Origin of the sequence: Amycolatopsis heterodermiae, assembly GCF_034929455.1 — a bacterium.
In the GTDB taxonomy this organism is placed as follows: domain Bacteria; phylum Actinomycetota; class Actinomycetes; order Mycobacteriales; family Pseudonocardiaceae; genus Amycolatopsis; species Amycolatopsis heterodermiae.
In genome coordinates this window covers 400875-458545 of the sequence record NZ_JAYFSI010000002.1, presented here as the reverse complement: position 1 = coordinate 458545, position 57671 = coordinate 400875, and the positions used below count along the sequence as shown (strand labels likewise).

The following is a 57671-nucleotide window of genomic DNA, read 5'->3' as shown; positions in this document are numbered from 1 at the left end:
TTCGTGGGGGAACCGTCGGCGGCGTAGTCGATTTCGGTGCGCTCGCCGTCCTGCTCGATGGCCGTGACCGGCAGGACGCCGCCGGTACCGGAGAAGTGCAGCTCGCGATCGCCGAGCGAGAGCCGGAAACCCTGCGGCACGCGGCGAAGCCGGTGCCGCGGCCCCTGCACCGGCAGCACGGGCTCCTCGCCCGGCACGGGGTAGTCCAGCACCATGCCGTCTTCGGCGTAGAACCGGACCCGGTTCGCGTCGAACTCCAGCCGCTGGTCCCAAGTGGACGTCCACGAAGGACCGAACCACCGGCCGGCCCGGTAGGACGACAGGTGGGTACGGGAAAGCTCCAGGTCCGCGGCCTCGCCGGGCAGCGTGACGTCGACCTGGGTCATCACGACCTCACCGGTCGCGACGTCGATCGGGTCACCGCAGTAGTTCTTCGACTGGTCGGGCGTCGAACGGTCGGGGTTGTCCTTCGCCTTGGTGTCGTTGCCCTTGCCGCCTTTGTCACCCTTGCCGCCGCCGGTTCCGGCGCCGCTGGTGCTCGTCTGGTCGCCGTCGTTCTTGGGGCCGCCCTTGTCCCCGCCGTTCTTGTCCGGGCTGCCGTCGCCGCTCTTGTGACCGTCGCCGTGGCCGGCGCTCGAGGTGGACGTGGAGTCGTCGTCGTGCGGTTTGTCCTTCTTGCCGCCGGGGCCGTCGGGGCTGCCCTTCTCCTTGATCTTGGGCGGCGGGTCGACCTTGGCGGTCTTGCCGGGCTTGATCTTGCGCAGCGCCTTGGCGGCGTCGTCGAACAGGGTCCCGGCCTTCTTGAGCAGCGGCACGAGGGCCTTGAGCGCCTTGACGAGCTTCTTGGTGATGTCGGCGATCTTCGACGCGGTCTTGGCGACCGCGGCCACGACCTGCGGCACCACCCAGGTCAGGCCGATGCCGAGGGTGAACACGACCTGCAGCGCCCAGCTGATGAGGTGGCCGACGAGCTCGGCGATGATGTCGCGGACGAGCATCCGCACGGCGGCGACGACCTCACCGGCCGTCTTGACCCCGCTGGACGCGCCCTCGCAGCCCTTCTGGGCGGCGGTGAGGATGTCGACGGTGTCCGAAGCGCGCTGGCGGTACTGGTCGGAGGCGTTCCCGCTCCACGACTGCAGGTCGGCCTTGACCATGTCGGACAGGTCCTGGCCGACGGCCCCGAGCTCCTTGGCGATGTTCGCCCAGGTCTGGGACTGGGCCTTGATCTGGTCGGCGTCCCCGGTGAGGGCGTCCAGCGCCGCGGACAGCGGGCCGACGTGCTCGATCAGCCACCCGACGCCCGCGGCGAGGATCGACCCGAAGGGGTCCATGGCCATGGACAGGGCGTCGAGCGCAGTCCCGACCGCCCCCATCGCGACCGAGGCCCAGTCACCGCTCTCGATCCCCTGCTTGAGATCGTTCGCGGACTCCAGCAGCGGCAGCCCGGAAATGGCCGTGGTGGAGTCTTCACGCTGAGCTACCAGCGGGTTCGCCATGGCGTCGGTTCCTTCTCGCGGTTCACTCGATGACCGCCGGACCCACCGGCGTCCATCCCGGTGACGTTAGCGAGTCATCGTCACGAACCGGGGGTGAACAAACCGGAAACTGCACGGAAGTCCCGCCGGAAGAGCCCGTTCGTGCCAGCAGCTCAGGCCACCGGACACGCTCCTGCTCCGGGCCAGGTCAGCCCGGGTGGCCGCCAGGTGTGGGAGGCGGAGCCGCGGTGCCGACTCCCGAGATCCGCCTCGACCGCGCCGAAGCCGGCCACTTCCGCGTGCTCGGCGTCCCGGATGTGCAAGGCGGCGCCGCTCAACGCGGCAGCCGCCACCGGCGGGAGTCTCCGGTGAACCGCGCCGAGCGCATGGCCGTGTCTGGGGACGGGACCGGACGTTCGACCGGCGACGGTGACAAAAAGGGCAGGCTTCGCGTGAAGCCGTTGACGGGTTCGTTCAGCTCGCACCAAGCTCCGGGCCGACGAAAACCCCCAGCCGGACCACCGGCTGAACCAGGAGGAACAACCCGTGACGATCACCCCGGCGGTGCACGCCCGGCGACCCAGGGCGCGATGGCTTGCCCCCGTGCTGCCGGTGGTGGTCCTGGGCTTGAGCGCGTGCGGCTCGGCCGGTGTCAGCGGGTCGGCGAAGCCGGTGACGAGCCTGCCCTCTTCACCTGCGAGCTCCTCCCCGCAGACGTCCCAGGCTGGTGCCGGGACCCTTCAGGCCGCTCTCGAGAGCTGGGTGACCCAGATCCTGACAGAGCAGTACACCGAGGCGTGCCTGTCCAGCGCTCCCGTGCTGCCCGCCGGCCAGGACGCCGAGACGCTGTGCAAGAACCCCGACGCGCTGGCCAGCGCCAAGTCGCTGCACGAGGCGTGGGCGAAGCCGGGCGTCAAGCTGCCCCCGGAGGGCAAGGTCGAGGTGTCCAAGGTGGCCGCGAAGGGGACCGAGGTGACCGTGCCGGACACGGCCGTCAAGGTCGACGGCCGTACGCTGCGCAGCCTCGAACTGATCGGCGCGACCGGGGACACGGACTCCTTCAGTCTCACCTTCAAGATGCAGAAACACGAAGGAGCCTGGTACGTCGAAGGCTTCGACCTCAAGCTCTGAGCACCCTCACCATTCGGCGGGCAGCTCGACGAGGCTGCGGATCTGCGTGCCGGGCGCCCAGTCCAGCCCCTCGGGGTCGCCGGCGATGCGCAGCTTCGGGAACCGGTTCAGCAGCGCGGAAAGCGCCTCCTGCATCTCCATCCGGGCCAGGGCGGCGCCGGTGCAGAAGTGGGTGCCGTGGCCGAAGGACAGGTGCGGGTTGTCGTCGCGCGTGACGTCGAAGGCGTCGGGGGCGGGAAAGACCTCCGGGTCGCGGTTCGCGGCGGGGATGCCGGGCAGCACGGCTTCGCCCGCGCGGACGGTGACGCCGCGGACGGTGACGTCCTCGGTCGCGTAGCGGGCGAAGCCGGTGTAGGCGATGAGCGGCACGTAGCGCAGCAACTCCTCCACGGCCCGCGGCATCAGCTCGGGCCGGCCGCGCAGCAGGTCCGCCTGCCCCGGGTGCTGCAGCAGCACGAACAGCGACGACGCCAGCTGGGAGCCGGGCGTCTCGTACCCGCCGATGAGCAGGGTGTAGACCAGCTCGACGACCTCGGCCTCGGTGCAGGTGCCCTCCTCGTCGGCGGCGCGGACCACCGCCGTGATCAGGTCGCCGCCCTCCTGCCCGCGGCGCGCGCGGACCAGCTCGGTGAGGTAGTCGTTGAGCAGCCCGAGCTGGGCCTGCACCTGCTCCTGCGGCAGCCCGCTGCGCCCGAAGAACGCCTGCATCCAGTCCTGGAAGCGGCCGCGGTCGTCGAAGGGCACCCCCAGCAGCTCGCAGGTGACGATGCCGGAGAACGGCGTGGTGAACGCCGCCATCAGGTCGGCGGGCGAACCCGCCGCCGCCATCTCGTCGAGCAGTTCCTCGGCGACCTGCCGCGCCCGGGGACGCAGGCGCGTGACGGCGCGGCTGCTGAACGAGCCCGCGACGAGCCTGCGGATGCGCCCGTGGTCCGGTTCGTCGAGGCCCATGATGCTGGTGCCGATGGGCATCGGGGCGACGCGGGCTTCGTCGTGTCCTTCCGGGGTGATCCGGCTGAACCGGGAGTCGGCGAGGACCTCGCGCACGTCGTCGTGGCGAGTGAGGAGCCAGGCGTCCTCGCCGTGGGGCGGCGTGATCCGCGCGACGGGGCATTCGCCGCGCAACGCCGCGTAGCTCGGGTCGAGTTCCAGGCCCTTGACCTCGCCGAAGCGGAAGGTCTCGCCGTCTCGGCCGTACGGGCAGGTTTCGGTGGTCATCGAGTCTCCTCCTTCAGGACGCGCCGAGCTGGTCGATGAAGTCGAACAGCTCGTCGTCGGTGGCGTTGTCGGAAACCTCGGGCCCGTCCTCGGCGGCGGTGAGCACCCGCTGGAGGCGCTTGCGGGCGGCGGCGAGGTGGTCGCCGGTCAGCTCGACGGCGCCGAACGCCGTTTCGAGCTGCTCGAGGGCGCGGTCCAGGGCGGACACCGGGTCCGCCGCGTCCGGTTCGAGCTGCCGGCGCAGGAAGCGGGCGACGGCGGCCGGGGTCGGCTGGTCGAACACGAGGGTGGCGGGCAGGGTGAGGCCGGTTTCCGCGCCGAGGCGGTTGCGCAGCTCGACGGCGGTGAGCGAGTCGAAGCCCAGCTCCAGCAGGCCCCGCTCGGACTCGACCGGCCGGCCCGGCGCGTAGGCGAGCACGGCCGCCACGTGCCGGGACACGAGGTCGAGCAGGAGCTGATTCCGGTCTTCCTCGGACTGCCCGGCCAGCCGGTCGACCCAGCTCACCTCGGCCGGGGCGGGGCGCGACTGGTGGGCACGCCGGACGGCGGGGACGAGCGTGCGGAACGCCGGGGCGAGCGTCCCGGCGGCCGCCTGGTCCCGCAGAGCGGGCATCGCGAACCGGGCCGCGACGACCTCGGCGCGGGTGCCCCCGATGGCGGCGTCCAGCGCGGCCAGAACGTCCTTTGTGGACATCAGGGCGACGCCTCGTGCGGCCAGCCGGGCCAGGTCGGCCTCGCTCAGCTCCTGCGCCATCCCGCCTTCGCCCCAGAGTCCCCAGTTGACGGCGAGCGCGGGGAGTCCTTCGGCGTGACGGGTCCGGGCGAGAGTGTTGAGGTGGTTGTTGGCGGCGGCGTAGGTGGTCTGGGCGGGGTTGCCGAGGATGGCGGCGAGGGAGGAGAAGAGGACGAAGAGGTCGAGGTCGTGGTGCCGGGTGAGGGTGTGGAGGTGGTGCGCCGCCGTGGTTTTGGGGCCGAATACGTCGGCGGTGGTCTTGGGGTCTTGGTCGGTGAGCAGGGCATCGTGACGGATCCCCGCCGTGTGGATGACTCCTCGGATGTCGAGGTTGTCGAGTGCGGCGCCGAGGTCGTCGAGGTTGGTGAGATCGCAGGCTCGGATGCGCACCCGTGCCCCAGCTCGGGTGAGTTCGTCGAGCAGTTCCGGGGCGCCGGGGGCGTCGAGGCCGCGGCGGTTCAGGAGCAGCAGGTCGCGGGCTCCGTGGGTGTGGACGAAGTGCCGGGCGACGGCGGCACCCAGCCCGCCGGTCCCGCCGGTGACGACCAGCACCCCACCCCGCCACTCGACCGGTGCCGGTTCCTCGTCCACCCGGACAAGCCGCGGAACTTCGACAGCTCCCCCGCGTACCCGGACGTCCGGCTCGACGCCGAGCGCGGCCGCGAGGCCGGGGCCGCCGTCCCATTCGAGCACGGCGAACCGGCCCGGCTGCTCGGTCACCGCCGAGCGGACGGCGCCCCGCAGCACGCTCGCGTCGTGGTCGACGAGCAGGACGAGCGTGCCATCAGGGCGTCCGGCCCAGTGCTGGAGGACGGGCAGGAGCCGGTTCAGCTCCTCCTGGGGGTCGTCGGCCGGGGCCCACGGCAGCACGGTCAGCGGCGCTTCGGATTCTTCCGGGCCGGCGATCTCGTCGACCGCGATCCCGTCCGCTTCGAGGGCCGGGATCGCGGCGTGCGAGCCGACCACCGCGACGGCCTCGACGGATCCGTCCACTGTGGCCGATGCCCACTCCAGCGCGTAGAGCAGGTCACGGGTGGCGGGACGGCGGGGTTGCACCGGACGGACGGTCAGGGCTTCGACGTGCAGCACCTCGGCGCCGGACGGGTCGGCCGCGGTGAGTTCCACCGTGTCCGGGCCGGTCCGGGCGAGCCGCACGCGCAGGGCCGTCGCCCCCGTCGCCGCGAGGGTCGCGCCCTGCCAGGAGAACGGCAGGAGGAGGGTGTCCGCACCGGCCCGCAGCACGTCCAGGGCGAGCGGGTGCAGCGCCGCGTCCAGCAGGGCCGGGTGCAGGGCGTACCGGTCCACATCGGACGGTTCGGGCAGCTCGACCTCGGCGTAGAGGTCGCTGCCGGAACGCCAGGCCGCCCGGACACCGCGGAACAGCTCGCCGTAGCCGTACCCGAGATCGGCCATGCCGTCGTACAGCGTGGACACGTCCACCGGCTCGGCCTCGGGCGGCCAGGTTCGCAACCCCTGACGCGCTTCGGCCGCGGCCGAGGCGAGGGTGCCGGTGGTGTGCAGGGTCCAGGCGGCGTCGTCGGCCGCGGGCCGCGAGTGCAGGGTGAACCGGCGGCGACCGGCGTCATCGGGCTCGCGGACGACGAACTGCACGTCGAGCGCGCCGGCTTCGGGGATGACGAGCGGGCTGCGCAGGACCAGTTCCTCGACCCGGCCGCACCCGACCCGCAGCCCGGCGTGCAGGGCGATGTCGAGCACGGCGGCGCCGGGCAGGACGATCTCGTCGCCGATGACGTGCTCGGTGAACCACGGGACCGAGCCGCGCGACAACCGCGTGGACAGCACGACGCCGGAGCTGTCGGCCAGCAGCGTGGCCGGGCCCGCCACGGGGTGACCGGACGGGTCGGTGGCGGTGGCGTCGAGCCAGTACCGGCTGCGCTGGAACGGATACGTAGGTACCCGGCCAGGTGTGGCGTCCGGCAGGAACCGGTCCCAGTCGATCTCCACACCGGTCGTCCACAAGCGACCGAGACCGGCGAAGAACGCCCGCCGATCGTCGACGTCACGCCGTAGCAGCCCCGCGATCGCCAGGTCAGGAGCACACTGCTCGACCATCGGCGTCAACGCCGGATGCGGCCCGACTTCGACCACATGCGTGACGCCCAGCTCTGCCAACGTCGTGACACCATCGGCGAAACGGACCGTCCCACGGACATGATCCACCCAATGCTGCGGATCGGTCAGAGTGACGGCGACCTCGCCGGTCAGGTTCGTCACGACCGGGATCTGCGGCTCGTGATACGTCAGCTCCCGCGCTACCGCCGCGAACCGGTCGAGGATCGGGTCGAGATGCGCCGAGTGGAACGCGTGTGAGACCCGGAGCCGCTTACCCTCCAGTGCTTCGATCTCCGCGAGGTCGCCCGACACCACCACCGAACCCGGGGTGTTCACCGCGGCGATGGACAAACCCGGCGTCAGCCGTGCACGGACCTCTTCCTCGGAACCCTCGACGACGACCATCCCGCCGGGAACGGTGATCGAATCCATCAGCTCGGCCCGAGCGGTCACCAACCGGACGGCGTCGTCTTCATCCAGCACACCTGCCACGTGAGCAGCCGTGATCTCACCGAGTGAATGTCCGATCAGGACGTCCGGCTTCATACCCAGCAACCGGTAGAGAGCCACTTCGAGGGTGAACAACGCGGGCTGAGCCCACCGAGTCCGATGGACCAGCTCCGGGTCACTCGTCAACCCGAACTTCGCCGACAGACAGTCCACCGTCTCCGCGAACACCGGGTAGGCGTCATACAGAGCCTTTCCCATTCCGGCCCATTGCGATCCCTGACCGGTGAACGCCACCGCGAGCTTGTCCACCTCCCGCGCCCGCTCCGCCACTACTCCAGCCAGAGCACCGCGCATCTCGACGTCGGACTCGCCCACCACCACGGCCCGGAAATCGAACTCCGCCCGACCCAGCGCCAGCATCCGGGCCGTGCCGACCACATCCGGTCCGGCGTCCGCCAGACGCTCGGCCGCCGCCGTCACCGCACCGGCGGAACGACCCGACACCACCCACGGCACCACGTCTTCCACACTGTCCACGTTGGACGCCGGGGCCTGTTCCAGCACCAGGTGCGCGTTGGTCCCGCTGATGCCGAACGAGGACACCCCGGCCCGCCGCGGCCCCTCGGGAGCCCATGTGCGGGCCTCGGTGAGCAGGCTGACCGTGCCGTCCCAGGTGATGTGTTCCGAGGGCGGGTCCGCGTGCAGGGTGGGTGGCAGCACGCCGTGGCGCATCGCCATGAGCATCTTGATCACCCCGCCGACGCCCGCCGCCGCCTGGGTGTGGCCGACGTTCGACTTCAGCGCACCCAGCCACAGCGGCGACTCCGGCGAGTGGGCCTCTCCGTAGACCGCCTGCAGGGCTTGGGCTTCGATCGGGTCGCCGAGCCGGGTGCCGGTGCCGTGCGCCTCCACGACGTCCACCTCGGACGGCGTGAGGTCCGCGCTGGCGAGCGCGGCGCGCAGGACCCGCTGCTGCGAGGGCCCGTTCGGGGCGGTGAGGCCGTTGGAAGCGCCGTCCTGGTTGGTCGCGGAGCCCCGGACGAGGCCGAGCACGGTGTGCCCGTTGCGCTGGGCGTCGGACAGCCGTTCCAGCACGAGCATGCCCGCGCCTTCGCTCCAGCCGGTGCCGTCGGCGCTGTCGCCGAAGGCCTTGCAGCGGCCGTCGGAGGCGAGGCCGCGCTGGCGGGAGAACTCGATGAACGTCGTGGGCGTGGCCATCACGGTGACCCCGCCCGCGACGGCCAGGTCGCACTCCCCCTGCCGCAGCGCCTGGCCCGCGAGGTGCATCGCCACCAGCGACGAGGAGCACGCCGTGTCCACGCTCACCGCCGGGCCCTCGAAGCCGAAGGTGTAGGCGACCCGGCCGGAGGCCACGCTCGCGGCGCTGCCGGTGGTCAGGTAGCCCTCGAACGCCGGGGGCATCGGCTGCAGCCGGGAGGCGTAGTCGTTGTACATGATCCCGGTGAAGACGCCGGTCCGGCTGCCCTTCAGGCTGGCAGGCACGATCCCGCCGTACTCCAAGGCCTCCCACGTCGTCTCCAGCAGCAACCGCTGCTGCGGGTCCATCGCCAGCGCCTCGCGGGGGCTGATCCCGAAGAACTCCGCGTCGAACTCGTCGGCGTCGTGCAGGAACCCGCCCTGCCGCGAGGTCACGGTGCCCGGGTGGTCGGGGTCCGGGTCGAACAGGTTCTCGAGGTCCCAGCCTCGGTTGCCCGGGAACTCCGTGACCGCGTCCACGCCTTCCGACACCAGCCGCCACAGGTCCTCCGGCGAGCGCACCCCGCCCGGGTAGCGGCAGCCGATGCCGACGATCGCGATGGGTTCGTGCGCCGGCGCCGGGCCGGTGACCTCGGCCCGCGCCGGGGCGAAGGTGCCGGCGAGGTGCTCGGCGAGCGCCTCCGGGGTCGGGTGGTCGAAGATCAGGGTCGGCGACAGCGGGACGCCGGTCGCCGCGGTGAGCCGGTTGCGCAGCTCGATGGCGGTCAGCGAGTCGAAGCCGAGGTCCGCGAAGGCCCGGCCGGGCGGTACCTTCCGCCCGGACTCGTAGCCCAGCACGGCCGCGACCTCGGTGTGGACGATCCCGGCGACCAGGGCGGCCCGCTCCCCCGCGTCGAGCCCGGCGAGCCGGTCCGCCGGCGCGCCGGTGCGTGCCGGGACCGGGACCAGGCCGGACAGCAGCGGCGGCAGGACGCCGGCGCCGGCCTGTTTGCGCAGCGCCCGGGTGTCGAGGCGCGCGGCGAGCACGGTGGCCCGTCCCCCGGCGACGGCCTGGTCGAGCAGGCTCCGGATCTCGCCGGTGGACAGCGGGGCGATGCCCCGGGCGGCGAGACGGTCCTGGTCGGTGCCGCTCAGCTCGCCGCCCATCCCGCCCTCGGCCCACAGTCCCCACGCGATGGAGGTCGCCGGCCGTCCGTGCGCGTGGCGGAGCACGGCCAGTTCGTCGAGGAAGCTGTTGGCCGCGGCGTAGTTCGCCTGGCCCGCGCCGCCGAGCACGCCGGCGACCGAGGAGAACGTGACGAACAGGTCGAGGTCGCCGGCCACCTCGTGCAGGTGCCACGCGCCGTCGGCCTTGGGCCCGAACACCCTGGCGACGCGTTCGGCCGTCAGGTCCGCCAGGACGGCGTCGTCGAGGATTCCGGCCGCGTGCACGACTCCCCGCACGTCCAGCCCGTCGAACGCCGCCTCGGCACCCTCCCTTGTGGACACGTCCACGCCGCGGACGACGACGGAGGCCCCCAGGTCGGCCAGTTCTTCGACCAGCTCGATGGCGCCGGGCGTGTTCAACCCTCGGCGGCCGACGAGGACCAGGTCCCGCACGCCCCAGGACGTCACGGCGTGCCGGGCGACAACACCGCCGAGTCCGCCGAGCCCGCCGGTGATCAGCAGTGCGCCCCCGGTCCAGGCCCGCGGTTCCGCCGGCTCGGCGCGTTCCAGGCGAGGCACCTCGACGACGCCGTTGCGCACGCGGCCTTCGGGTTCTTCGCCCAATGCGGCCAGGGCGTCCTCGGCTGGCACCGAGCCGTCGGAGTCGAGGAGCACGAACCGGCCGGGGTGCTCCAGCACCGCCGAACGGACGAGACCGGGCACGCCGGTCGGGCGGCCGGCGGAGAGCAGCAGGGCGAGCTTCGGCCCCTCGGCGGGATGGCTCTGGAGCGCGGTGAGGGCCTCGGTGACCGAGTCCACCGGCACGATGACGTGCTCGGGTGCTGCACCGCCGGTTTCGGCGGGCCGCCACTCGATCGCGAACAGCGCGTCGACGGGACGGCCGAGCTGTGCGGCCTCGACGGTCCGCAGCGCCAGCGTGTCCACGGACGCGACCGGCAGGCCGTTCTCGTCGGCGAGGGTGACCGCGTAGCCGCCGTCGGCCGGCTCGAACCGGACCCGCAGCGCACCTCCGGCGGTGCCTGACACGGACACGCCGCGCCAGGAGAACGGCAAGCGGAGCTGCCCGGCTGGATCGTCGACCGTGTCGAGGAGCAGGGTGTGCAGGGCCGAGTCGAGCAGGGGCGGCGCGAGCAGGTAACCGTCCTCTTCGGACAGTCCGACTTCGGCGAAGAGCGTATCGCCCCGCCGCCAGACGGCCCGCAGGCCGCGGAAGCGCTCGCCGTAGCCGTAACCCTGGTCGGCCAGCCGATCGTAGAGGCCGTTAATGCTCACTGCGGACGCGCCGGCGGGCGGCCAGGTGACCAGCGGGTCGCTCTGCGCGGGGTCGGCGGCCAGGGATCCGGTGGCGTGGCGGGTCCACGGGCCGTCACCGGCCGCGGAGTGGATCGAGACGGGACGGCGGCCGGTGCCGTCGGGTTCGCCGACGACGACCTGGACGTCGACCTCCTGGCCCTCGGGCAGCGGCAGGGACGCCTCGAACGTCAGCTCGTCCACGCGCGGCAACGCCACGGTTCGACCGGCGGTGAGAGCCAGCTCCAGGAGTGCGGTGCCGGGCACGAGGGTGGTGCCGAGGACGGCGTGGTCGGCGAGCCAGGGGTGGGTGGTCGTCGAGAAGGTGCCGGTGAGGACGTGGTGGCCGGTGGTGGCGAGGGCGACGGCGGTGTGCAGGAGCGGATGCGGGTGCCCGGTGGTGGTCTTGGGGGTGGGCTGGAGCCAGTAGTGGTGGTGCTGGAAGGCGTAGGTGGGGGCGGGGTGGGGCGCGGTGCGCGGGATGAGGTGGTGGGGCTTGGCCGCGCCGTGGGTCCAGAGGGTGGCGGCGGCGGTGAGGAGGTGTTCGGTGGTGTCGGTGTTGCGGCGCAGGAGGGCGTGGGTGGTGAGGCCGGTGTGGTCGAGCAACGGCGTGAGAGCCGGGTGGGGGCCGATCTCGACGACGTCGGTGACGCCCAGCTCGGCCATGGTGGTGATGCCGTCGGCGAAGCGGACGGTGTGGCGGACGTGGTCGACCCAGTGCTGGGGATCGGTCAGGGTGGTGGCGATCGCCCCGGTGAGGTTGGTGATGACGGGGATCCGCGGCTCGTGGTACGTCAGCTCCCCCGCGACCGCGGCGAACTGGTCGAGGATCGGGTCGAGGTGCGCGGAGTGGAAGGCGTGGGACACCCGCAGGCGTTTGCCGTCGAGGGCTTCGATGGCGGACAGGTCGCCGGAGAGGACAACGGAGGTGGCGGTGTTGACGGCGGCGATGGACAAACCCGGGGTGAGGAGTTCACGGGCTTCGTCTTCGGTGACGGAGAGGGTGGCCATGCCTCCGGGGGTGGTGACCGAGTCCATCAGCTCGGCCCTCGCGGTGACCAGCCGGACCGCGTCGTCCTCGTCCAGGACACCGGCGAGGTGGGCGGCCGTGATCTCGCCGAGCGAGTGTCCGATCAGGACTTCCGGTTGCAGGTCCAGCAGGCGGTAAAGGGCGACTTCGAGAGTGAACAGCGCGGGCTGGGTGTAGCGGGTCTGGTTGACCAGGTCGGGGGTGGTGAACATCGCCTCGCGAAGGTCCCCGCCGAACTTCGTACACAGCCGGTCGATGGTCTCGGCGAAGATCGGGTAGGTGTCGTAGAGGGCTTTGCCCATGCCGGTCCATTGGGAGCCTTGGCCGGTGAACATCATGCCCAGCCGCGGCTGTCCGGCGTGCTGGACGGGCAGGGCTTTGCCGCCGATAAGGGCGGAGCGGTAGGGGAATTCGGTGCGTCCATAAGCGAAGGTGGAGGCGACGTCGTCGAGGTCCCGTAAGCGGTCGAGTTGTTGTTCGACCGCCTCGGGGGTGGCGGCCGAGACCAGCACCGGTGCCGGGCCGGTGGGTTCGACCAGGTCTGGTGCCGGGGGTTGTTCGAGGATCAGGTGGGCGTTGGTGCCGGAGATCCCGAAGGAGGAAATTCCTGCTCGCCGGGTGCCCGAGTCCCATGGTCGTGCTTGGGTGAGCAGGGCGACGGTGTCGTCCCAGTCGACGTGGGTTGATCGTTCGGAGGCGTGCAGGGTGGCGGGCAGTACGCCGTGGCGCATGGCCAGGAGCATCTTGATGACGCCACCGACCCCGGCGGCGGCCTGGGTGTGGCCGATGTTGGACTTGAGTGATCCCAGCCAGAGCGGTGCGTCCGGGGTCCGGGTGGTTCCGTAGGTGGCTTGGAGGGCCTGGGCTTCGATGGGGTCGCCCAGGCTCGTTCCGGTGCCGTGTGCTTCCACTACGTCCACATCGGACGCTCCGAGACCGGCGGTCGCCAGCGCCTCCTGGATCACGCGCTGCTGCGAGGGGCCGTTCGGGGCGGTGAGGCCGTTGGAGGCACCGTCCTGGTTGATCGCGGAACCCCGGATCACGCCAAACACCCGGTGCCCGTTGCGCTGCGCGTCGGACAGCCGCTCCAGCACCAGCATGCCCACGCCTTCCGACAGGCCCGTGCCGTCGGCGTCGTCGCTGAACGCCTTGCACCGGCCGTCCGCGGCGAGGCCGCGCTGACGGGAGAACTCGATGAACGTGTTCGGCGTGGCCATCACCGTCACCCCACCGGCCACCGCCAGATCACACTCACCACCCCGTAGTGCCTGCCCCGCGAGGTGCATCGCCACCAGCGACGACGAGCACGCCGTGTCCACGCTCACCGCGGGACCCTCGAAACCGAACGTGTAGGCCACCCGGCCGGACGCCACGCTGCCGTAGCTGCCGTTGCGGAGATAACCCTCCAGCTCCTCGGGGACCTCCGTGATCCGGGACGCGTAGTCGCCGCTGTACATGATGCCGGTGAAGACGCCGGTCCGGCTGCCCTTCAACGTCGACGGCACGATCCCGCCGTACTCCAGCGCTTCCCAGGTGGTCTCCAGCAGCAACCGCTGCTGCGGATCCATCGCCAGCGCCTCACGCGGGCTGATCCCGAAGAACTCCGCGTCGAAACCCGCCGCGTCGTGCAGAAAGCCGCCATACCGCGACGTCACGGTCCCCGTGTGGCCGGGATCCGGGTCGAACAGGGTCCCCAGATCCCACCCGCGATCGGCAGGGTACTCGCTGATCGCGTCCACACCGTCGGCCACCACCCGCCACAGGTCCTCCGGCGAGCGCACCCCACCCGGATACCGGCAGGCGAGGCCGACGATCGCGACCGGTTCGTCCACAGCGGACACTTTGGTCGGGACCGACGGCTCGGCACCGACGATCTCCGCCTCCAGGTGACGCGCGACGGCGGCGGGGTTCGGGTGGTCGAACACCAGCGTCGTGGGTAACCGCAGGCCCGTTGCGCCCTGCAGGCGGTTGCGCAGCTCCACCGAGATGAGCGAGTCGAACCCGATCTCCCGGAACGCGCGGCCGGCCGCCACGGACGCCGGATCGTCGTGTCCGAGCACGGCCGCGACGTGCTCGGACACGAGAGCCAGCAGGGCGGGGAAGCGCTCGCCGTCCGGCAGCGCGGCGATCCGGTCCGCCCACGAGCCCCCGGCGACGGCCACGGTCGCGCGCCGGAGCGGGGTGCGGACCAAACCACGGAGCAGCGGCGGCAGCGTGCCGGCTGCCGCCTGGGCGCGCAGCGCGGACAGGTTCCAGTGCGCGGCGACCACGGTGGACTCTTCCGCGGCGACCGCGGCGTCGAGCATCTCCAGCGCCTGCGCCGCGTCGAGCTGGGCGACGCCCGCGCGGGCCATGCGCGCCACGTCGGCGTCGCCGAGGTGCCCGGTCATCCCGCTCGCGTCGGCCCACAGCCCCCACGCGACGGACACGCCGGGCAGCCCCTCGCTGCGACGCGCGGCGACGAGCCCGTCGAGGTAGTCGTTGGCGGCCGCGTAGTTGGCCTGCCCGCCACCGCCGAGGACGCCGATCACCGAGGAGAACGTCACGAACAGGGCGAGATCCGCGGTCAGCTCGTGCAGGTGCCGGGCGCCGTCGGCCTTGGGCGCGAACACCTTCGCGACCGAATCGGCGTCCTGCGCGGTGAGCAGCGCGTCGTCCAGCGTGCCCGCGGCGTGGATCACGCCGCGCACCGTCAGGCCCGCCAGCGCGGACTCGAGACTGTCGCGCCGGGACACGTCGGCCGCGCGCACCTCGACCCGGGCGCCGAGCGCGGTCAGGCCGTCGACCAGTTCCTCCGCGCCCGGGGTGTCCAGGCCCCGGCGGCCGAGCAACACCAGATCCCGCACGCCCCACGACGCCACGACGTGGCGCGCCACCAGGCCGCCGACGCCGCCGAGGCCCCCGGTGATCAGGAGCGTGCCCCCGTCCCAGGTCACTGGCGACGGCTCCGCTTCCAGCCGCGCCAGGCGCGGGACCTCGATCACCCCGTTGCGCACGCGCGCCTCGGTTTCGCCCGCGACGGCGCCCAGCACGACCGACGGCTCGACAGAACCGTCGGTGTCCACGACGGCGAACCGGCCCGGGTGTTCGACGGCGGCCGAGCGCACGAGACCCCGCACGCCGTCCGCCTGGTCGCCGACGATCGCGAGGGTCGCGTCGCCGGACCGCTCGTCGGTCACCCACCGCTGCAGGACCGCCAGGACCCCGGTCACCACCTCGCGGGCGGTCGCCGCCGGCGGAACCACGTGGGTGGTCAGCCGGTCTTCGAGCGCGTCCGGGTCGAAGACCGCGCACGCGACCGGCTCGCCCGGCGCCACGGCGGTCCACTCGACCCGCAGCAGCGAACTCGGCCGCGCAAGCCGCGTGGGGTCGACCTCGCGCAAAGCCAGCGACGCCACCGACAGGACGGGGGCACCGGCCGGGTCGGTGACGTGCAGGGCCACGCTGCCGTCGTCCCGGGGCGAGATGCGGACGCGCAGGGTGGACGCGCCGGTGGCGTGGACGGACACGCCGTGCCAGGCGAAGGGCAGGCGCACGGCGGCCGAGCCGAGCACGACCGGGTGCAGCGCGGCGTCCAGCAGCGCCGGGTGCACGGTGAACCCGGCGGCTTCGGTTTCCGGCGGCGAAATCTCGGCGTACCAGTCGCCGCCGGACCGCCACAGTGCGGTGAGCCCCTGGAACGCCGGCCCGTACTCGTACCCGGTGTCCGCCAGCCGCTCGTAGGCGCCGTCGAGCGGGATCCGCTCGGCCCCTTCGGGAAGCCACGCGGTATCGACTTCGGTACGGCCGTTGCCGACTACGCCGGTGGCGTGCCGGACCCAGCCGGGCTCGCCGTGTCGCGAGTGGACGGTCACCGGGCGGGCGCCGTCTTCGGCGGCGCCGACGGTGACCTGGATCTCGACCTCGCCGCCCGGCGGCAGCACGAGCGGGGTTTCGAGGACCAGCTCGTCCAGCGTGTCGCACCCGGTCGCCAGGGCGGCGGTGAGCGCGAGGTCGGCGAACGCGGTGCCGGGCAGCAGCACGGTGCCGGAGACGGCGTGGTCGGCGAGCCACGGGAACTTCGCGAGCGACAGCACGCCGGTGTGCACGACACCACCGTCGGCGAGCGGGGTTTCCCGGCGCAGGAACGGGTGCGCGAGGTCGTCCGAGCCGCCCGTCGGCAGGGGGAGCCAGTACCGGCGGCGCTGGAACCGGTAGGTGGGCAGGTCCGCGCCCGGGCCGTCCCCGGTGAGCGCGGTGAAGTCGACGGGCAGGCCCTGCGCGTGCGCCTGCCCCAGCGAGCGCAGGAACCGCGGCAGGCCACCCTCGTCGCGGCGGAGCGAGCCGACCGAAACGGCGTCCTCGGCCGTGTCCTGCACGGCCGCGGTCAGCACCGGGTGCGGGCTCATCTCCAGGAAGAAGCCGTGTCCCTGCGCGGCGAGCTCGCGGACGACGGGTTCGAAGTGGACGGTCTGGCGGAGGTTGCGGAACCAGTAGTCACCGCCGGCTTCCGCGGTGTCCAGGCGCGCGGCCACGACCGTCGAGTGGAAGGGCACGGCCGAGGTGCGCGGCCGCAGCCCGTCGAGCAGCCCGGCGAGGGTGTCCTTGAGCTCCTCGACCTGGACGGAGTGCGAAGCGTAGTCGACCGAAACCCGGCGGGCCCGGACGCCGTCGGCCTCGCACGAAGCCAGGAACTCGTCCAGCGCCTGCGGTTCACCCGATACGACCACAGTGGACGGTCCGTTGACGGTGGCCACGGAAAGGCGGTCGCCCCAGGGCCGCAGCCGCTCGGATACGGCGTCGAAGCCCAGCGAGACCGACACCATGCCGCCGCGGCCGGACAGCGTGCGGATGGCCTGGCTGCGCAACGCGACCACCTTCGCCGCGTCGTCGAGGGACAGGCCGCCCGCGACGCACGCCGCGGCGATCTCGCCCTGCGAATGCCCGACCACGGCGGCCGGCTCGACACCGAACGAGCGCCACAGCGCGGCCAGCGACACCATCACGGCGAACAGCACCGGCTGCACGACGTCGACCTCGTCGAACGTCGGCGCGCCGGGATCCCCGCGCAGCACGGCGAACAGGTCCCAGTCGACGTACCGGCTCAGCGCCCGGGCGCACTCCTCCATGCGCGCGCGGAACACCGGAGCGTCCTCCAGGAGCGGCACGGCCATCCCCGCCCACTGCGCACCCTGGCCGGGGAAGACGAACACCGCCTTCGCCTCGCGTTTGCGGGCCTCCCCCGTCACGACGGCGGCCGCCGCCTTCCCGTTGGCCAGCGCGTCCAGCCCGGCCAGCGCGGCTTCGTGGCCGTCCGCCACGACGACGGCGCGGTGGTCGAACCGGGTCCGGCTGCCGAGCAGGGCACGCGACACGGCCCGGAGCCCGGTCTCCGGGGTGAGGTGCTCGCGCAGCGCTTTCGCCTGGGCGCGCAACGCTTCTTCGCTGCGGCCGGACAGGACGAGCGGCACGGCCGGGAGCGCCGGTTCGGGTTCGCGGACGTCCTCGGGGACCTGCTCGAGGACGACGTGCGCGTTGGTGCCGCTGACCCCGAACGACGAGACGGCGGCCCGGCGCGGGCGGCCGGTTTCGGGCCACGGCTCGGCCGCGCCGATCAGGCGGAGGGCGCCGGCGGCCCAGTCCACGTGCGGCGACGGCTCGTCCGCGTGCAGGGTCGGGGGCAGCACCCCGTCGCGCAGGGCGTGCACGACCTTCAGCACCCCCGCGACCCCGGCGGCGGCCTGTGTGTGACCGATGTTCGACTTCAGCGAGCCCAGCCGCACCGCGGAGCCGGCGTCGCGGCCCTGCCCGTAGGTGGCCAGCAGCGCCTGGGCCTCGATCGGGTCGCCCAGCGTGGTGCCGGTGCCGTGGGCCTCCACGAGGTCGACGTCCGGCGCGGACACCCCGGCGGCGGCCAGCGCGTCCCGGACGACCTCCTGCTGGGCCACGCCGTTGGGCGCGGTGAGCCCGTTGGACGCGCCGTCCTGGTTGATGGCCGACCCGCGCACCACGGCGAGCACGCGGTGCCCGCGGGCCCGGGCCTCGGACAGCCGTTCCAGCACGATCATGCCCGCGCCCTCGGCCCAGCCCGTGCCGTCCGCGCCCGCGCCGAACGCCTTGCACCGGCCGTCCGGGGAGAGCCCGCGCTGGAGGCTGAACTCGACGAACATGCCCGGGGACGAGAGCACGGTGACCCCGCCCGCGAGCGCCATCGTGCACTCGCCGCGCCGCAGCGACGCGGCGGCCAGGTGCAGCGCGACCAGCGAAGACGAGCAGGCGGTGTCCACCGTGACGGCCGGCCCGCGCAGGCCGAGGGTGTAGGCGATGCGCCCGGACACCACGCTGGGGGTGGTGCCGGTGAGGGCGTAACCGTCGGCGCCGGGGCGCACCTCGTGCATCCGGGGGCCGTAGTCCTGGGCGGTGGCGCCGACGAACACGCCGGTGCGGGTGCCGTGCACCGAGGCCGGGTCGATCCCGGCGCGTTCGATGGCCTCCCAGGCGACCTCCAGCGCGAGCCGCTGCTGCGGGTCCATGGCCAGCGCCTCGCGGGGGCTGATGCCGAAGAACTCGGCGTCGAACAGGTCCGCGTCGTGCACGAACCCGCCGCGGCGGGTGCTCGACTTGCCGGGAACGCCCGGTTCGGGGTCGTAGAGGGCCTCGACGTCCCAGCCGCGGTTGCCGGGGAAGTCGGAGGTCACGTCGGCGCCGTCGAGCACGAGACGCCACAGGTCCTCGGGCGTGTTCGCGCCGCCGGGCAGCCGGCAGGCCATGCCGACGATCGCGATCGGCTCGTCGCTTTCGGTGCGCTTCACCGGGGACGTTTCCGGCTGCCCGCCGGTGCGGAGGTGGGCGGCGAGGGCCGCCGGGGTCGGGTGGTCGTAGGCCGCGCTGACCGGCACGCCGCGGCCGGTGGCGGCGGCGAGGGTGCGGCACAGCTCGACGGTGGTGAGCGAGTCGAACCCGAGCGACTTGAAGGTGGCGCGCTCGTCGACCTCCGCGGGGTCGCCGTAGCCGCCGACGGCCGCGGTGTGACGGCGGACGAGGTCGAGCAGGTCGACGGCCGCTTCGGGCTCGGGCTCGGGGCTCGGCAGCGGCGCGTCGAACCAGTGGCGCTTGCGCTGGAAGGGATACGTGGGCAGGTCGGCGTGCGGGGCCGCCGGCAGGAACCGGTCCCAGTCGATCGCGACACCCGTCGTCCACAAGCGACCCAGCCCGGCGAAGAACGCCCGCCGGTCATCGGTGTCACGCCGCAGAAGCCCGGTGACGGCCAGGTCCGGAGCACACTGCTCGACCATCGGCGTCAACGCCGGGTGTGGCCCCACCTCCACCACGTGCGTGACACCCAAATCCGTCAACGTTCCGACACCATCCGCGAAACGGACCGTGTTGCGGACGTGATCCACCCAATGCCGCGGGTCAGTGAGGTTCGCGGCTATCTCACCGGTCAGGTTGGTCACGATGGGGATCCGCGGCTCGTGATAGGTCAGCTCCCGCGCGACCGCCGCGAACCGGTCGAGAATCGGGTCGAGATGGGCGGAGTGGAACGCGTGCGACACCCGCAGCCGCTTGCCCTCCCACGCCTCGATCTCCTCGAGGTCGCCCGACACCACGACCGAACCCGGGGTGTTCACCGCGGCGATCGACAGACCCGGCGTCAGCAGCGCACGGACCTGCTCCTCGGTGCCCTCGACCGCGACCATGCCCCCGGGAGTCGTGATCGAATCCATCAGCTCGGCCCGCGCCGTCACGAGCCGCACCGCATCGTCCTCGTCGAGCACACCGGCCACGTGAGCAGCCGTGATCTCACCCAACGAATGTCCGATCAGGACATCCGGCTTCACGTCCAGCAACCGGTAGAGAGCCACCTCGAGGGTGAACAACGCGGGCTGGGCCCACCGGGTCTGGTGCACCAGACCCGGGTCACTCGTCAGCCCGAACTTCGCCGACAGCCGATCGACCGTCTCGGCAAACATCGGAAACGTCTCGTACAGAGCCTGGCCCATCCCGGCCCACTGCGAGCCCTGGCCGGTGAACGCCACCGCGAGCTTGCCCAGCTCCCGCACCCGCTCGGCCACCACAGCCGACAGTCCACGACGCATCTCGACGCCGGACTCGCCCACCACCACGGCCCGGAAATCGAACTCCGCCCGGCCCAGCGCCAGCATCCGGGCCGCGCTCACGACGTCCGGCGCGTCCTCGGCCAGCCGCTCGGCCGCCGCCGTCACCGCACCGGCGGAACGGCCCGACACCACCCACGGCACCACCTCTTCGGCACTGTCCACATCGGACACCGGAGCCGCTTCCAGCAGCAGGTGCGCGTTGGTGCCGCCCATGCCGAACGACGACACGCCCGCGAGCAGCGGCCGTGCTTCCTCCGGCCAGGGACCGAGGTCCTGCTGCACGTGCAGCCGCCAGTCGCCGAGCCGGATGTCCGAGTGCGGGCGCGAGAAGTTCAGGCTCGGCGGCAGGACCCGGTTTTCCAGGCACAGCACCGCCTTGACGAACCCGGCGATGCCGGCGGCCCCTTCGAGGTGGCCGATGTTGGTCTTCACCGAGCCCACCGCCAGCGCGGCGTCGCGGCCGGGCGCGGTGCCGAGGACCTCGCCGAGCGCGGCGGCCTCGACCGGGTCACCGACCGCGGTGCCCGTGCCGTGCAGCTCGACGTACTGCACCTGCGCGGGTTTCACCCGCGCGTCCGCGCAGGCGCGGCGCAGCACGTCCGCCTGGGCTTCCGCGCTGGGCACGGTGAGCCCGGCGCCCGCGCCCTCGTTGTTGACCGCGCCGCCACGCAGGATCGCGCGGACGTGGTCACCGTCGGCGAGCGCGTCCGCGAGCCGCTTGAGCACGACGACGCCGCCGCCTTCGCCGCGCACGTACCCGTTGGCCCGCTCGTCGAAGGTGAAGCAGCGGCCGTCCGGGGACAGCGCGCCGAACTTCGACGCCCCGACGAAGCTCTCCGGCGCGACGATCAGGTTCACCCCGCCGGCGAGCGCGAAGTCGCACTCCCCCAGCCGCAGGCTCTGCATCGCGGAGTGCACGGCGACCAGCGCCGACGACTGGCCGGTGTCGACGACGAGACTCGGGCCGCGCAGGCCGAGGAAGTAGGAGACGCGGTTGGCGATGACGGCGCGCTGCGTCCCGGTGAGCGAGTGCTGGGTCACGGCGTCAGGGCCGCGGCGGTGGGCGAGCGTGGCGTAGTCGTCGGAAGCCGCGCCCACGAAGACCCCGCCCCGCGTCCCCTCGACCCGGGCGGGCACGATGCCGGCGCTCTCGAGCGACTCCCACGCCAGCTCCAGCACGAGCCGCTGCTGCGGGTCCATGCTCGCCGCCTCGCGCGGGGAGATGCCGAAGAACGCCGCGTCGAAGAGGTCGACGCGGTCGAGGAACCCGCCCGCGGCGGTGACCGCCTTGCCGGGTGCGCCCGGGTCGGGGTCGGCGAACTCGCCCGCGTCCCACCGGTCCGCCGGGACCGTGGTGATCGCGTCGGTCCCGTCGCGCAGCAGCCGCCAGAACGCGGCCGGATCGGGCGCGCCGGGCAGCCGGCAGGCGAGGCCGACCACCGCGACGGCGTGCTCGTCCGGGGGGCTGGTCAGGGGGCCGCTGGGCTGGCTCACGCTCGTCCGCTCCTCACGCTGGGGGGTCACCAGAAGATGGGCAGGCGGTTCACGCCCTGCACGGTGCCGGTTCCCGGCGCGCGGTAGGGCAGGCTCTCCGCGGGCTCGGCCAGCTTGAGCCCGGGCAGGCGCGCGAACAGCTTCGCCAGCGCCACCTGCACCTCCAGCCGGGCGAGGTTCTGGCCGAGGCACTGGTGGATGCCGTAGCCGAAGGTGAGGTGGTTGCGGCCGGTGCGGTCGAACCGGATCGCGTGCGGGTCGTCGTGCACGGAGCCGTCGCGGTTGCCGACGGTCGCGGAGACCAGCACGCCCTCCCCGGCCCGGATGGTGTAGCCCTCGATCTCGATGTCCTCCAGCGCCACGCGCACCCCGGCGAGGTCGGTGACCGCGAGCACGCGCAGCAGCTCCTCCGCGACGGCGGGCAGCCGCTCCTCGTCACCGAGCGCGGCGATCTGCTCCGGGTGTTCGAGCAGCGTCACCACGGACAACGCCAGGGTGGAGGCGGTGGTGTCGTGCCCGGCCACCAGCAGGACCAGCGCGATCTGGACCAGCTCGTGCTGCGTCAGCTCGCCGGCCACGACCGCGGGGGCCAGCTCGCCCATCAGCCCGGGGCCGGGCTCGGTGCGCCGCCGGGTGGCCAGCCGGTCCAGGTACCCGATCAGCTCGCCCCCGGCGGCCTGCGAGTCCTCCTGGGTGGTGGCGTGCAGGAGCCGGCGCGAGGCGTCCTGGAAGAAGTCCAGGTCCTCCTCGGCCAGGCCCAGCACCTCCGACATCACCTGGGACGGCACCGGGGTCGTGAAGGCGGACACCAGGTCGACCGGCTGGGGCAGCGACTCGACGTGGTCCAGGTACTTGTCGACGATGCGCTCGACCATCGGCCGCATCGCGCGGACGCTGCGGAGGCTGAAGTACGGGTTGAGCAGCCGCCGGTGGTCGTCGTGCACCGGCGGGTCCATGCCGATGAGCACGAGCTGCCGGGCGACGCTGGCCCGGAACCGCGGGGCCACGAGGGGGTAGCCGTCCCGCGTCCGGTCGGCCGACAGCCTGCGGTCGGCGAGCAGGCTTCGCGCCGCGGCGTAGCCGGTGACGAGCCAGACCTCGCGGCCGTCGAACAGCGTCACGCGGGACAGCGGCCCGCTCCCGGCGAGGGCGAGGTAACCGGGCGGGGCGTGGTACGGGCATTCGCGCGGCTGCGGAAAAGGCACTTCGGTCATCGTCACTGTCCTCGCGCTGTCTGCGGACGGGTAACGGCCCGAACGGGCCCGCCGAGGACGGTAGGCAGGGCGGCGGCCCCGCGGCAACGCGGCTTTAGCACGCCATCAGTGCCGCCTTGCCGGGCCGAAACCCCCGGCCCCGCAACGGGCTTCCCGCGATCCGGGCGCTGAAGACAGCTTTTGGGGTGCCTTTAGGACGCCGCCGACCATGGAAGGGGTGCGGCGCTCACCCGCGCCGGGAAACCGACACCGGTCCCCGAGGGACCGGGAAGGGAGCACGACGTGGACATCCGGGTCCTGTCGGCCGGGACCGCGTTGCCCGGCCCACCCGTGAGCAACGCCGCGCTGGCCGCCCGCTTCGGCATGGACACCCTGTGGGAGCAGTGGGTCGACGCCTTCATCGGCACCCGCCACCGCCACCTGGCCCTGGACCTCGAAACCGGCGGGCAGGAGCACTCGCTGGCCGATCTCGGCACCGAGGCGGGCCGCGAGGCGCTGGCACGAGCGGAAATCACACCGTCCGAAGTGGACCTGGTGGTGCTGAGCACCGCGACCCCCGACGCCCTGATGCCCGCCACCGTCAACGTGATCGCCGACCGGCTCGGCATCGACGGGGTCACCACCCTGCAGCTGCAGGCCGGCTGTTCCGGCGCCGTGCAGGCGCTCGACACCGCGCGGCAGCTGCTGCTCGCCGGGCGGCACCGGACCGCGCTGGTGCTGGGCGGCGAGGTGCTGGCCCGGTTCTACGACCTGTCGGCCGACCTCGGCGGCCTGCCGCCGGAGCAGCTGGTGAACTTCGTGCTCTTCGGCGACGGGGCCGGCGCGGCGGTGCTCACCACCCGCGACGTGCCGGGCGCGGTCTCGCTCGTCACCAGCATGACCCGGCTGGAGGGCCTCGGCCACGAGCCGGGCGCGACGCTGGAGTGGTTCGGGCCGGTCGACCGCGACTCCGGGCGGGTGCCCGCGAGCGAGGACTACAAGGCGATCGAGCGGCGCGTCCCGCTGATGGCGGGCGCCACCGTGGACGGCCTGCTGGACGAACTGGACTGGAAGGACAGCGAGGTCGACTACCTGCTGCCGCCGCAGCTGTCCGGGCGGATGTCCGACCGGATCTCCCGGCACCTCGCCGACCACCACGGCTTGGCCGCGGCGCACACCGTCAACTGCGTCGACGAAACCGGCAACAACGGCAACGGGCTGGTGTACTTCCAGCTGGAGCGCGCCCTGGACCGGCTCGCCGAGGGCGACCGCGCGCTGGGCGTGTCGATCGAGTCGAGCAAGTGGATCCGCGCCGGTTTCGCGCTGGAGCGCCGGTGAACGGCCTGGGCGGGGTGCGGGACCTGGCCCGGGACGGGCAGCTGGCGCTCCGCTGGCCGGAGGTCCGGAAGCTCCTGTGTGGACTGTCCACGGAGGACCTCGAACGCGCCGGCCGGCTGCTCACCCGCGTCTCGCCCGAAGACGTCCTCGCCGCGCATCCGGACGTGCCGGTGGTGCGGGTGGCGATCACCGGGCACGGCACGGTGTCGCCGGTCGTGCCGCCGCTCGCGGCGGAACTGGCCCGTCACGGGCTGCTGCTGGACGCGCACGTCGGCGCGTTCGACTCCTACGTGTTCGACCTGACCGACCCGGCGAGCGACCTGTATGCGCACCGCCCGGACCTCGTGCTCTGCCCGCTGGACCCGGAGATCGTGACCGGCGAGCTGCCCGTGCCGTGGCGGGCCGCCGACGCGGAAACCGTGCTGGACGCCAAGATCGGCCTGCTGGAGGACCTGGCCCGGCGCCACGCCGCCCACGGCGGCGGGGTGCTGGTGTTCACCACCCTGCCGCTGCCCGGCGCGATCGCGGGCCAGCTGGTCGACCAGCGCTCGCGCGCCCGGCTCGGCGCCGCGTGGCGGCGGGCCAACGCGCGCCTGCTCGACCTCACCGCGGAGCTGGCTTCGGTGTCCGTGATCGACGTCGACCCGCTGCTGGCCGAGGGCATCCCGGCGGAGGACGCGCGGCTCGGCCGCTACACGAAGACCCACCTCTCCCCCGCGCTGCTGACGCGCCTGGCCCGCGAAGCCGGGCACCTCGCCCGGTACGTCACCGGGTCGGTGAAGAAGTGCCTCGCGGTGGACCTGGACGAGACGCTGTGGGGCGGTGTCCTCGGCGACGACGGCCTGGAGGGCATCGAGGTCGGCGACACACCCCGCGGTGAGGCGTTCCGGTCGTTCCAGCGGGTGGTCAAGCAGCTCGGTTCGCAGGGCGTGCTCGTCGCCGCGGTGAGCAAGAACGACGGCGACCTGGTGCACCGGGCGTTCACCGAGCACCCCGGGATGCTCCTGCGCAAGGACGACTTCGTCCGCGTGGTCGCGAACTGGCAGCCGAAGCACGACAACCTGCTTGCCCTGGCCGCCGACCTCAACATCGCCGCCGACGCCACCGTGTTCGCCGACGACTCCAGCTTCGAATGCGGGCTGGTGCGCCACGAGCTGCCGGGGGTGGCGGTCGTGCAGCTGGACGACGAACCCGCGCTGCACGGCGAAAAGCTTTTCGCGGACAACTGGTTCACCGTGCGCGAGCTGACCGCCACCGACCGGGAGCGGCCCTCGATGTACCGGCAGGAGCTGCGGCGCCGCGACTTCCTGGACTCGTTCGACTCGCTGGCCGACTACCTCGCCGGGCTCGGCGTCGTGGTCGAGCTCGCGCCGGTCACCACGAAGGACGTGCCGCGGATCTCTCAGATCACGTTGCGCACCAACCAGTTCAACCTCACGACGGTCCGGCTGCAGCAGGACGAGGTGCAGCGCCGCGCGGCCGACCCGGAGCTGGCGACGCTGGCCATCCGCAGCTCCGACCGCTTCGGCGACAACGGCACCGTGGGCGCGATCTTCCTGCGGCGCGGCGGCGGCACGCTGCACATCGACAACTTCCTGCTCAGCTGCCGGGTGTTCAGCCGGGGGGTGGAGGACACGTGCCTCGCGGCGGTGCTGGCGCACGCCGCGGCCACCGGCGCGACCGCCGTGTCCGGCACCTACCGGCCGAGCCCGAAGAACGGCAAGGTCGCCGATTTCTACCTCCGGCACGGCTTCACCGCCGCGGGCGAGACCGGCGGCGCGCAGGTGTTCACGCACGACCTGACCGAGCTCCCGGCGCCGCCGGGGCACGTGCGGCTGGTCGACGGACTGGCGGAGGGAAGGGCATGAACGGAATCGGGGACTTCATCACCCTGCTGCGGGACGAGCTGGGGATCCCGGTGGAGGAGGCGGACGTGCACCGTGACCTCGACGAGGTGGCGGGCTGGGACTCGGTGCACCTGCTCGTGGTGCTCTCCAGCCTGGAACGCGTCACCGGCCGGCGCATGTCGCTGCCGCACGCGCTGGAGGCCCGGACCCTGGACCGGCTCTACGCGCTGACGGTGAGCGCATGAACGTCCGGCCGCTGCCGGCCCAGCGCCGGCACACCCTGTACCTGCAGGAACAGCTCCGCGCGTTCTCGCCGGTGTTCCTGGACACCGAGGTCGACATGTCCGCGGTCCGGGCGCACCGCGCGGCCGGCGGACGCCGGATCTCCACGGTGACCCACGTGCTGCACGCGGCCGCCCGGGTGCTCGCCGCGCACCCCGACGCGAACGCCGCGCTGTCCGGGCGCGTCTCGCCCCGGATCGCGCGGTTCTCGACGGTCAGCGGGAAGCTGACCCTGGACAAGACCCTCGCCGGGCAGCGGGTCGTGCTCGCCGCGGTGCTGCCGGACCTCGACCGGCTCGAGCTCGGCGAGATCCAGGCGCTCGTGGAGCGCCACCGCGACGCCGACCCGGAGACCGACCCGGCGTTCGCGAAGCTGCGGGCCCTGCACCGCGTCCCGCCCGTGGTGGGGCGGCTGCTGTTCCGGCTGGCCGGGCGCTCGCTGGCCGAGCGGCCGGCGATGGCGGGCACCTTCGCCGTGACGTCGCTGGGACACCGGCCCGTACACGGCTTCCACTCCGTCGGCGGCACCACGATCACCTTCGGCGTCGGGCAGGTCACCGACCGGCCCGTGGTCCGGGACGGCGCCGTCGTGGTGGCGCCGGTGCTGCGGCTGAACCTGACGTTCGACCACCGGGTGCTCGACGGCGCGGAGGCCGCCGACGTGCTCACGGAGGTCAAGGACCGCCTCGAGAAGGTGCCCGACGCCGCCACCTGGCCCGGGGCGGTGACGGCGTGAACGACGTCCGGGAGCTGAAGCAGTACGTGTGGGCGCACGCGCGCGCCCAGGGCGTACCGCTGAGCCACTACGAGGACCTGCTGTCGCGCATCACGTCCGATGTGGACGGTGCGGACGGGTCGTGGACCCGGGAGTGGGTACGCGCGGGCGAAGCGCTGGAACGCGACGGGAAGCTGCTGGAGGCCGTCCAGTACTACAACCTGGCCCGGTTCCCGTTCGTCGCGGGACCGGACCGGGCGGACGCGCTGGTGCGGTGCGTGGCGGCGTTCGACCGCTGGCGCCGGGAGGCGGGCGGCATCGAGCGCGTCGAGGTCGACACGCCGTCGGGCCGGTTCGGCGCCTGGGGCACCGGACTGTCCACTCGCGACAGGAAGCCGCTGCTGGTGTTCACGGGCGGCATCGTGAGCATCAAGGAGCAGTGGGCTCCGCTGCTGCCCGTGCTGCGGAAGCTCGGCGTCGCGGCGATCGCGGCCGAGCTGCCCGGCGTCGGGGAGAACCCGCTCCCCTACGACGACAAGAGCCACCGGCTGTTCTCCGACCTGCTCGACGCCGTCGCCGACCGCGCGGACGTGGCGCGGACGCACCTGCTGCCGCTGAGCTTCAGCGGGCACCTGGCGCTGCGCTGCGCGCTGGGCGACGAGCGGATCCGCGGCCTGGTCACCGTCGGCGCCCCGCTGCGGGAGTTCTTCACCGATCCCGCGTGGTGGGCGTCGCTGCCCCGGCTCACGGTCGACACCCTCGTCCACCTCACCGGGGTCCCCGAAGCGGGACTGCAGGACCACCTGCGTGGCTGGGCGCTCACCACGGAAGAAATCGCGTCGCTGCGCCTTCCGGTCGGCTACGTCGCCTGCTCCCGCGACGAGATCATCCCGCCCGGCGACCCGGCCCTGCTGCGCGAACACGCCCGCGAGCCGCACGTCGTCGAGTTCGACGACGTGCACGGCGCCCCGGAGCATTCGCGGGAGATGCAGGCCTGGGCGTTGCTGACCACGCTCCGGATGCTCGGCGGGCGCCGGGTGCCGCGCGCGCTGTTCGGCACCGTCCTGGCCGGGCAGCGCCTGCGGCGGCTGCTCCGTTCCCGGGCCTGAACCCCCTTCCCCCGACCCCGAGAGGCTGACGCCGCATGGCCGCCACCGAGGACAAGCTCCGCGACTACCTCAAACGTGTCACCAACGACCTCGCCCGGACGCGCAAGCAGCTGCAGGACGCGGAGTCGGCGAAGCACGAACCGATCGCCGTCGTGGGCATGGGCTGCCGGTATCCGGGTGGAGTCCGCTCGCCGGAGGACCTGTGGCGGGTGGTGGCCGGCGGGGTGGACGCGATCAGCGAGTTCCCGGTGAACCGCGGCTGGGACCTGGAGCACCTGTTCGACCCGGATCCTTCTCACGCGGGGACGGTGACGTCGCGGTTCGGGGGGTTCCTGCACGACGCGGCGGGTTTCGACGCGGAGTTCTTCGGGATCAGCCCGCGTGAAGCGCTGGCGATGGATCCGCAACAGCGGCTGCTGCTGGAGACCACCTGGGAAGCGCTGGAGTACGGCGGAATCGTGCCGTCGACGCTGAAGGGCAGCCGGACCGGCGTCTTCACCGGCGTCATGTACAACGACTACGCCTCGCGCCTGCAGCCGATGCCGCCGTCGTTCGAGGGTTACCTCGGCACGGGCAGCGCCGGCAGCGTGGCGTCCGGGCGGGTGGCCTACACCTTCGGCTTCGAGGGTCCCGCGGTGAGCGTGGACACGGCGTGTTCGTCGTCGCTGGTGGCGATGCACCTCGCAGGACAGGCGTTGCGGGGTGGCGAGTGCGACCTGGCGGTGGCCGGTGGGGTGACGGTGATGGCCACGCCGAACACGTTCATCGAGTTCTCCCGCCAGCGCGGCCTCGCCTCCGACGGCCGCTGCAAGGCCTTCGGCGACAGCGCCGACGGCACCGGCTGGAGCGAGGGCGCGGGCATGCTCGTGCTGGAACGGCTGTCCGACGCCCAGCGCAACGGGCACACCGTGCTCGGTCTCGTCCGCGGCACCGCCGTCAACCAGGACGGCACGACGAGCCAGTTGTCGGTGCCCAACGGCCCGTCCCAGCAGCGGGTCATCCGCGCCGCCCTCGCGGACGCCGGCCTCGGACCGTCCGATGTGGACGTCGTGGAGGCGCACGGCACCGGGACCCGGCTCGGCGACCCGATCGAAGCCCAGGCCCTGCAAGCGGTCTACGGGGCCGCACGCCGGGCGGAGTCGCCGGTGTGGCTGGGATCGCTGAAGTCGAACGTGGGTCACACCCAGGCCGCCGCCGGGGTCGGCGGCGTCATCAAGATGCTCCTCGCCATGCGCCACGGAGTACTGCCCGCCACCCTGCACGCCGGGGTGCGGTCGAGCCACGTCGACTGGGACGACACCGTCGCCCTGCTCACCCAAGCACGACCATGGGACTCGGACACCCGGCGAGCCGGAATTTCCTCCTTCGGGATCTCCGGCACCAACGCCCACCTGATCCTCGAACAACCCCCGGCACCCGACCCTGCCGAACCCACCAGCCCAGCACCGGTGCTCGTCTCGGCCACCACCCCCGAAGCCGTCGAACACCAACTCGACCGGCTCCGCGACCGCGACGACGTCGCCTCCACCTTCGCCTACGGACGCACCGAATTCCCCTACCGCTCCGCCATCATCGGCGGCACAGCCCTGCCCGTCCAACACGCCGGGAACGTGCGACTGGGCATGATGTTCACCGGCCAGGGCTCCCAATGGACCGGCATGGGCAAAACCCTCTACGACACCTACCCGATCTTCGCCGAAACCATCGACCGGCTGTGCGCGAAATTCGGCCGGGACCTGCGGGAAGCGATGTTCACCACTCCGGACCTGGTGAACCACACCCGGTACACGCAGCCTGCGTTGTTCACGCTCGAAGTCGCCTTGTACCGGTTGCTGGACCTGCAACCCGAAGTCCTCATCGGACACTCCCTCGGCGAGATCACGGCCGCCCACCTCGCCGGTGTCCTGGACGAGGACGACGCGGTCTGGCTGGTCACGGCCCGGGCGCGGCTGATGGACTCGGTCACCACGCCCGGCGCCATGACCACGCTCGACATGACCGAAGACCAAGCCCGCGAATTGCTCACCCCGGGCCTGTCCATCGCCGCCGTCAACACCCCCACCTCCGTGGTTGTCTCCGGCGATGTGGCGGACATCGAAGCGCTGCAAGGCAAACGACTGCGGGTGTCACACGCCTTCCACTCCGCCCACCTCGACCCGATCCTCGACCAGTTCGCGAAGGTCGCGCGGGAGCTGACCTACTACGAACCCCGGATCCCGGTCATCACCAACCTCACCGGCGACGTCGCCACCACCCTCACCGACCCCCAGCACTGGGTCGACCACCTCCGCGGCACCGTCCGCTTCGCCGACGGCATCACCACCATGGCCAAGCTGGGCGTCACCGACGTCGTCGAAATCGGCCCGCACCCCGCCCTCACCCCGTTGCTCGACCACACCGGCCTCGCCACCCACAGCCTCCTGCGCCGCAACACCGACACCACCGAACACCTCCAGACCGCCGCCGCCACCCTCTGGACGCGCGGCACCGGCAAACCCCGCCACCTCATCCCGCGCACCGCGGCCCACCCCGCCCCCACCTACCCCTTCCAGCGCCGCGACCACTGGCTCCACCCCGTCCCCCAGGCCGCCACCGGGCACGCGCATCCCCTCCTGCACACCACCCTCGGCCTCGCCACCACCGACGAACACGTCCTCACCGGCACCCTCTCCCCGGCCACCCACCCCTGGCTCGCCGACCACACCGTGCTCGGCGCCACCCTCCTGCCCGGCACCGCCCTCCTCGACCTCGCCCTGCACGCCGGCGCCGAGACCGGCTGCCCCCGCGTGGCGGAGCTGACGCTGGAGCGCGCCCTCCGGATCGACGAGCCGGTCCGGATCCAGGTCGCCGTCGGCGAACCCGGCGACAGCGGGCGCCGTCCCGTCTCGATCCACTCCGCGGCCGGTGACGGCCCCTGGACCCGTCACGCCACCGGAACCCTGGCCCCCGACGCGACACCCGGCACCTGGCAGCCGGATGCCTGGCCACCGGCCGGAGCCACCGAGATCGACCTCGACGGGCACTACGACGACCTCGAAGCGCGGGGCTACCACTACGGTCCCGCCTTCCGCGGCCTCCAGGCGGCCTGGCGCGACGGCGACGACGTCTACGCCGAAGTCGCCCTGGCCGAGTCCCTTGTGGACGATGCCGCCCACTGCGTCGTCCACCCGGCGCTGCTGGACTCCGCGTTGCACGCCGTCGCCGCGAGCAGCTCCCCGGACGCACCGCAGCGGCTGCCGTTCTCGTGGCAGGACGTGACGGTCGGCGAGCCCGGCGCCACCACCCTGCGCGTCAAGATCACCGGTACCGGCAAGGACGTCTTGTCGATCGCCCTGTCCGATGTGGACGGCACCGCCGTCGGCTCCGTCGGCGAGCTGCGGGTGCGCGAGGTCGCCGCCGAGCAGTTCGCCCCGAACGTCGCCGGCTCGCTGTTCACCCTCGACTGGCTCCCCGTCACCGACCTGCCGGCGCAGCCCGCCGAGGGGGTCGAGATCCACCGCCCGGAGCCGGTGGACGATCCCGTCGAGGCCACCACCGCGATCCTGGACACGCTGAAGACCTGGCTGGCCGGCAACGAGGGCGGACGGCTCGCCGTCGTCACCGAAAACGCCGTCCAGGCCCGTTCGGGAGAACACCTCCGGTCGCTCTCGGGTGCGGCCGTGTGGGGCGTGGTCCGCTCGGCGCAGCACGAACACCCGGACCGCCTCGTGCTGGTGGACGTCGACGGCAGCGAGGAGGCCGAGACCGCGCTTCCCGCCGCGCTCGCCACCGGTGAGCCGCAGCTCGCGGTCCGGGGCGGCGAGGTGCTCCTGGCCCGCCTGGGCCGGCTCGGCGCGGCCGGCCGGACGCTGCCCGTGCCGGCCGGGCCGTGGCGGCTGGGGGTCACGGCGAAGGGCACGCTGGACAACCTCGCGTTCGTCCCCGCGCCGGAATCGGACGAACCCCTGCTGCCGCACCAGATCCGCCTCGGCGTGCGGGCGGCCGGCCTGAACTTCCGCGACGTCCTGATCGCGCTCGGCGTCTACCCCGGCGAGGAAGCCGTCATCGGCGGCGAGGCGGCCGGGGTGGTGCTGGAGGTCGGGTCCGGGGTCACCGGGGTGGCCGCCGGCGACCGGGTGTTCGGGCTCGTGCCCGGCGCGGCCGGCCCGGTCGCGGTCACCGACCACCGGCTCGTCACGCGGCTCCCGCGGGGCTGGACGTTCGCCGAGGCCGCCGTCGTTCCCGTGGTGTTCCTGACGGCCTACTACGGGCTGAAGGACCTCGCCGGGGTCGAGGCCGGGCGGACGCTGCTCGTGCACTCGGCGGCGGGCGGCGTCGGGATGGCCGCGCTCCAGCTCGCCCGGCACTGGGGCGTCGAGACGTTCGGCACGGCGAGCGCGGGGAAGGTCCCGGTGCTGCGTGCGCTCGGCGTGCCCGAGGACCATCTCGCGTCCTCGCGCACCCTGGACTTCGAGGAGCGCTTCCGGGAGGTGACCGGCGGGCGCGGCGTGGACGTCGTGCTGAACTCCCTCGCCGGGGACTTCGTCGACGCGTCATTGCGGCTGCTGCCCCGCGGCGGCCACTTCCTGGAGATGGGCAAGACCGACCTCCGCGACGCCGGTGACGTGGCCGCCGCGCACGAAGGCGTGGCGTACCGCGCGTTCGACCTCCAGGCCGACGCGCCGCCGGAGCGGGTCCAGGAGATGCTGCGTGATCTCGTGCGGTTGTTCGAGGCGGGGGTGCTGCACCGGCTCCCCGTGACCGCGTGGGACGTCCGGGAGGCGCCCGAGGCGTTCCGGTTCTTCCGGGAGGCGCGGCACGTCGGCAAGCTCGCGCTGACCGTGCCGCGGGCGCTGCGCGACAGCACCGGCGGGACCTACGTCATCACCGGCGGCACCGGTGGCCTCGGTGCGGCGCTGGCGTCGCACCTCGTGCGGACGCACGGGGTCCGTGACCTGCTTCTCCTCAACCGGCGCGGCCTCGACGCCCCCGGCGCCCCGGAACTGCTCGACGAACTCACCCAAGCCGGGGCGCAGGTGCGCATCCGCGCCTGCGACCTCACCAACCTCGACGACCTCATCGCCGCACTCGAGAACCTCGACATCCGAGCCGTCATCCACACCGCCGGAGTCCGCCACGACGCCCTGCTGACCGACCAAACCGCCGAGACCACCGCCACGGTCCTCGCCCCCAAGACGACCGCGGCGCACCACCTCCACACCCTCACCCGGCACCACGACCTCGACCACTTCATCCTCTTCTCCTCCCTCGCCGCCACCCTCGGCAACCCCGCCCAAACCACCTACGCCGCCGCCAACAACCACCTCAACGCCCTCGCCCAAAACCGCCACACCGAAGGACTTCCCGCCCTCTCCCTCAACTGGGGGCTCTGGACGGGCGCCGGGATGGGGGCGGACCTGGACGAGGCCTCGGCCGCGCGGCTGTCGCGGACCGGTGTCGCGCCGATCACCCCGGACCAGGGCCTCGCCCTGTTCGACGCCGCGCTGGACGCGCACCGCGCGGTCGTGGTGCCGGCCCCGCTGGACGTCCCGGCGCTGCAGGCACTGGCCGCGCGCGACAGCCTGCCGTCCGTCCTGCGTGGACTGGTGCGCACCCCCGCCCGGCACCGACGACGGCGGAAGAGCAGCACGCGCCTGGCGGCGGCGAACGGGGCGGAGCGCCGCGAGCTGGTGCTCGGCCTGGTGGCGGAGGAGGTCGCGGGCGTGCTCGGTTACGAGTCGCCGCAGACCCTGCCGTCCGGGAAGCCGTTCGTGGAACTGGGTTTCGACTCGCTCACCGCGATCGAGCTGCGCAACCGGCTGGCCACCGCGACCGGGCTGACGCTGCCGTCCACGCTGGTCTTCGACCACCCCACCCCCGAGGCGCTGGCCCGGTTCGTCGAGGACCTGCTCGCGCCCGAGGCCCCGGCCGCGGACCCGGTGCCCGCCGCAACCGCGGCCCCGGCGGACGAGCCGATCGCGGTCGTCGGCATCGGCTGCCGCTTCCCCGGCGGGGTCCGGTCCCCCGAGGACCTGTGGCGGCTGCTCGCCACCGGCACCGACGCGATCACCGAGTTCCCCGGCAACCGCGGCTGGGACCTCGACGCGCTCTACGACCCGGACCCGGACCACCCCGGCACCAGCTACACCCGCCACGGCGGGTTCCTGCACGACGCCGACCGGTTCGACGCGGAGTTCTTCGGCATGAACCCGCGCGAGGCTCGGGCCGCCGACCCCCAGCAGCGCGTGCTGCTCGAGACGGTGTGGGAGTCGCTGGAGCGCGCCGGGATCGTGCCGGACACCCTGCGCGGCAGCCGGACCGGCGTGTTCGTCGGCACCAGCTCCACCGACTACGCGGCGGTCGCGGACGCCGCCGTCGAGCACACCGAGGGCTACCGCCTCACCGGCACCTCGGCCAGCATCCTGTCCGGCCGCGTCTCCTACACCTACGGCCTGGAGGGACCGGCGGTCAGCGTCGACACCGCCTGCTCGTCGTCGCTGGTCGCGATCCACCTCGCCGCGCAGGCGCTGCGGCAGGGCGAGTGCACGCTGGCGCTCGCGGGCGGCGTTTCGGTGCTGGCCACCCCGACGATCTTCACCGAGTTCAGCCGCCAGCGCGGGCTCGCCGCCGACGGGCGGGCGAAACCGTTCTCGGCCGAGGCCGACGGCACGAACTGGAGCGAGGGCTCGGCCGTGCTGGTGCTGGAGCGGCTGTCCGACGCGCGGCGCAACGGGCACCCCGTCGTCGGCGTGATCCGGGGTTCCGCGGTGAACCAGGACGGCGCCTCGAACGGCCTGACCGCCCCGAACGGCCCGTCGCAGCAGCGGGTGATCCGCGCCGCGCTCGCCGGGGCGGGGGTCGATCCGTCCGAAGTGGACGCCGTGGAGGCGCACGGCACCGGCACCCCGCTCGGCGACCCGATCGAAGCCCAGGCGGTGCAGGCGGTCTACGGGCCCGCGCACGCGCCGGAGTCGCCGCTGTGGCTGGGTTCGCTGAAGTCGAACCTCGGGCACACCCAGGCCGCCGCGGGCGTCGGCGGCGTGATCAAGATGCTGCTCGCGCTCGCCCACGAACAGCTGCCGCCGACCCTGCGCTCGCAGCCGCCCAGCCCGCACGTCGACTGGGACGGCACCGTCGCCCTGCTCGACGAGCCCCGGCCGTGGCCGCGCACCGGCCGCCCGCGCCGGGCCGGCGTGTCGTCGTTCGGCATGAGCGGCACCAACGCCCACCTCATCGTCGAAGAGGCACCCGCGGCTCCCGAGCCGCCCGAGGTGCCGGCCGGTCCCGTGTCGTGGGTGCTCAGCGGCCGGACCGAGGCAGCGCTGCGAGACCAGGCTCGCACCCTGCTCACAGCGACGCCGGACGCGAGCCCGTACGAGATCGGCCACGCGCTCGCCGGCCGGGCGGCGTTCGACCACCGCGCGGTGCTCGTCGGCAGCGAGCCCGCGGAGTTCACCGGCGCGCTGACCGCGCTCGCCCGCGGCGGCAGCGCGCCGAACCTCGTGGCGGGCCGCATGACGGCCCGGCAGGCGCCGGTCTTCGTCTTTCCCGGGCAGGGCTCGCAGTGGGCCGGGATGGCGCTGGATCTGCTGGACACGCGTCCGGTGTTCGCCGAGCGGATGACGGAGTGCGCGACCGCGTTGAGCAACTACGTCGGCTGGGACCTGTTCGCGGTGCTGCGCGGTGACGACGGAGCGCCCACCCTGGACGAGGTCGACGTCGTGCAGCCGGTGCTGTTCGCCGTGCTCGTCTCGCTCGCGGCGCTGTGGGAGGCGGCGGGCGTGGTCCCGGCGGCGGTGATCGGGCATTCGCAGGGCGAGATCGCGGCCGCGTGCGTGGCGGGCGTGCTCTCGCTCGACGACGCCGCCCGCGTGGTGGCCCGGCGCAGCCAGGTGATCCGCGACACCCTCGCCGGGCACGGCGGCATGCTGTCGGTGGCCCGGCCCGTGGCCGAGGTGCGCGAGCTGCTGACCGGCGACCTGGCCGTGGCGGCGGTGAACGGCCCGTCGGCGGTCGTGGTCTCCGGTTCGCCCGGTGATCTCGACGCGCTGGCGGAGCGCTGTGCCACGGGCGGCATCCGGCACCGGCGCATCCGCGTGGACTACGCCTCGCACTCCGCGCACGTGGACCGCGTGCGCGACCGGCTCGCCGAAGTGCTGGCGGAGGTGCGCCCGCGGGAGGGCACCGTGCCGTTTCTGTCCACTGTGGATGGTCATGTCGGCGAGCCCGGGCGGGCCGACGCCGGGTACTGGTTCGAGAACCTGCGCGGCACGGTGCGGTTCGAGGACGCGGTCCGGCGGCTGCTGGACGCCGGGCACGACCTGTTCGTGGAGGTCAGCCCGCACCCCGTGCTCGTGCCCGGCATCGAGGACACGGCCGAGGCGGCGGGCGCCGAGCCGGCCGCGGTGCTCGGCACCCTGCGCCGCGACCACGGCGGCCCGGCGGAGTTCCTGCTCGCGCTGGGCCGGCTGGAGCTGTGCGGGCGGCCGGTGGACCGGGACTGGCCCGGCGACCCGGCGCGCCCGCTCGCCCTGCCCACCTACGCGTTCCAGGCCGAGCGGTTCTGGGCGGAGCCGGGGGCGGGCCGCACCCGCGACGTCCGCTCCGCGGGCCTCGCCCCGGCCGCGCACCCGCTGCTGGCCGCGACGACCACGGTGGCGAGCACGGGCGAAACCGTGTTTTCCGGCCGGGTCCCGGCGCGCGGCTGGCTCGCCGACCACGTCGTGCGCGGCCGCGTGCTGCTGCCCGGCACCGCGCTGCTGGACCTGGCGCTGTGGGCGGGCCACCGGACCGGCTGCGCGGGCGTCGAGGAGCTGACGCTGGAGACGCCGCTGGTCCTGCCGGAGAAGGACGGTGCCGCGATCCAGGTGGTCGTCGGCGAGCCCGGCGACGACGGGCGCCGCGCGGTGTCGGTCTATTCGGACAGCGACGAGACCGGCTGGACCCGGCACGCGGCGGGCACGCTCACCCCGCTGGCCACCGCGGCACCTGATCCCCTCGCCTGGCCGCCCGACGGCGCCGAGCCGCTCGCGCTCGACGGGCTCCACGACGAGTTGGCCGCGATCGGGCTGGAGTACGGCGCGGCCTTCCGCGGCCTGCGCGCGGCCTGGCGGCTCGGGGACGACCTGTTCGCCGAGGTCACGGCCCCTGAGGGGGTCGAGCCCGGCGACGGCCACGTGCTCCACCCGGCGCTGCTGGACGCGGCCCTGCACGCGCTCGGCCTCGCCGGGGACCTGGCCGGGGTGCGGCTGCCCTTCACATGGCAGGGCGTCGTGGCGCACGCCGCCGGGGCGGGCGTCCTGCGGGTCCGGCTGACCCGCCGGGGCGAGGACGCCGTCGCACTGTCCGTTGTGGACGCGGCCGGGGCGCCGGTGGCCACGGTGGACTCCCTCGTCGTCCGCCCGCTGCCCGGCGGCGGGCCCCTCGTCTCCGACGCCCTCCACCGCCTCCACTGGACGACGCTGTCCACCGAGTCCTCCGAGTCCATTGAGGACGGTGGGTTCGAGGTCGAGGACGTCTCGGCGTTCGGCGCGGACCTGGACGTCCCCGCCCGCACCCACGCCCTCACCCGGCACGTCCTGGAGCGCCTGCGCGACCGGCTGGCCGACGACCGGGCGGACACGACGCTGGTGTTCCGCACGCGGGGCGCGGTCGCGGCCCATCCCCTCGACGGCGGGCCCGACCCGGCGCAGGCCGCCGTGTGGGGGCTGGTGCGCTCGGCCCAGTCCGAGGCACCGGGCCGGTTCGCGCTGGTCGACACCGACAACAGCGAAGCCGGCTTCGGCGCGGCGCTGCGGGCCGGGGAACCGCAGCTGGCGATCCGCCGCGGCGAGGTCCGCGCGGCCCGGCTCGTCCGGGTGACCGGGCAGGACGCGCTGCCCGTGCCCGCGGGTACGGACGTCTGGCGGCTGGCGACGCGGGCGAAGGGCGCCCTGGAGAACCTGGAGCTGGTCCCCTCCGGCGCGGACGGACCGCTGGCACCCGGTCAGGTCCGGATCGCGGTGCGGGCGGCCGGGCTGAACTTCCGCGACGTGCTCAACGCGCTCGACCTCTACCCCGGCGAGGCCGGGGAGCTCGGCCTGGAGGGCGCCGGGGTGGTCACCGAGGTCGGCCCCGGCGTGGCGGGCCTCGCCCCCGGCGACCGGGTGGCCGGGCTGTTCGCGGGCGGCTTCGGGCCGCTGGCGGTGGCCGACGCCCGCCTGGTCACCCGCATGCCCGAGGAGTGGTCCTTCGCGACCGCGGCGTCGGTGCCGGTGGTGTTCCTGACCGCGTGCTACGCGCTGAAGGAGCTGGCCGGGCTGCGGGCGGGCGAGCGGGTGCTGATCCACGCGGCCGCGGGCGGGGTCGGCCTGGCGGCCGTGCAGGTGGCGCGGCACTTCGGCGCCGAGGTCTACGCCACCGCGAGCCCCGGCAAGCACGGCGTCCTGCGCGGTCTCGGCCTGCCGGAGGACCACGTGGCCTCTTCGCGTGACCTCGGGTTCGAGGCCGCGTTCCTGGCCGCGACCGGCGGCGAGGGCGTGGACGTCGTGCTCGACTCGCTCGCCGGGGAGTTCGTCGACGCGTCGCTGCGGCTGCTGCCGCGCGGCGGGCGGTTCGTGGAGATGGGCAAGACCGACGTGCGGGACGCGGAAACCGTCGCGGCCGCGCACGAGGGCGTGCGGTACCAGGCGTTCGAGCTCATGGCGGCCGGGCCGGACCGGCTGCGGGAGCTGCTGGCGGAACTGGGCCCGCTCTTCGAGACCGGTGTCCTGCGGCCGGTGCGCACGACCGCCGCGGACGTCCGGCACGCGCCCGCCGCGTTCCGGTTCCTCAGCGGGGGCCGGCACACCGGCAAGGTGGTGCTCACGCTGCCGCGGCCGCTGCGGCCCGAGGGCACGGTGCTGGTCACCGGCGCCACGGGGGCGCTCGGTTCCCTCGTCGCCCGGCACCTGGTCACCGAGCACGGGGTGCGGCACCTGCTGCTGCTCAGCCGGAGCGGCCCGGACGCGCCGGGAGCGGCGGAGCTGGTTTCGCGGCTGGCCGAAGCCGGAGCCGAGGCCACGGTCGTCGCGTGCGACGCGGCCGACCGCGACGCGCTCGCCCGCGTCCTGGACGGCGTCCCGGCCGGGCACCCGCTGACCGCGGTGGTGCACGCCGCCGGGGTCCTCGACGACGCCGTGGTCACGTCGCTGACCGAGGACCAGCTCGCGAAGGTGCTGCGCCCCAAGGCCGACGCGGCCTGGCACCTGCACGAGCTGACCGCCGGGACGGACCTCGACGCGTTCGTGCTGTTCTCCTCCGCCGCCGGGGTGACCGGGAACCCCGGCCAGGGCAACTACGCCGCGGCCAACACGTTCCTCGACGCGCTGGCCGCCCGGCGCCGCGCGGCGGGCCTGCCCGCGGTCTCGCTCGCCTGGGGACTGTGGGCCGGCACCGGCGCGATGACCGGCGACCTGACCGGGCAGGACCGGGCGAGGCTGCGCCGCGGCGGCGTCGTGCCCCTGTCCGATGAGGACGGTCTGGCCCTGTTCGACCTGGCGCTGCGGCAGCCGGACGCGCTGGCCGTGCCGGCGCGGCTCGACCTCGCCGCGCTGCGCGACCGGCTCGACGAGCTGCCGCCGCTGTTCCGCGACCTGGTCCGGGCCCCGCGCCCGCTCGGCACGAGCTCCGCACCGGAGCCGGCCGCCGAGTCGTGGGCGGACCGCGTCCGGCGCGCCGGCCCGGAGCGGCAGCGGGAGCTGGCGACGGCGCTGGTCCGCGACGAGCTGGCGACCGTGCTCGGGCACACCGGCACCGGCAGCCTCACGGCCGGCGACCGGGCGTTCAAGGATCTCGGCCTGGATTCGCTGACCGCCGTGCAGCTGCGCAACCGGCTGCGGACGGTCACCGGGCTCCGCCTGTCCTCGACGGTGGTGTTCGACTTCCCCACCGCCGACGCGCTCACCGACCACCTGCTCGGGCAGGTCGCGGGGAACGCGGGCGAGGCGGCGCTGTCCGGGATCACGCGGCTGGAGCAGGCGCTCGCGGCCGTTCCCGCCGGAGACGGCGCCCGCGAGGAACTCGCCCAGCGCCTGCGCGACCTGCTCGCCGGGTTCGGCGCGCCACCACCATCGGAACAGGGCTCGCCCGTGCCCGGCGGGGTCCGCGACCGCATCGACCAGGCCGGCGCCGACGAGCTGTTCGCCCTCATCGAGGGCGGGCTCGGCCGGCCCGGCGCCCGCCACTGACCCGCCGACCAGGGAGACCGCCATGTCCAGTGCGACGACCGGCGACCACGCCGACCCCGGGAAGCTCCTCGGTTACCTCAAACGCGTCACCGGCGAGCTGTACGAGACGCAGGAAGAGCTGGAACGGCTGAAGACCGCCCGCCACGAACCGATCGCGGTGCTCGGCCTGGCCTGCCGCTACCCCGGCGGCGTGCGCGGCCCCGAGGACCTCTGGCGGCTGGTCGCCGAGGGCCGCGAGGCCATCGGGGAGTTCCCCGCCGACCGCGGCTGGGCCGTCGAGGAGTTCGACGAGCCCGGCGCCGACCGCCCCGGCACGGTCCGGGTGCGGCGCGGCGGGTTCCTCGACGACGCGGGCGAGTTCGACCCGGCGTTCTTCGGCATCAGCCCCCGCGAGGCGCTCGCCATGGACCCGCAGCAGCGGCTGCTGCTGGAGACGACGTGGGAGGCGTTCGAATACGCCGGTCTCGTCCCGGAGTCCCTGCGCGGCAGCCGCACCGGCGTGTTCACCGGGGTCTTCGACTCCGGCTACGCCGCGCCCGGCACGGTGCCGGCGGAGCTGGAGGGCCAGCTGCTCACCGGCACCGCGGGCAGCGTGGCGTCCGGGCGCATCGCCTACACGTTCGGCTTCACCGGCCCGGCGGTCAGCGTGGACACCGCGTGCTCGTCCTCGCTGGTGGCCACCCACCTCGCGTGCCGGGCCCTGCGGTCGGGCGAGTGCGACCTCGCCGTCGCGGGCGGGGCCACCGTGATGGCCACCCCCAGCACGTTCCTCGAGTTCTCGCGGCAGCGGGGGCTGTCCTCCGACGGCCGGTGCCGCGCCTTCGGCCGCGACGCCGACGGCACCGGGCTCGCCGAGGGCGCGGGCGTGCTGGTGCTGGCCCGGCTGTCCGACGCCCGGCGGCTCGGGTACCCGGTCGTGGGCGTGCTGCGGGGCAGCGCGGCCAACCAGGACGGCTCCTCCAACGGGCTCACCGCGCCCAGCGGCCCGGCGCAGCAGCAGGTGATCCGCGCGGCGCTGGCCGACGCGGGACTGTCCCCCGCCGACGTCGACCTCGTCGAGGGCCACGGCACCGGCACGCGGCTCGGCGACCCGATCGAAGTCCAGGCGGTGCAGGCGGTCTACGGCCGGGCCCGCACCCCGGAGTCGCCGCTGCGGCTGGGCTCGCTGAAGTCGAACGTCGGGCACACCCAGGCCGCGGCCGGGGTCGGCGGGATCATCAAGACGCTGATGGCGCTGCGCCACGGCGTGCTGCCGCCGACGCTGCACGCGGACCCGCCGTCCGAGCACGTGGACTGGGACGGCGGGGTCGCGCTGCTGCCGGAAGCCGTTCCGTGGCCTGCCGGCGGGCGGCCGCGGCGCGCGGGGGTCTCGTCGTTCGGCATCAGCGGCACCAACGCCCACGTCGTCGTGGAGGAGGCCCCCGCGCCCGGGGAGCTACCGGCGCCCGCGGACGGGCCCGTGGCGTGGGTGCTGTCGGCGAAGTCCGAGGTCGCGCTGCGAGAGCACGCGGCCCGCTTGCGGGAGCTGCTCGACGGCCGGCCCGGCCTGGACCTCGCCGCGGCGGCCCGCACGCTGGCGGGCCACCGGACGGCGTTCGCCCACCGCGCCGTGGTCGCCGGAGCGGACGCCGGCGAGCTGGCACGCGGGCTCGACGTCCTCGCGCGGGGCGAAACGTCCACCACCGCCCAGCAGGGCGTGGCGGGCGGCGAGCCGAAGGTCGCGGTGATGTTCACCGGCCAGGGGGCGCAGTGGGCCGGGATGGGCGCCGAGCTGTACGCCGGCCACCCGGTGTTCGCCGAAACCCTGGACCGGCTGTGCGCGCGGTTCGACCCGCACCTGCCGCGGCCCCTGCGCGAGGTCATGTTCGCCGCCCCCGGCAGCGAGCCGGCCGCGCTGCTCGACACCACCGCCTTCACCCAGCCCGCGCTCTTCGCGTTCGAGGTCGCGCTCTACCGCCTGGTGGAGGCACTCGGTGTCCGCGCCGACGTCCTCATCGGACACTCGCTCGGCGAGATCGTCGCGGCCCACGTCGCGGGCGTTCTGTCCGAAGTGGACGCCGTACGGCTGGTGTCCGCCCGCTCCGGGCTCATGCAGTCGGTGCCGGAGGGCGGGGCGATGGTCGCCGTCGCGGCGAGCGAGGAGGAGGTACGGGCGGAGCTGGCGCCCGGAGCCGAGATCGCGGCGGTGAACACCCCGGGGGCCGTCGTCGTCTCCGGCGACGGTGACGCCGTGACCGCGCTCGCCGCACGCCTGGCCGCACGCGGGCACCGGACCCGGCCCCTGACCGTCAGCCACGCGTTCCACTCCGCGCACCTCGACCCGATCCTGGCCGAGTTCGGCCGGTTCGCCGCCGGGCTCACCTACCACGAACCGGAGATCCCGGTCGTCACCAACGTCACCGGCCGGATCGCCGGACCGGGCGAGCTCACCACGCCGGAGCACTGGGCCCGCCACGTCCGCGGCACGGTCCGGTTCGCCGCCGGGCTGGCCACCCTCGCCGAGGAGGGCGTCACGCACGTGCTGGAGATCGGGCCGCACCCGGCGCTTTCGGCCGCCGTGGCCGAGACGCTGGGCGCGGCCGGGCCCGTCACGATCTCCCTGGCCCAGCGGCGCAAGCCGCAGGCCCGCCGGCTGCTCGCCGGGCTGGGCCGGCTGTGGAGCTCCGGGGTGCCCGTCGACTGGACCGCGCTGCTGCCCGCCGCCGGGTTCCTGCCCCTGCCGCCCTACCCGTTCCGCCGCGACCGCTTCTGGCTGCGTCCCGGGCCCGGCCCGCGGGGCGAGACGGACGTGCTGTGGCAGGCGATGGAGCACGAGGACCTCGACAAGATCACCGAGCTGCTCGGCGTCGACGGCGCGGAGCACCGCGCCGCGGTCTCCCTGCTGCTGCCCGCCCTCGCCGCGTGGTGCCGCCGCCCCGACGATCCCGGCGACGCCGGGGAGCCGGAGACCCCCTTGCGGGAGCTGCTGGCCGGCAAGTCCGCGGAAGAGCGGGAGACCGTGCTCCTCGACGTGGTCCGGCGGCACTGCGCCGACGTGCTCGGCCACGACGCCGTCGCGCCCGACGACGACCTGATCCTGCTGGGCCTGTCCTCGTTCACCGCGCTGGAACTGCACAACCGCCTCGTGAAGCTGACTCGGCTGGTGCTGCCGCCCGCGGTGGTGCTGGAACACCCGACACCGGTCCGGCTGGCCCGGCACGTCGGCGCCGAGCTCGCCATCCCCTGACCCGAAGGAGAATTCCGTGCGCACCGCAACCCAGGTGATCGTGGCGGGCGGCGGCCCGGTCGGGCTGATGCTCGCCGCCGAACTGCGCCTCGGCGGCGCCGAGGTCACCGTGCTGGAGGCCGAGCCGGAGCCCGCGGGCCAGTCCCGCGCGCCCGGCGTGTACGCCCGCACCGTCGAGGTCTGGCGCCAGCGCGGCATCCTGGACCGCTTCCCGGAGCACCGGTTCGGCCGGATCAGCCACTTCGCGCTGCTGCCGGTCGGGCTCGACCTCGGCGTGTTCGGCTCGCCCGAGGCCGTGATGCTGCTGCCGCAGGCCCTCGTGGAGAAGACGCTTTCCGGGTGGGCCGAGGAGCTCGGCGCGCGGGTGCTGCGCGGGCACACCGTCGAGGACCTCGAACAGGACTCCGGCGGCGTCACCGTCACCGTGCGGGACGCCTCCGGCGAGACGCGGCGGCTGCGGGCCGGTTACGTCGTCGGCTGCGACGGCGGCCGCAGCACGGTCCGGCGGCTGGCCGGGTTCGACTTCCCCGGCACGTCCTCGACCACCGAGATCCTGCTGGCCGACGTCGCCGGCCTGCCCGCCGACCTGCCGGCCCTGCGCGGCCGGCCGTTCCCGTACGTGCGCGGCGAGCACGGCTGGCTCGCGATGTCCGTGGTGACGCTGTCGGAGGACCGGCCGGACCTGGTGCGCATCATCGCGGGCGAGTTCGGCCGGGCCCCCGCCCGGCGGCCGGCCGCCCCGGCGTTCGACGAGGTGCGCCGCGTCGTGCACGCGATCGCGGGGATCGACCTGTCCGGCACCACACCCGCCTGGCTCAGCAGCTTCGGCAACGGCACCCGGCAGGTCACGCGGTACCGCCGGGGGCGCGTCCTGCTGGCGGGCGACGCCGCCCACGTGCACCCGCCGTTCGGCGGCCAGGGCCTCAACATGGGGATCCAGGACGCGGTGAACCTCGGCTGGAAGCTCGCCGCGGAGGTCACCGGCCGGGCGCCGGCGGGCCTGCTCGACAGCTACCACGACGAGCGGCACCCGGTGGCCGCCCGCGTGCTGCTCAACACCCGCGCCCAGGACGCGCTCATGCGCGGCGGGCCGGAGACCGAGTCGCTGCGCACCGTCGTCGCCGAGCTGCTGGCCGTGCCCGAGGCGAACCGGCGGATGTCGGCCGAGATCAGCGCGCTCGGCGTCCGCTACGACCTGGGTGACGGGCCGCTCGTCGGCCGCCGCGTGCCGCCCGCGGCCGTGGTGCTCGCCGACGGGTCCACCCGTGACACGCTCGGCTTGTTGCGGGGCGCGAAGGGCGTGCTGCTGAACCTGGCCGGGGAACCCGCGTACGGCAAGCTCGCCGCGCGGTGGGGCGAGCGGGTGGACGTCGTGGAGGCCGGGGCTCCCGAGGGCGAGCTGGCGTCGTTCTCGGCGCTCCTCGTGCGGCCGGACGGGCACGTGGCCTGGTCGGCGGGCCGCGGCGAACCGGCGGACGAGGCGGGACTGGAGGTGGCGCTGTCGAGGTGGTTCGGATCACACGGCGAATAACCGCAGCGACCGGTTACGCCGGTCATCTGACAGATGCCCCGGGCTCCCGCCGTTCCTTACGTTGGGAGGGTGCCACCGTCGGTGGTGACAACCGATCACCTGTCCCACAGGGAGCCCGTCGTGCGCTACGAGATGCTGGGTCGGCTCCACGTCATCGGTGCGCCCGGACAGGCGCCCCGGCGCCTGTCCGCACCGAAAGTGGAGTCGGTCCTGATGGCCCTGCTCGTGCAGGCCAACCAGGTCGTGTCCGTCGACCAGCTGATCACCGAGGTCTGGGACCAGCGCCCGCCCCGGAGAGCGACCGCGACGATTCACGTGTACGTGTCGCAGTTGCGGAAGTTCCTGTCCTCGGTGGAGCCGGCCGCGCAGCCGCTCGCCACCGTCTCCCCCGGTTACGTGCTGCACGTGCCGCCGGAAGCCACCGACCGGCACGAGTTCCGGTCCACCGTGTTCCGCGCCCGCACCTACGCGGCCGCGGACCGGCACGCCGAGGCCGTGCCCCTGCTGCGGGACGCGCTGGCGGCGTCGGAAGGAACCTGGCGGCCCGCCGGTGAGGCCGGGCCCGTCACGGCCGGTTTCCTCACGTGGCTGGACGAAACCCGCCTGGAGTGCAAGGAACTGCTCGTGGACTGCCTGCACGCGCTCGGGCAGCACCGCGAGCTGACCGGCCGGCTGCCGGGCCTCGTCCGGCAGCACCCGCTGCACGAAACGTTCTACCGGCAGCTGATGCTGGCGTACTACCGCTGCGGCCGCCGGGCGGAGGCGCTGAACGTCTACCAGGCGCTGCGCACCCGGCTCCGCGCCGAGCTGGGCCTCGATCCGTGCCGTGCCGCCCAGGAGCTGCACCTCGCGATCCTGTCCGCCGAGGACGCGCCCGTGCTCCAGCCCACGGGCTGACACGCGGCACGAGGCCTGGCCGGCAGCGCCGCCGGCCAGGCGTCTCGTGCGCTCAGCCCTGGCGGTACAGCTTGAAGTTGGCGCGGAAGCGCTTTCGCGGGATCTCGCCCTTGAGGTCGCGGGTCCCCACCAGGCCCAGGTAGCGGCCGCTGATGCCGACCGCGTAGAGGGACTGCCACTTCCCCTCCAGGATGGCCTGCACGTCGACCCAGCCCGTCGTCCGGATCTCCCCGTCCGGGAACACGGCGCGCTCGGTGTAGAACGACATCAGGTGCCCGTCGCTTTCGCGCACCAGCACCTTCCAGCCCGCGCCCTCGAGCGTGCCGAGGACGGTGCCCTCGGCGTCGGAGAACGTGCTGTCGTAGGTGTTGTGGTCACCGAGGCCCGGCCCCGGCGGCACGACGGCGTGGTACCGCAGGTCGACGTCCTCGGTCAGGTCCTCCAGCACCAGGGAGTCGGCGGCGTCACCGGGTTCCGGAACGGGCACCGCGCCGGACACGGCCTCGGTGAAGGCGGGCACGGGATCGGCAAGCGACATCTCGGTCCTCTCGTCGGGCTTCCCGGCTCCGGCCGGGCCAGCGTTTTCATCCTCGGCCACGGCGCTAAAGCGGCCCTTAGGTGTCCACTGAGGACGGTGCCGCTCCCGGGACCGGCGCCACCGGGGGCAGATCCCTGAGCTGGTGCCGTGACGTGATCCCGAACTTGGGGAAGATCTTGTGCAGGTGGTAGCCCACGGTGCGCACGGACAGGAAGAGCCGGGCGCCGATCTCCTTGTTGGACAGGCCCTGCGCGGCCAGCTCCACGATCTCCCGCTCCCGCGGGGTCAGCTCCACCCGCGCCGCGGGCACGGCCGCGCCGGTGGCGGTCGCCTCGCCCGCCGCGCGCAGCTCCGTGCGCGTTTCCTCGACCCACGGCCACGCTTCGAGGAACGTGAACAGGTCGAGCGCGGCCCGGAGTTCGCCGCGGGCCTCGATGACCCTGCGCTGACGGCGGAGCCATTCCCCGTGCAGCAACAGGGTTCTCGCGCGGTCGAACAGGGACGGCGACTCCTCGGCGAGCGCCGCGGCGAAGTGCCGTCCGGCCGCCTCGGCGTCGTCGTCGGCCAAAAGAGCCTGGCACCGGTGCCACAGTGAGCGCAGCACGGGAGCGTCGCGGAGGATGCCGTGCTCGTACCGTTCCAGCGCCGTCCGCGCCCCTTCGCGGTCACCGGCCCGGACCAGGTAGCCGACGAGGTCCGGCAGCACCAGCTGGGCGATCAGGAAGTGGTGCCCGGCGCGCTCCGGCGAGACCACGTTCCCCAGCCGCGCCGCGGCTTCCTGCGGCGAGCCCTCGGCCTCGGCCAGCAGGGCGAGCGCCCAGTGCGCCACCGCCGCGGCGGAGCCGATGCCCCGGGGCACCGCCTCGGCCAGCACGAACTCCGCGGCGTCGCGGCACTCCTCGGCGCGGCCGCAGATCGCCGCCGACCACGCGAGCACCGCCCGCAGCTGCACCAGCGCCCCGGTCTGCCCCAACTGCTCGGCGAGGTCGCGGGCCGCCACCGCGTCGGCGTGCGTCGGGTACCAGAGGGAGTCGGCGATGTCGTAGCCCGCGACCGTGGCGACCAGCATCGGCAGCGCCCCGAACTGGGCACGGGAGCGCACCGTCTCGCCGGCCCGCCGCAACGCCGCCGACGTGCGCCAGGCGTTGCCCAGCAGCCGCGGCACCACCACCGGCGGCCAGATCCACGGCCGGGTGCCCGGCTGGCGCAGCCAGTGCGGGGACGCCGCGGCGAGCCCGCCGCCCTCGGGGAACCGGCCGTGGGCCAGCTCGGTGAGCGCCTCGCCCAGCCGGCGCGCCGGGTGGTCCGCGGGCAGCGGGAGGTGCCCGAGCGCCTCGCCCACCACGAGCAGGCCGGGCCGGTCCCCCAGGGTCAGCGCGCAGCCGCCCGCCATCACCAGCAGGTCGGCGGCGGCGGCCGGATCGCCGGCCGCCAGTCCGTCGGCGGAGTCCAGCAGCTCGTGGTAGGCGGTGCGCGGCAGGCCGTTGGCGTTGTCGATCACCGCCTGCAGCTCGCTCGCCGCCGCCAGCGCCGCCGGGGTCTCCGCGACCGCCCGCAGCTCGCTCTGCAGCCCCTGCGCGCGGGCCGGGCACCCGGCGAACCAGGCGCACCAGGCGGCCTCGGTGAGGTACCGGGTGCGGGCCGAGGACGTGCCGGACAGCCCGGCCGCGGCGGCGTAGGCGTCCGACGCGGCCAGCGGCCGCCCGCCGCGGCGGGCCCGCGTCCCCACCGCCGCCAGCTCCGCGGCCACCTCCTCGTCGAACCCGGCGGTCGCCGCGGCGCGGTGGCGGACCCGCTCGTCCGGGTGGCGCGCCAGCACCTCGGCGAGCGCCCGGTGCACGGCGTGGCGCGAGTCCAGCGACGCCGAGTGGTACACGATGGAGCGCAGGATCCGGCGCGGGAACGTCACCTCCTGCTCCCGCACCACCAGCTGCCCCCGCCGCTCGGCCTCGGCCAGCACGGCCGCCCCGTCGACGCCGAGGCGCGTGGCCGCCTCGATCAGCACCGGCACGCTGCCCGTGCGTTCGGCGGCGGCCGCCAGCAGCAGGGTCGCGGTGCCCGCGGGCCGGGGCCGCACGGACGGCCCGATCAGCTCGGGCAGCCGCCGGCCCGGGGCCAGGTACTCCGGCAGCGGCAGCACGCCGGACAGCTCGCCCTCGTTCAGCGCGGCGCACAGTTCCAGCAGCACCAGGGGATTTCCCTCGGCTTCGTCGAGCAGGCGCCGCACCACCTCCTCCGGCGGCGGTCCCGGCGGGCCGGACCGGCCGACGGCGGCGAGCACGAGCGCGCGGGCCGCGTCCTCGGACAGCGGGGGCACGGCCAGCGGCGGGAGGCCGCTGTCGGCCGCGGCCCGCGGGAGACGCTCCCCCAGCGGCAGCGCGGTGGACAGCACCACCGCGACCGGGGCCCGGTGGAACCGGCGCGTGGCCGTGAACAACGCGACCCGGCTGCGCTCGTCGAACCACTGCGTGTCGTCGACGAGCAGCAGCTGCGGCCCGGACACCGCGGTCTCGGTGGCGACGAGGTCGAGCAGCGCCAGCCCGACCCGCGCCGGGTCGGCCGGGCCACCGTCGAGGGCCGCCGCGACCGCGGCGCGGTGCTTCTCCGACAGCGTGCCCAGCCGCGGCAGGAGGCGGATCAGCAGCGGCTGCAATCCGGCGTAGGGCGTGCTCGCCTCCGCCGCCACGCCACCGCAGCACAGCACCGGGGTGTCCGGCCCGGCCAGCTCCGCGGCCCGGTCCAGCAGCACCGTGCGCCCGGCACCCGGCTCACCGAACAGGTGGAGGCCGGCCGCCCGGCTGCCCTGGTGTCCACTGTGGACCTTCCGCAGCACGGCACGCAGGGTCTCGACCTCGTCGTCGCGGCCGAACAGCCGCGGGGGCGGCACGGCCCCCGTACGCGGGAACACCGCGGGTGCGCATCCGGGCCGCACCGGCATCGCCTCTCTTCCGGGGGTCGCGGCCGGGGCTGCCCCCGGCCGGCTCGGGTCGCTAATCGCCGTCCGGCGCGGCCGGCGCGTCGCCGCTGCGCAGCGGGATCTCCCGCAGGAACGAGACGGCGACCAGCGACACGACCACCGCCGGCACGCACGCCAGGAACACGTCGCCCAGCGAACCGGAGAACGCCTCGAGGACCTTGTCCCGGACCGCGCCGGGCAGCTGCCGGATCGCGGCCACGTTGTCGAGGGAGAACCCGGCCCCGCCGGTGGCCGGCGCGTCCCCGAACTGCTCCCGCAGGTGGTGCGCGAGGCGGTTCGACAGCACCGCGCCGAGCACCGCGGTGCCGATCGCGCCGCCCATCGACCGGAAGAACGTCACCGCGCCGGTGGCGACCCCCATGTCCGCGGCGGTCACCGAGTTCTGCACCGCGGTCGTCATGTTCTGCAGCGTCAGGCCGAGCCCGGCCCCGCAGACGAACATGTAGACCGCGATGAGGCCGTAGGGGGTGGTGGTGCCGAGCGTGGCGAGCAGGCCGAGCCCGGCCGCCATCAGCACGCTGCCGGTGATCAGGTGGATCTTGTAGCGCCCGGTCCGGGTGATCGCCGCGCCGGACCACGTGGAGGTGAGGAGGATGCCGACGACGGCGGGCAGCATCGCGAGCCCCGACTCGGTGGACGACATCCCCTTGACCGTCTGCAGGTACAGCGGCAGGTAGATGACCGCGCCGAACATCGCGATGCCGGCGACGAAGGAGTAGACGTTGCCGAGGCCGAAGGTGGACTGGCGGAACAGCGGCAGCGGGATCACCGGCTCGGCCACCCGGCGCTCGACCAGGAGCGCGGCCACGGCCAGCAGCACCGCGCCGATCAGCAGTGCGAGCGACCGCGGGTCGCCCCAGCCGAACCTCCCGCTCGCCCAGCTCAGGTAGAGCAGCAGCGCCGTCACGGCCGCGACGAGCAGGCCCGAGCCGGCGTAGTCGATGTCGTGGCGGCGCACCACGGTCGGGATGCTGCGCAGCGCCACCGAGGTCACCACGAGCGCGACCAGCCCGAGGGGCAGGTTGATGAAGAACACCCAGCGCCAGCCGGGCCCGTCGCTGAAGAACCCGCCCAGCAGCGGCCCGAGCACGCTGGCGACGCCGAACGCGGCGCCGAACAGGCCCTGGTACTTCCCGCGTTCCCGCGGCGGGATGATGTCGCCGATCAGGGCCAGCGCGATGGCCAGCAGCCCGCCGCCGCCGATGCCCTGCACCGCGCGGCCCGCGATGAGCACGCCCATGGTGCCCGAGAACCCGCAGACGGCCGACCCGGCGAGGAAGGTGACGATGGCGACCTGGAACATCAGGCGGCGGCCGTAGAGGTCGGACACCTTGCCCCACAACGGGGTCGTCGCGGTCGAGGTGAGCAGGTACGCGGTCACCACCCACGACAGGCTGTCCAGCCCGCCGACGTCGCTGACGATCTTCGGCAGCGCCACGCCGACGATCGACTGGTCCAGCGCGGACAGCATCGTGCCCAGGATCAGGCCGCCCAGCACGGTCATGATCTGCCGGTGGCTCAGCGGTGCGGGGGCGGACTCGGCCGCGGGCGCGGCAGGCTCGGTCATCGCCTTCGTTTCCTTCCGGTGTCGGACTTGTCTTGCGGGTCAGGGCCGGTGGGCGAGCACGGCGCCGAGGTCGGCGCGGATCTCGGCGAGCAGGTCTCCGCCGTCCTCGCGGAGGAAGAAGTGGTCACCGTCGAACAGGCGCACGCGGAACGGGCCGCGGGTGACCTCCGCCCAGGCGCGCACCTCCTCCTCGGTGACCCCGGCGTCGGCCCGGCCGCCGAACGCGGTCACCGGGCAGTCGTGCGGCCGGGCCGAGCGCGGCCGGTAGGTGAAGTTCAGCTCCAGGTCCGCCCGCAGCTGCGGCAGCACGAGCTCCCGCAGCTCCGGGTTGTCCAGCGTGGCCGCGGGCATCCCGCCCAGGTCGCGCAGCCGCCGCCAGATGTCGTCGTCGGTGGTGTCCTCGTAGACCGGGAAGTCCGGCGGCAGGAGCGGGCTGGTGCGCGCGCAGGCGAAGAAGTGCTCCGGCGGCCGGCCGCGTTCGGTCAGCCGCAGCGCGACCTCGTGCGCGACCGCCGCGCCCATGCTGTACCCGGCGACGGCGTAGGGCTTGTCCAGCAACGGTTCCAGCACCGGCACGAGGGCGTCGGCCAGCGGCCCCATCGCGCGGTGGGGCGCCTCGCGGAAGCGCGTCTCCCGGCCGGGCAGCTGCACCGCGCACACCTCGACCTCGGGCCCGAGGTCCTCCTGCCAGGTGCGGAACACGGTGGCGCCGCCCCCGGCGTAGGGGAAGCAGAACAACCGCAGGCGCGCCTGCTCCTGCGGCTTGACGAACGGGAACCAGAGCGACTGTGCCTCCGTCATGACCGGTCTCCTCTCAGTCGCGCGCGGGTTCGCGCATCGCCGCGCGGACGCTGCGCGGCCGCGGGTCGGTCCAGACGCGCTCGACGTGGTCGAGGCACTCGTCGCGGGTGCCGACGAAGTCGGAGGCGGCCCAGCCCGGCGGGATCTCGCGGGCGAGCGGCCACACCGAGTACTGGTCCTCCTCGTTGCGCACCACCGTGTAGTGCGGTGCCCGTGCTTCGGTGCCGGTCATCGATCGTTGTCCTTTCTCGGGGCGAACCGGGAGCCCAGCTCTCCGGCGGGCCGGGCGGGATCGGCCACGGCGGCGCGCACCGCCTCGGCGAAACCGGCGGCGAGCCGGTCCCCCGTCGCGGCGGAGAGCACCCCGGTCCGGCGCAGCAGCTGGACCTCGGCGCCGTCGCCGGCCGGCCACACGTGCAGTTCCAGGTCGTAGCGGGCGGCGCCGCGCGACACCGGGTGGCGCGCGATGGTCAGGCCCGGCAGCGTCAGCTCGCCCGCGGCGGCCGAGTGCAGCACGAAGGTGGCGCGGAACCAGGGGTCGTCGGTGCTCGCCGTGCCGGGCAGCAGCTGGGCCTGCAGGTACTCCAGCGGCAGGTCGCGGTGGGCGAACGCGTCGAGCGAGGCGCGGCGGACCCGCGACAGCAGCGTGGCGAACGGAGTGTCCGATGTGGACTCGGCCCGGATGGCGACGTGGTTGACGAAGCGGCCGACGATGCCCTGGAACTCCGGCCGGTCGCGGCACAGCACCGGCGTGCCGATCGCGAAGTCCGCGCGGCCGCCGATGCCCGCGAGAAGCGCGTGGTACACCGACAGCAGCACCATGAACAGGCTGGCGTCGGCGTTCTTGCCGCTCTCGGTGGCCGCTGCGAGCAGCGGCTCGTCCAGCCGCCCCCGGTGCACCTGCGCCGCGAAGCGGTCCTCGCCGGGACTTCCCGGCAGGGAGGGCCGCGCCAGCCCGGCGAGCACCCGGCGCCAGTGGTGCAGCTGCCCCGAGTAGGCGCCACTGGCGATCGAATCGTTCTGCCAGTTCGCCACGTCCGCGTACTGGAGGGGCAGCGGCGGCAGCGCCGGGTCCGTCCCGAGCGCGTAGGCCCGGTACAGCAGGCCCAGCTCGCGGGTGAGGACGTCGCGCGACGCGGCGTCGTAGACCATCAGGTGGCTCACCACCAGGACCACGTGGTCGTCGGGGCCGAGCTCGAACAGCCGCACCCGCAGCAGCGGCGCGTGCGTCAGCTCCGGCGGGGCCGGCGCCTCCGCGAGCGGGCCGTCCGGGTCCGGGAGCGGGCCGGCCCGCTCCAGCTCGACCTCGGCGTGCGCGTGCACCTGCGCCACCAGCTCGCCGTCGGCCTCCCGGAACGTCGAGCGCAGGGACTCGTGGCGGCGCACCAGCTCGTCCAGCGCGCGCCGCAGCGCCGTCCGGTCGAGCCTGCCCCTGAGCCGCAGCGCCTCCGGCACGGCGAGCACCGGGTGCCGGGGCGCGAGCCGGGCGACGTCCCAGACGCCCCGCTGCACGAAGGAGGTCGGCAGCAGGTACGTCTCGTCCGGCGTGACGTGGCCGGTGGCCGTCATCCCCGGCTCCCCTCGGCGCGGGCCGGGGTCCGGGGCAGGACCGCGATCGGCGCGACGGCGGGCGTCGCGCTGTCCCGCAGCCGCGCGCACAGCTGCGCCACCGTGGGCGCCTCGAACAGGGCGGCCAGCGGGACCTCGGTGCCGAACGCCTCGCGGGCCTTCGCCACCACCTCCGTGGCCAGCAGCGAATGCCCGCCGAGGGAGAAGAAGTCGTCCAGCATGCCGACCCGCTCCACGCCGAGCACCTGCGCCCAGATCCCGGCCATCAGCTCCTCGTCGGACTGGCGCGGGGCGACGTAGGTGTGCTGGCGGGCCTCGATCGCCTCGGGCAGCGCCCCGCGGTCGAGCTTGCCGGTGCTGGTCAGCGGCAGCACCTCGAGCACCTGCATGCTGGCGGGTTTCATGTAGTCCGGCAGCCGCTCCGAAACCCACGCCCGGACGCGGGCGATCAGCTCGCGCTCCTCCTCGACGCGCATCGGGTCGGACGTCCAGCCGGCGGGGTCCGGCGCGTCGCCGAGGCGGGGCGCCACGGCGAGCCGTCCGGTCCCGGCGCCCGCGGGACGCAACGCGGCGTCGAAGCAGTGCGGGTCGGCCAGCGACGGGGCGAGCACGACCTCGTAGCCGTGCGACTCGCCCAGCTCCCGCAGCTCCTGCGGCTCGATGCCGGAGTCCGGCGCTCCCGCCAGCGCCTTCAGCTCCGAGAGCAGCCGGACGCCACCGGGCTCGCGCAACGCGGCGGCGGCTTCGCCGTGGGCGATGACGCGCCCGTTGCGCAGGCCCCGCAGCTCGATCTCCCGCGGCTCACCGCCGGTCAGCAACCCGGTCAGCTCGGCCAGCGGCACGGCCCGGCCGCCGAACTCGTGCACCGGCGGCGCGGCCGGCACCGGGACGTCGCCGCGCGGGATGACGACGTCGTAGCGGTACCGGTTCATCTCGGTGTCGACGCCGCTCTCCTTGAGGTGCAGCTCGGCGCGGCCACCGGCGAAGTCGGCGAAGAACGCCGGGTGCAGCGTCAGCTCGTCGTCCTGCACGAGGCGGCGGGCCAGCTCGGCGCGGACCTCGGCCGGGTCGGTGTGCTCGTCGGCGGCGTCCGCGCCGAAGAGCAGGACCGACGTGTGGAACGCCTCCTGCAGCGCCTGGTGCCGCACGTCGCCGACGAACAGGTGCCCGCCCGGGGCGACGAGCGCCAGCGCGCCGTCGAGGACGCGCCGGGCGTAGGCGGCGCTCGGGAAGTACTGCAGGACCGAGTTGACCACCACGACGTCGAACTCGCCGTCCGGCAGCCCGGACAGGTCGTCGGCGAACCGCTCGGCCAGCGTCACCGGGGCACCCGCGGGCAGGTGCGCGCGGACGTGGTCGAGCGCGGACCGGGAGAAGTCCGTGGCCACGTACTCCTCCACGTCACCGAGCAGCTCGAACAGCAGCAGACCGGTGCCGCAGCCGATCTCCAGAATCCGCCGCGGCCGCAGCGACCGGATGCGGGCGACCGTGTCGGCCACCCACGCGCGCATCTGCTCCTCCGGGATGCGGCGGCCGGTGTAGCTGGAGTTCCAGCCCGCGCTGTGGAAGCGCTCGGGCGCCCCGCCCCCGCCGTAGATCTCGTCGTAGACCGCGCGCCAGGTGTCGGCCTTGCGGCGCTCGCCGCCGCCGGAGCGGACGTCGGTGCGGTAGCCCGGTGCGGGCACGAGGTAGGCGGCGAGCTGGTTGCTGCCGTCGCGGCCGCGGCGCGCGACGACCGCCGCCGCGGCCACGCCGTCGTGGTCCACCAGCACCTTCTCGATCTCACCCGGTTCGACGCGGTGCCCGCGGACCTTGACCTGCGAGTCGACGCGGCCGAGGAACTCCAGGTTGCCGTCCGGCAGCCAGCGGCCGAGGTCGCCGGTGCGGTAGATGCGGCTGCCCGGCTCCCCGCCGAACGGGTTGGGCACGAACCGGTCCGCGGTCTGCCGCGGCCGGTTGAGGTACCCGCGGGCCAGTCCCTCGCCGCCGACGAAGATCTCGCCCGGCATGCCCGGCGGCAGCGGGTTCATCAGCTCGTCCAGCACGTACGTGGTGGTGTTGACGATCGGCAGCCCGAGCGGGATGTTGCGGCGGTTCTCCGGCAGGTCCGCCGGAATCGGGTAGTAGTGCGTGAACGTCGTGCACTCGGTGGGGCCGTAACCGTTGAACATCCGGATGCCGGGCAGCGCGGCCAGCGCGCGCCGGATGTGCGGCACCGAGGGCCGCTCCCCGCAGACGATGAGCTGCGGCAGCCCGGCCAGCTGCGTGACGTCCTGGTCGACGACGGTGTTGAACAGGGTCGCGGTGACGACGACGGTGTTGACCCCGCCCGCGATCGCCGCCCCGAGGTCGGCCGCCGTGGGGATGCCGCCCTCCCACATCACCAGCCGCCCGCCGTGGAACAGCGGGGCCCAGATCTCGAACATCGCGACGTCGAACGCGATCGACGCCAGCTGCAGCGTCACCGACTCCGGCCCGACGGACAGGTCGCGCGTGTTGTGCAGCAGGCGCACCACGTTCTCGTGCAGGATGCCCGCGCCCTTGGGCCGGCCGGTGGACCCCGAGGTGTAGTCCACGATCGCCAGGCTCTGCGGCCCGGCGGCGACCGGCAGGTTCCCGGCCTCGAGCCCGGCCCAGTCCCCGGCCTCCTCGTCGAGGGCGACCGGGGTGAACTCCCCCTCGCCTTCCAGCGCGCGGAGGTGGTCGCCGTGGCCCACGACGATCTTCGCGCCGATGTCGGCGAGCATGAACGACAGGCGCTGCGCCGGGTAGGCCACGTCCAGCGGCAGGCAGTAACCGCCGGTCTTGAGGATGGCCAGCAGGCCGACGATCATGTCCGCCGACCGCGGCAGGTGCAGGCCCACCGGAACCTCACGGCCGGCACCGAGCCCGCTCAGGTGCCGGGCCAGGCGGTTGGCGCGGGCGTTCAGCTCCGCGAAGGTCAGCTTCGCGGCGCGCGTCTCCAGGGCCACGGCGTCGGGCGTGCGGCGGACCTGGGCCTCGAACAGCTCGGTGAGCGAGACGTCCCGCGGCATCGCCACGGCCGTCCGGTTGGGCCGGTCGACCACCGCGTCGCGCTCGTCGTCGTCCAGCGGCAGCAGCTCGGTCAGCGGGCGGTCGGCGCCGGCCGCCTCGGTGGCCTGCTCCAGGACCTTCAGGTACTGGCGGCACAGCGCGTCCACCGTGCCCTCGGCGAACAGGTCGGTCGCGTAGGTGAACACGCCGACCATGCCGTCTTCGGACTCGTAGAAGTTGCACTCGATGTCGAACCGGGTCATCCCCGAGTCGAACTCCAGCAGCGTCAGGTCCAGCTCGCCGACGCGCTGGTGCTTCGCGGGCAGCTGCTGCACCGCGAAAGTGGCCTGGAACAACGGGTTGTGCGCCAGGTCGCGGGTCGGCTGCAGCACCTCGACCAGGCGCTCGAACGGGACGTCCTGGTGGTCGAACGCGCCGAGCGCGGCGTCCCGCACCCGGCCGACCAGCTCGCGGAAGGACACCTCGCCGCTCAGCGCGATCCGCAGGACGACGCTGTTGAGCAGGAAGCCCAGCACGTCCTCGGCCTCGTACCGGTTGCGGTTGGCGACCGGGGTACCCACGGCGATGTCCTGCTGGCGCGTGTAGCGGTGCAGGATCAGGTCGAACGCGGCCAGCAGCACCATGAAGACCGACGCGTTCTCCTCCTGCCCGAGCGCCCGCAGGCGCGCGACCAGCTCGGCGGGCACGTGCACGCGGCGGTGCCCACCGCGGAACGTCGGCAGCGCCGGGCGGACGTGGTCGGCGAACAGGTCCAGCACCGGCACGTCGGCGAGCCGGTCGCGCCAGTAGGCGATCTGCTCCTCGGCCGCGGGTCCCTGCTGCCACCGCTCCTGCCACGCGGCGACGTCGCCGAACTGCAGCGCGACCGGCGGCAGCGCAGGCTGCCCGCCCGCGCTGAAGGTCTCGTAGAGCGCGGTCAGCTCGCGCAGGAAGATCCCGCGGGACCAGCTGTCGAACACGATGTGGTGCACGGCGACGAGCAGCCCGTGGTCGGTTCCGGTCCGGCGCACCAGCCGGGCGCGCAGCAGCGGGCCGGCCGCCAGGTCGAACGGCGCGGCCGCCAGCTCGACGGCCCGGCGGTGCAGCACGCTTTCCCAGTCCTCTTCGGACACTCCGGCGAGGTCCTCGACCTCCAGTGCCAGCCGCAGCCCGGGCCGCACGACCTGCACCAGGCCGTCGTCCGTGGTGGCGAAGACCGTGCGCAGCGCCTCGTGGCGGGCGACGATCTCGTTGAACGCGCGTTCCAGCGCGTCCCGGTCGAGCCGCCCGGTGAGCCGGAACCCGCCGGGCATGTTGTGGAACGGGATCCCGGAGTGCAGCTGTTCGAGGAACCACAGCCGGCGCTGGGCCGGTGACGCCGGCGTCGGCGCGCCCGCCGCGCGCGGGGTGATCGCGAGGTCCGGCCCCCCCGCGCCGTGCAGGGTCTTCGCGACGACCTTGGCCAGCCGGGCCGCGGTCGGCGAGTCGAACACCGCCCGC

Annotated in this window: 21 protein-coding genes (2 of these 21 cut by a window edge); 10 read left to right on the top strand and 11 right to left on the bottom strand. The window is 74.0% G+C overall.

The genetic code is table 11. From position 1 onward, the window contains the following. Window positions 1-1499, bottom strand: the start of a protein-coding gene (locus VA596_RS12535) for a DUF6531 domain-containing protein (RefSeq protein WP_323326444.1). 3106 nt of this gene lie to the left of the window's left edge; 1499 of the gene's 4605 nt are visible here — the first part of the coding sequence; the start codon lies at window positions 1497-1499; its stop codon lies off the left edge, out of view. A 525-nt stretch (window positions 1500-2024) separates the two neighbouring features. Here VA596_RS12535 and VA596_RS12530 point away from each other — a divergent pair. Further along, on the top strand, window positions 2025-2609 hold the full coding sequence (locus VA596_RS12530) for a hypothetical protein (protein ID WP_323326442.1): 585 nt from the start codon (window positions 2025-2027) through the stop codon (window positions 2607-2609). 6 nt (window positions 2610-2615) lie between these two features. Here the strand turns inward: VA596_RS12530 and VA596_RS12525 are convergent, their stop codons facing one another. Genes VA596_RS12525 through VA596_RS12515 form a run of 3 tightly spaced genes read right to left on the bottom strand, consistent with a single transcriptional unit; the run spans window position 2616 to window position 22595 of the window. Continuing rightward, entirely contained in the window at window positions 2616-3827 is a 1212-nt protein-coding gene (locus VA596_RS12525) for a cytochrome P450 (RefSeq protein WP_323326440.1), read from the bottom strand. Between the two features lie 13 nt (window positions 3828-3840). After that, a complete protein-coding gene (locus VA596_RS12520; protein WP_323326438.1) occupies window positions 3841-21381 on the bottom strand; it encodes a type I polyketide synthase in 17541 nt (5846 codons plus the stop codon). A gap of 26 nt (window positions 21382-21407) precedes the next feature. Then, window positions 21408-22595 carry a cytochrome P450 gene (locus VA596_RS12515; RefSeq protein ID WP_323326436.1) on the bottom strand — a complete coding sequence of 396 codons (1188 nt, stop codon included), beginning with the start codon at window positions 22593-22595 and terminating at the stop codon, window positions 21408-21410. A 282-nt stretch (window positions 22596-22877) separates the two neighbouring features. Between VA596_RS12515 and VA596_RS12510 the strand changes: the two genes are divergently transcribed. From VA596_RS12510 to VA596_RS12470, 9 genes are all read left to right on the top strand, one after another. Beyond that, a complete protein-coding gene (locus VA596_RS12510; RefSeq protein ID WP_323326434.1) occupies window positions 22878-23912 on the top strand; it encodes a 3-oxoacyl-ACP synthase III family protein in 1035 nt (344 codons plus the stop codon). Beyond that, entirely contained in the window at window positions 23909-25780 is a 1872-nt protein-coding gene (locus VA596_RS12505; protein WP_323326432.1) for an HAD-IIIC family phosphatase, read from the top strand. The genes VA596_RS12510 and VA596_RS12505 overlap by 4 nt, the downstream gene beginning before the upstream one ends. Continuing rightward, a complete protein-coding gene (locus VA596_RS12500) occupies window positions 25777-26004 on the top strand; it encodes an acyl carrier protein (protein ID WP_323326430.1) in 228 nt (75 codons plus the stop codon). Before VA596_RS12505 ends, VA596_RS12500 begins: the two co-directional genes overlap by 4 nt. Continuing rightward, the gene (locus VA596_RS12495) at window positions 26001-26777 is read left to right on the top strand and encodes a 2-oxo acid dehydrogenase subunit E2 (RefSeq protein WP_323326428.1); all 777 of its coding nucleotides are present in this window, start codon (window positions 26001-26003) and stop codon (window positions 26775-26777) included. Before VA596_RS12500 ends, VA596_RS12495 begins: the two co-directional genes overlap by 4 nt. Continuing rightward, on the top strand, window positions 26774-27865 hold the full coding sequence (locus tag VA596_RS12490) for an alpha/beta hydrolase (RefSeq protein WP_323326426.1): 1092 nt from the start codon (window positions 26774-26776) through the stop codon (window positions 27863-27865). Before VA596_RS12495 ends, VA596_RS12490 begins: the two co-directional genes overlap by 4 nt. Before the next feature lie 35 nt (window positions 27866-27900). After that, window positions 27901-40050: an SDR family NAD(P)-dependent oxidoreductase gene (locus VA596_RS12485; protein ID WP_323326424.1), complete on the top strand. Its 12150-nt coding sequence runs from the start codon at window positions 27901-27903 to the stop codon at window positions 40048-40050. 22 nt (window positions 40051-40072) lie between these two features. Next, on the top strand, window positions 40073-43276 hold the full coding sequence (locus tag VA596_RS12480) for a type I polyketide synthase (protein WP_323326422.1): 3204 nt from the start codon (window positions 40073-40075) through the stop codon (window positions 43274-43276). Between the two features lie 16 nt (window positions 43277-43292). Further along, window positions 43293-44807, top strand: coding sequence for an FAD-dependent monooxygenase (locus VA596_RS12475; RefSeq protein ID WP_323326420.1), 1515 nt, complete (start codon window positions 43293-43295; stop codon window positions 44805-44807). A gap of 120 nt (window positions 44808-44927) precedes the next feature. Continuing rightward, complete coding sequence (locus VA596_RS12470; RefSeq protein ID WP_323326418.1) at window positions 44928-45704, top strand: AfsR/SARP family transcriptional regulator; 777 nt, start codon at window positions 44928-44930, stop codon at window positions 45702-45704. 52 nt (window positions 45705-45756) lie between these two features. Here the strand turns inward: VA596_RS12470 and VA596_RS12465 are convergent, their stop codons facing one another. The 7 genes from VA596_RS12465 to VA596_RS12435 all read right to left on the bottom strand — a co-directional run. Further along, window positions 45757-46242, bottom strand: a complete 486-nt coding sequence (locus tag VA596_RS12465) for an allene oxide cyclase barrel-like domain-containing protein (protein WP_323326416.1) — start codon at window positions 46240-46242, stop codon at window positions 45757-45759. A gap of 76 nt (window positions 46243-46318) precedes the next feature. Beyond that, window positions 46319-49180 (bottom strand): LuxR C-terminal-related transcriptional regulator, encoded by a 2862-nt coding sequence (locus VA596_RS12460; protein WP_323326414.1) that lies wholly within the window; start codon window positions 49178-49180, stop codon window positions 46319-46321. 52 nt (window positions 49181-49232) lie between these two features. Continuing rightward, the gene (locus tag VA596_RS12455; RefSeq protein ID WP_323326413.1) at window positions 49233-50786 is read right to left on the bottom strand and encodes an MDR family MFS transporter; all 1554 of its coding nucleotides are present in this window, start codon (window positions 50784-50786) and stop codon (window positions 49233-49235) included. Window positions 50787-50825: 39 nt separating this feature from the next. Beyond that, window positions 50826-51587, bottom strand: a complete 762-nt coding sequence (locus VA596_RS12450) for a thioesterase II family protein (protein ID WP_323326411.1) — start codon at window positions 51585-51587, stop codon at window positions 50826-50828. Window positions 51588-51600: 13 nt separating this feature from the next. After that, on the bottom strand, window positions 51601-51819 hold the full coding sequence (locus VA596_RS12445; RefSeq protein ID WP_323326409.1) for an MbtH family protein: 219 nt from the start codon (window positions 51817-51819) through the stop codon (window positions 51601-51603). Beyond that, window positions 51816-53156: a condensation domain-containing protein gene (locus tag VA596_RS12440; protein WP_323326407.1), complete on the bottom strand. Its 1341-nt coding sequence runs from the start codon at window positions 53154-53156 to the stop codon at window positions 51816-51818. The genes VA596_RS12445 and VA596_RS12440 overlap by 4 nt, the downstream gene beginning before the upstream one ends. Beyond that, window positions 53153-57671: the 3' portion of a non-ribosomal peptide synthetase gene (locus tag VA596_RS12435; RefSeq protein ID WP_323326405.1), read on the bottom strand. 1529 nt of this gene lie beyond the right edge of the window; the window shows 4519 of its 6048 coding nt (coding positions 1530-6048); the start codon falls outside the window, past its right edge; its stop codon occupies window positions 53153-53155. The genes VA596_RS12440 and VA596_RS12435 overlap by 4 nt, the downstream gene beginning before the upstream one ends.

Coding starts and splice junctions, on each gene's coding strand:
- VA596_RS12485 (WP_323326424.1), top strand. CDS start 27,901: ATGGCCGCCACCGAGGACAAGCTCCGCGACTACCTCAAACGTGTCACC.
- VA596_RS12440 (WP_323326407.1), bottom strand. CDS start 53,156: ATGACGGCCACCGGCCACGTCACGCCGGACGAGACGTACCTGCTGCCG.
- VA596_RS12460 (WP_323326414.1), bottom strand. CDS start 49,180: ATGCCGGTGCGGCCCGGATGCGCACCCGCGGTGTTCCCGCGTACGGGG.
- VA596_RS12495 (WP_323326428.1), top strand. CDS start 26,001: ATGAACGTCCGGCCGCTGCCGGCCCAGCGCCGGCACACCCTGTACCTG.
- VA596_RS12480 (WP_323326422.1), top strand. CDS start 40,073: ATGTCCAGTGCGACGACCGGCGACCACGCCGACCCCGGGAAGCTCCTC.
- VA596_RS12515 (WP_323326436.1), bottom strand. CDS start 22,595: ATGACCGAAGTGCCTTTTCCGCAGCCGCGCGAATGCCCGTACCACGCC.
- VA596_RS12500 (WP_323326430.1), top strand. CDS start 25,777: ATGAACGGAATCGGGGACTTCATCACCCTGCTGCGGGACGAGCTGGGG.
- VA596_RS12445 (WP_323326409.1), bottom strand. CDS start 51,819: ATGACCGGCACCGAAGCACGGGCACCGCACTACACGGTGGTGCGCAAC.
- VA596_RS12525 (WP_323326440.1), bottom strand. CDS start 3,827: ATGACCACCGAAACCTGCCCGTACGGCCGAGACGGCGAGACCTTCCGC.
- VA596_RS12465 (WP_323326416.1), bottom strand. CDS start 46,242: ATGTCGCTTGCCGATCCCGTGCCCGCCTTCACCGAGGCCGTGTCCGGC.
- VA596_RS12455 (WP_323326413.1), bottom strand. CDS start 50,786: ATGACCGAGCCTGCCGCGCCCGCGGCCGAGTCCGCCCCCGCACCGCTG.
- VA596_RS12450 (WP_323326411.1), bottom strand. CDS start 51,587: ATGACGGAGGCACAGTCGCTCTGGTTCCCGTTCGTCAAGCCGCAGGAG.